At 37.5% G+C, this 57671-nt stretch carries 38 protein-coding genes and 1 rRNA gene (1 of these 39 running past the window's edge); 22 read left to right on the top strand and 17 right to left on the bottom strand.

The genetic code is table 11. The features are described from left to right. The 8 genes in view from ACTHN6_RS11670 to ACTHN6_RS11635 are tightly spaced (at most 16 nt apart) and all read right to left on the bottom strand, a layout consistent with a single transcriptional unit that may run on beyond the window. Positions 1-1054 carry the 5' portion of a glycosyltransferase family 4 protein gene (locus ACTHN6_RS11670; protein ID WP_440435939.1) on the bottom strand. The gene continues 122 nt to the left of window position 1, outside the view, so 1054 of the gene's 1176 nt are visible here — the first part of the coding sequence; it begins with the start codon at positions 1052-1054; the stop codon falls past the left edge of the window. Positions 1055-1060: 6 nt separating this feature from the next. Continuing rightward, positions 1061-1849 carry a class I SAM-dependent methyltransferase gene (locus ACTHN6_RS11665; protein ID WP_440435938.1) on the bottom strand — a complete coding sequence of 263 codons (789 nt, stop codon included), beginning with the start codon at positions 1847-1849 and terminating at the stop codon, positions 1061-1063. Between the two features lie 5 nt (positions 1850-1854). After that, positions 1855-2985, bottom strand: a complete 1131-nt coding sequence (locus ACTHN6_RS11660; RefSeq protein ID WP_440435937.1) for a glycosyltransferase family 4 protein — start codon at positions 2983-2985, stop codon at positions 1855-1857. 16 nt (positions 2986-3001) lie between these two features. After that, positions 3002-4906 carry an asparagine synthase (glutamine-hydrolyzing) gene (gene asnB / locus ACTHN6_RS11655; RefSeq protein WP_440435936.1) on the bottom strand — a complete coding sequence of 635 codons (1905 nt, stop codon included), beginning with the start codon at positions 4904-4906 and terminating at the stop codon, positions 3002-3004. Then, positions 4894-5808: a glycosyltransferase family 2 protein gene (locus ACTHN6_RS11650; RefSeq protein ID WP_440435935.1), complete on the bottom strand. Its 915-nt coding sequence runs from the start codon at positions 5806-5808 to the stop codon at positions 4894-4896. The genes asnB and ACTHN6_RS11650 overlap by 13 nt, the downstream gene beginning before the upstream one ends. Beyond that, a complete protein-coding gene (locus ACTHN6_RS11645) occupies positions 5805-7010 on the bottom strand; it encodes a glycosyltransferase (RefSeq protein ID WP_440435934.1) in 1206 nt (401 codons plus the stop codon). Before ACTHN6_RS11645 ends, ACTHN6_RS11650 begins: the two co-directional genes overlap by 4 nt. Further along, a complete protein-coding gene (locus tag ACTHN6_RS11640) occupies positions 7003-8118 on the bottom strand; it encodes a sugar transferase (RefSeq protein WP_440435933.1) in 1116 nt (371 codons plus the stop codon). The genes ACTHN6_RS11645 and ACTHN6_RS11640 overlap by 8 nt, the downstream gene beginning before the upstream one ends. Before the next feature lie 5 nt (positions 8119-8123). Further along, positions 8124-8528 carry a response regulator gene (locus tag ACTHN6_RS11635; protein ID WP_440435932.1) on the bottom strand — a complete coding sequence of 135 codons (405 nt, stop codon included), beginning with the start codon at positions 8526-8528 and terminating at the stop codon, positions 8124-8126. Positions 8529-8684: 156 nt separating this feature from the next. Here ACTHN6_RS11635 and ACTHN6_RS11630 point away from each other — a divergent pair, with 156 nt between their 5' ends. The 9 genes from ACTHN6_RS11630 to ACTHN6_RS11590 all read left to right on the top strand — a co-directional run bounded on the left by ACTHN6_RS11630 (position 8685) and on the right by ACTHN6_RS11590 (position 26790). After that, a complete protein-coding gene (locus ACTHN6_RS11630) occupies positions 8685-9869 on the top strand; it encodes a glycosyltransferase family 2 protein (protein ID WP_440435931.1) in 1185 nt (394 codons plus the stop codon). Positions 9870-10044: 175 nt separating this feature from the next. After that, positions 10045-16770, top strand: a complete 6726-nt coding sequence (locus tag ACTHN6_RS11625) for a fibronectin type III domain-containing protein (protein WP_440435930.1) — start codon at positions 10045-10047, stop codon at positions 16768-16770. Between the two features lie 16 nt (positions 16771-16786). Further along, positions 16787-18976 carry a GumC family protein gene (locus ACTHN6_RS11620; RefSeq protein ID WP_440435929.1) on the top strand — a complete coding sequence of 730 codons (2190 nt, stop codon included), beginning with the start codon at positions 16787-16789 and terminating at the stop codon, positions 18974-18976. A gap of 128 nt (positions 18977-19104) precedes the next feature. After that, positions 19105-20649, top strand: coding sequence for an O-antigen ligase family protein (locus ACTHN6_RS11615; RefSeq protein ID WP_440435928.1), 1545 nt, complete (start codon positions 19105-19107; stop codon positions 20647-20649). Between the two features lie 51 nt (positions 20650-20700). After that, the gene (locus ACTHN6_RS11610) at positions 20701-21501 is read left to right on the top strand and encodes a TolC family protein (protein WP_440435927.1); all 801 of its coding nucleotides are present in this window, start codon (positions 20701-20703) and stop codon (positions 21499-21501) included. Positions 21502-21508: 7 nt separating this feature from the next. After that, complete coding sequence (locus tag ACTHN6_RS11605) at positions 21509-23122, top strand: hypothetical protein (protein WP_440435926.1); 1614 nt, start codon at positions 21509-21511, stop codon at positions 23120-23122. After that, positions 23115-24323 carry an acyltransferase family protein gene (locus ACTHN6_RS11600; RefSeq protein WP_440435925.1) on the top strand — a complete coding sequence of 403 codons (1209 nt, stop codon included), beginning with the start codon at positions 23115-23117 and terminating at the stop codon, positions 24321-24323. Before ACTHN6_RS11605 ends, ACTHN6_RS11600 begins: the two co-directional genes overlap by 8 nt. Beyond that, a complete protein-coding gene (locus ACTHN6_RS11595; RefSeq protein WP_440435924.1) occupies positions 24316-25461 on the top strand; it encodes an acyltransferase family protein in 1146 nt (381 codons plus the stop codon). Before ACTHN6_RS11600 ends, ACTHN6_RS11595 begins: the two co-directional genes overlap by 8 nt. Positions 25462-25590: 129 nt before the next feature. After that, positions 25591-26790: a right-handed parallel beta-helix repeat-containing protein gene (locus ACTHN6_RS11590; RefSeq protein ID WP_440435923.1), complete on the top strand. Its 1200-nt coding sequence runs from the start codon at positions 25591-25593 to the stop codon at positions 26788-26790. Positions 26791-26866: 76 nt separating this feature from the next. Here the strand turns inward: ACTHN6_RS11590 and tkt are convergent, their stop codons facing one another. After that, on the bottom strand, positions 26867-28861 hold the full coding sequence (gene tkt, locus ACTHN6_RS11585) for a transketolase (protein ID WP_440435922.1): 1995 nt from the start codon (positions 28859-28861) through the stop codon (positions 26867-26869). A 124-nt stretch (positions 28862-28985) separates the two neighbouring features. Between tkt and ACTHN6_RS11580 the strand changes: the two genes are divergently transcribed. From ACTHN6_RS11580 to ACTHN6_RS11560, 5 genes are all read left to right on the top strand, one after another. Continuing rightward, positions 28986-29483, top strand: coding sequence for a VOC family protein (locus ACTHN6_RS11580; RefSeq protein ID WP_440435921.1), 498 nt, complete (start codon positions 28986-28988; stop codon positions 29481-29483). Continuing rightward, positions 29473-30204 (top strand): tRNA1(Val) (adenine(37)-N6)-methyltransferase, encoded by a 732-nt coding sequence (locus tag ACTHN6_RS11575; protein WP_440435920.1) that lies wholly within the window; start codon positions 29473-29475, stop codon positions 30202-30204. Before ACTHN6_RS11580 ends, ACTHN6_RS11575 begins: the two co-directional genes overlap by 11 nt. 189 nt (positions 30205-30393) lie before the next feature. Continuing rightward, the gene (locus ACTHN6_RS11570) at positions 30394-30930 is read left to right on the top strand and encodes a hypothetical protein (protein ID WP_440435919.1); all 537 of its coding nucleotides are present in this window, start codon (positions 30394-30396) and stop codon (positions 30928-30930) included. A 253-nt stretch (positions 30931-31183) separates the two neighbouring features. Next, positions 31184-31504, top strand: a complete 321-nt coding sequence (locus ACTHN6_RS11565) for a hypothetical protein (RefSeq protein ID WP_440435918.1) — start codon at positions 31184-31186, stop codon at positions 31502-31504. Then, the gene (locus ACTHN6_RS11560) at positions 31483-32268 is read left to right on the top strand and encodes a sensor histidine kinase (RefSeq protein WP_440435917.1); all 786 of its coding nucleotides are present in this window, start codon (positions 31483-31485) and stop codon (positions 32266-32268) included. The genes ACTHN6_RS11565 and ACTHN6_RS11560 overlap by 22 nt, the downstream gene beginning before the upstream one ends. A gap of 8 nt (positions 32269-32276) precedes the next feature. Here the strand turns inward: ACTHN6_RS11560 and ACTHN6_RS11555 are convergent, their stop codons facing one another. The 4 genes from ACTHN6_RS11555 to dacB form a co-directional block, all read right to left on the bottom strand. Next, on the bottom strand, positions 32277-32945 hold the full coding sequence (locus ACTHN6_RS11555; RefSeq protein ID WP_440435916.1) for a bifunctional 4-hydroxy-2-oxoglutarate aldolase/2-dehydro-3-deoxy-phosphogluconate aldolase: 669 nt from the start codon (positions 32943-32945) through the stop codon (positions 32277-32279). After that, positions 32938-33957 carry a PfkB family carbohydrate kinase gene (locus ACTHN6_RS11550; protein ID WP_440435915.1) on the bottom strand — a complete coding sequence of 340 codons (1020 nt, stop codon included), beginning with the start codon at positions 33955-33957 and terminating at the stop codon, positions 32938-32940. Before ACTHN6_RS11550 ends, ACTHN6_RS11555 begins: the two co-directional genes overlap by 8 nt. 139 nt (positions 33958-34096) lie before the next feature. Beyond that, positions 34097-37648: a VCBS repeat-containing protein gene (locus ACTHN6_RS11545; RefSeq protein WP_440435914.1), complete on the bottom strand. Its 3552-nt coding sequence runs from the start codon at positions 37646-37648 to the stop codon at positions 34097-34099. Positions 37649-37763: 115 nt separating this feature from the next. Continuing rightward, on the bottom strand, positions 37764-39170 hold the full coding sequence (dacB, locus tag ACTHN6_RS11540) for a D-alanyl-D-alanine carboxypeptidase/D-alanyl-D-alanine endopeptidase (protein WP_440435913.1): 1407 nt from the start codon (positions 39168-39170) through the stop codon (positions 37764-37766). A gap of 218 nt (positions 39171-39388) precedes the next feature. Here dacB and ACTHN6_RS11535 point away from each other — a divergent pair, with 218 nt between their 5' ends. The 3 genes from ACTHN6_RS11535 (at position 39389) to ACTHN6_RS11525 (ending at position 46592) form a co-directional block, all read left to right on the top strand. Beyond that, the gene (locus ACTHN6_RS11535; protein ID WP_440435912.1) at positions 39389-40648 is read left to right on the top strand and encodes a CinA family nicotinamide mononucleotide deamidase-related protein; all 1260 of its coding nucleotides are present in this window, start codon (positions 39389-39391) and stop codon (positions 40646-40648) included. Between the two features lie 349 nt (positions 40649-40997). After that, complete coding sequence (locus ACTHN6_RS11530; RefSeq protein WP_440435911.1) at positions 40998-42365, top strand: dihydrolipoamide acetyltransferase family protein; 1368 nt, start codon at positions 40998-41000, stop codon at positions 42363-42365. Between the two features lie 186 nt (positions 42366-42551). Beyond that, a complete protein-coding gene (locus ACTHN6_RS11525) occupies positions 42552-46592 on the top strand; it encodes a LamG-like jellyroll fold domain-containing protein (protein ID WP_440435910.1) in 4041 nt (1346 codons plus the stop codon). Here ACTHN6_RS11525 and ACTHN6_RS11520 read toward each other — a convergent pair whose 3' ends face one another. Beyond that, the gene (locus ACTHN6_RS11520; RefSeq protein ID WP_440435909.1) at positions 46593-47441 is read right to left on the bottom strand and encodes a glycosyltransferase family 2 protein; all 849 of its coding nucleotides are present in this window, start codon (positions 47439-47441) and stop codon (positions 46593-46595) included. Positions 47442-47444: 3 nt separating this feature from the next. Continuing rightward, positions 47445-48230 (bottom strand): FkbM family methyltransferase, encoded by a 786-nt coding sequence (locus ACTHN6_RS11515; protein WP_440435908.1) that lies wholly within the window; start codon positions 48228-48230, stop codon positions 47445-47447. An 81-nt stretch (positions 48231-48311) separates the two neighbouring features. Between ACTHN6_RS11515 and ACTHN6_RS11510 the strand changes: the two genes are divergently transcribed. Together ACTHN6_RS11510 and ACTHN6_RS11505 are read left to right on the top strand one after the other, a co-directional pair. After that, positions 48312-49067 (top strand): methyltransferase domain-containing protein, encoded by a 756-nt coding sequence (locus ACTHN6_RS11510; protein WP_440435907.1) that lies wholly within the window; start codon positions 48312-48314, stop codon positions 49065-49067. A gap of 5 nt (positions 49068-49072) precedes the next feature. Continuing rightward, a complete protein-coding gene (locus ACTHN6_RS11505; RefSeq protein ID WP_440435906.1) occupies positions 49073-49993 on the top strand; it encodes a glycosyltransferase family 2 protein in 921 nt (306 codons plus the stop codon). On the opposite strand, the gene ACTHN6_RS11500 is transcribed toward ACTHN6_RS11505, so the two are convergent. Together ACTHN6_RS11500 and ACTHN6_RS11495 are read right to left on the bottom strand one after the other, a co-directional pair. After that, positions 49994-51097: a glycosyltransferase family 4 protein gene (locus tag ACTHN6_RS11500; RefSeq protein ID WP_440435905.1), complete on the bottom strand. Its 1104-nt coding sequence runs from the start codon at positions 51095-51097 to the stop codon at positions 49994-49996. A 74-nt stretch (positions 51098-51171) separates the two neighbouring features. Beyond that, positions 51172-51864, bottom strand: a complete 693-nt coding sequence (locus ACTHN6_RS11495; protein ID WP_440435904.1) for an NAD-dependent epimerase/dehydratase family protein — start codon at positions 51862-51864, stop codon at positions 51172-51174. A 70-nt stretch (positions 51865-51934) separates the two neighbouring features. Here ACTHN6_RS11495 and ACTHN6_RS11490 point away from each other — a divergent pair, with 70 nt between their 5' ends. The 3 genes from ACTHN6_RS11490 to ACTHN6_RS11480 all read left to right on the top strand — a co-directional run. Beyond that, complete coding sequence (locus tag ACTHN6_RS11490; RefSeq protein ID WP_440435903.1) at positions 51935-54862, top strand: histidine kinase; 2928 nt, start codon at positions 51935-51937, stop codon at positions 54860-54862. Next, positions 54843-55604, top strand: coding sequence for a LytR/AlgR family response regulator transcription factor (locus ACTHN6_RS11485; RefSeq protein WP_440435902.1), 762 nt, complete (start codon positions 54843-54845; stop codon positions 55602-55604). Before ACTHN6_RS11490 ends, ACTHN6_RS11485 begins: the two co-directional genes overlap by 20 nt. A 1078-nt stretch (positions 55605-56682) precedes the next feature. Further along, positions 56683-57671 (top strand): 16S ribosomal RNA (locus ACTHN6_RS11480); the annotation flags it as partial.

Raw genomic sequence — 57671 nt, 5'->3', positions numbered from 1 at the left:
GCTGCTGGTATTTTTCTTCATTAATAAATAACTCATTAATCAAACCGGCATAAGTGCTGCCCGGTGCTGAGTAAGGCAGGCAATACCCGTTAACACCGTCTTTCACTATTTCAGGAACGCCCCCGGTTTCAGTTGTTATAGCCGGAACGCCGTAAGCATTGGCTTCGCATCCTACCAGCAGCGAACAATCTGCGCGGGTTGGCACCAAGAGAAAATGAGCCGAAGACATGATATTTACAAACCTGTCATAATCTTCTTTTTTATTCTTATCAAGAAATGGAATCACTTCCATATTGGGGTGCGCTATATGTGAAGGCGGCACACAACCGCAAACAATAAGTTTAGCCTGCACGCCATGCGTATAAATAAGATATTTTAAAACATCAAATGCTATGCTGCCACCTTTCCTGTCCCAGTCAACAGCAAGAAATAATAAGGTGAGCTGTTTGTTCTCCAATTTTTTATAGATGATCTGCCTGTCAGGAATCATATCAATATTGGCACCGAATGGCGCGATAAAAACTTTATTGTTTGCGATATGATAATCTTTAATGGCAGATTCTGCAGCCCATATTGATGGATACATTACAGCAGAGCTTTTTTTCAGTGCGTTCTTTTCCAAAAGATTGCCTTCAAGTTTTGAAAACCAGAACATTTTATTAAACTCACTATAATCGTAGTTGCTTACTAATTCAAAAGTGGCATCAGTAATATAGATTACAGGCAGGTCTGTTTTTAGAAAACCCAGTTCAACAGAAGCTGCAGGTGCACAAATGCAATCATATTTTTTACCCTTAAGCTTTTTAGTAAACTGTTTGGCTGAATACCAGCTAAGCAGCAGGCTGTATTTTGTAATATATTCCTTTCTGAAAATTATTCTTGTGGCTTTGGCTATTGCACGCAAGGTTTTGTCAAGCCATTTTGGTGGTTTGATGGGCCCGAGGTAATCTACTTCATTGCCGTTTTTCTGTAATGCCTTTGCAATGTAGTAGGTTGTGCCCGACCAGGATTTTTTATCTAACGGGTCATTTAATGCTAAGTAAGCTATTCTCATTATATTTTATTGCCTCAGTTTATAATGGTCGTTTTTCTCGCAAACGAAAAAAAATCCACCTGTGAAATAATAAGGTAACCAATCGGCTATTTTGCAATCGAGCACCTGTAGAAATTTAATCCGCTTTGCAAAAAAAGAAAACGGAAATACATCTTCTACAAAGTTTGCCTTTCCAAAACGTACAATCTTTAAATTATGTTTTGATGAAAGCTGCTGAATATCTTTTTTAGAGAAGAACTGGATATGATCTAAGTTGTCTGCATCAGACTGCACGGTAGTGCCGCTATATCCTAATAATTTTTTTGATTTTACAATCAAATTCCATACCCGGTTGTTCTTATTTCTAAGTTTTAAAACAGGTTTGGTAATTATACTTTCCCTCGGCCCTTTGCCATTGGGAACGGTAATAATTAATTTACCTTTTGCAGTAAGGCTTCTTTCTAAAACTTCGAGTAAAGCATCCGGGTTATTAAGATGTTCCAGCACTTCACTGCATATTATTGCATCGTATCTTGAACCTTCTGCAACAAGCTGTTCAGCGCTTTTTGTCATGAATTTTACATTGCTGAGCTGGTTCAAAGCCGTTGCTTTTTCAATCGCCTTTTCGCTCACATCAATACCGGTTACGTTAAAACCAAAACGGCCGAGATGACGGCTTATAACCCCGTTGCCACAGCCCACATCGAGAATGCTTGCATTGGCCGGAAGAGCGCTTTGCAGAAAGTCTGCGATAAAATCTATGCGCTTCCTGTCGGCGATTCTTTCAAACTCATAAAAACTTGTTTTGTTGTTCATTGTTTTTAGTTATCAGATAAGATATTGGTATAAATATTTTCTATTTGCCTGGTCATTTTGCAAACGTCAAAATTGGTGGTAATAGTTTGCCGTGCAGCCTTTCCCAACTCATTTCTTAAAGCTTCATTATTCATTAATTCAAGCATGGCACCAGTAAGCATCTCATCCCGCTGCGGTTCAATCAGTAATCCATTTTTTTTATGATGGATGATTTCAGAAGAGCCATCCACCTTGGTTGCTATTACCGGTTTTGCCATAGCCATTGCTTCCAGTAAGCCAATAGGAAAACCTTCCCACAAAGAAGGCAGGCAGTACACATCGGATGAAAACAAAATGTCTGCAACATCAGTCCTGAACCCTTCAAATACAACATGGTTTTCCAGGCCAAGTTCTTTTGCCAACTGTACCGCTGCTTCTTTTAATTCACCGTCGCCTACCATTAATAACAAGGCTTTAGGGTTGACCTCTTTTATTCTCTGAAAAGCTTTTATTAATCCCAACGGGTTTTTTTGAACGGTAGTTCTTCCAATAAAACTGAACACAAAAGCATCTGCCGGAATATTCAATTCTTTTCTTAAAGATTTTCTTTCTGCATTGACCGGGCTGAAATGTTCAACATCAATTCCATTATAAACAACAGTGGAATTAAAGTTGGAAATATTATCCCTGCCTGTTTTTTGGTTAGATGCTGAAACTGAAATATTGCAGTCGGTTTTCTTTGTTATCCATTGCTCAAATAATATGCGTGCTTTTTTTACCGGTAAAGATTGATCGTCGTGAAAAGACCATCCGTGAATAGTATAAACAACAGGTAATCCTAATTTCCTGGCAGCCCAGTAAATATTGGATGTTGCCCTTGTACCATGTATGTGTACCAGATCAACCTGCTGCTGCTGCATTAGCTTTTTAACTTTATTCCATGTGCTAAAATCAAAAGCTTTTTCAGAAGGGATTACGAAATTGTCAATGCCTGTATGGTTTAATTCAGTAATCATTTGCCCGTCGGTAAAAGAAAGCACTACCGGTTCAAATATTGTTTTATCAATATGCTTTACAAGGCTTAAAATGTGCGATTCGCCACCGCCCACTTTGCCCTGCCGTATGGCCTGAAGTACCTTTATTTTTTTCTTTTCCATTATTCAAGCCCTATTATTAAGCGGCGTTTTTACACCACCTTTCATACCACAATTGAAATACTAAAATGTTCCATACTTTCTGGTAAGTTACCCGCTTGCCCTGCAGGTAATCTTTGCTTAATTTCATAACAGGGCCGTTATTGAACAAGCCTGTTTCATTAAGCTTTTCTTCGCTCAGATAATAATTGATCTTTTCTTTCAGCTCATCTTTAAACCAAACGGTTAACGGGGCGATAAAAGGCATTTTCGGCCTGTCCATTAATTCCTTAGGAACGTACTTATGCACTATTTGCTTAAGAATATATTTGTTAGTATGGTTGCGTATTTTTAAATGCGCCGGAAGCTGTGCCACAAATTCAATAATGCGGTGATCAAGCATTGGCTCACGGCCTTCAAGCCCTACTGACATTGTAGCCCGGTCAACTTTCACCAGGTTGTTATCAACCAAAAAAGTTTGATAATCTATAGCCAGTAATTTGTTGAGTGAATTTACATCGCCGGATAATTTGCAGCCGCTTTCAAAATTTGTTTTATAGCCTTCATATCTATGTTTCAAAAATACATCTGCTTCTTCTTCTGTTATATATTGGCTGATATATTTCATAGCTGCTGCCGGCGATTTTTCTTTCCAGATGTTCTGCATCTTTTTATATCGCGTAGCAAAATTGTATTGCCTGTTGAAATATGGAATGCTCTCGGGATTAATGTAAGACATTACATTTCCGAAGAGCGATTGCATAAAAGAGGGTACGGATTCTGTATAACGGATTGATTGATTAAACTTGTTATAGCCGGCAAACACTTCATCGCCGCCATCGGCAGAAAGTGAAACTTTTACATGCTGGCTTGCCAGCTTGCTCACCAATGCTGTTGGCACAACAGAATTATCAGCAAAGGGCTCGTCATAAATTTCAGGCAGCTTATGAAAAACATCTGCTGCATCCGCAGCGGTTATATACCATTCGTGATGGTCTGTGCCAAGATATGCTGCAATTTTTTTTGCTTCAGGCGCTTCATTAAAAGCGGCTTCTTTATAACCTATTGTAAAGGTTTTTAATTTTTCTGTCCTGTTTTTTTGAAGAATGGAAGCAACGCTTGTACTGTCATAACCGCCGCTTAAAAATAAACCCACCGGAACATCGGCCACCATGCGGTATTCATAAGAAGAGATGAGCAGCTTCTCCACTTCATCAATCGCTTCATCTTCAGAAATATCAAGCGTGGGTTTATTGTAATAATTACATACATCCCAATACCTGGTTTCTGTTATATTTTTTGTTGCCAGTGACAGTTTAAGATAATGTGCCGGCTTTAATTTGAATGTATTTTTAAAAATAGTATGCGGCGCCGGGATATAGCTGTATTGAAGAAACAGCGAAAGACTGTTTACATCAACTTCCTTTTGAAAAGATGGATGCTGGTGCAGGCTTTTTAGTTCTGATGCAAAAAGCAAAATATTATTATTCCAATAATAATACAATGGTTTTACGCCGGCCCTGTCCCTGCATATTGTTACTTCATTTTTATTGGAGTCGTAAATAATATAGGCAAACATGCCGATGAACTTGTTTACAACGGCATCGCCCCATTTATGGTAACCTTTTAAAATAACTTCAGTATCAGAGGTTGAGTTAAAGGAGTAACCTGCTTTTATTAATTCTTCGCGAATGGAATTGTAATTATAAATTTCACCATTAAAAATTAAGCTGAGATTTTCGAAATGCATAGGCTGGCGGCCGTTCGCAGAAAGATCAATGATCGATAACCTTCTTTGCCCCAAACCTATTGAAGCATAGCGATTATCAATTACTTCATAACCGGAATCGTTTGGGCCGCGATGTATTAATGCATCCGTCATCTTCTGTAATACGGATACAGAAGTGTTTTTATTAAAATCGATAAAGCCGGCTATTCCGCACATAATTCAATTTTTTTAAGGTTACGATTTGATAAGTTCCATGCAACACCCTTCCAGAATGCTTTTAAATGATCTGTTTCTTTCTTTAATAAATAGCTAACAGTGTTTTTAGGCAAAGTGAAAAAGGTGTAATAAAAAGCAAAGCCTAAAAACGAAATGCCTTTTACATTCCTGCGCATGAATAGTATCCTGTTCCTGTTAAGATAAAAAGTTTTTAAAGTGCTGGTTTTACCAACTGTCATTGATTCTTTATGATAGATTAGTGATTTGTACTGGTAATAGATATTGAACCCTTTCTTTTTTATTTGTTCACACCAGTCAAATTCCTCGTAATATAAGAAGTAAACTTCAGGCATGGGGCCAACTTCTTCAATCACACGTCTTGAAACCATCATACCGCCGCCATGGCCATAATTGGTTTTTGATATAGTATCATATTGTCCTTCATCTTTTGTGCGGCAACCCACCATGCTGTTTCTTGCCGTAAAGGTGTTAACCGCATTATAACCGGCAAATTCAATAGTGCCTGGTGCATAATAATAATGAAATTTAGGGCTTACAACACCGGCGTCAGTATAATCGCGGAATATTTCAAGCAAGCCTTCCAATATGGTGGGCGTAAGTTCTGTATCGTTGTTTACAAAAAACAGATAATCACCCTTCGCTTGTTTTATACCAAGATTATTGCCGCCTGCAAAACCCAGGTTTTTATCGCTTAAAATAATTTTAACCGAAGGAAGAATGTTTTTAAGTTTGGCTGTTGGATTTTCTTTTGAAGCATTATCAACAACAATTATTTCAACATTGTTATATTCAAGACAACGCACTGACTTCAACAAAGCTGCAGTGATATCTGCATTGTTGTAATTGATTGTAATAATTGATATGAGCGGCTTGTTTGTCATTTAATTTTAAACAAGGGATTACTTATTTCATTTTTAGTATGCGCCGTATGAATGAAAACGTTTTTTGCTTTTTTTATAGTAAATAATGAAACGAGCATCATGCATATTGCCTTTGGCAGGTGCAATGCTGCGCTGAATAAATTTATATTTATCAGTTGCTTTGGCAAAGCCATTGCCAGCGTTATAAAATATAAAATGCTGAAACCCGCAAATACATAAAAAACAACCGCCGGCTGAAAGAAATAACTTAATACAGTTGATATAAACAACGCAAAAATTAATAGCGCCCGTGGTGGAACAATGTTGTTTAACACAGCAAGATTAAAATAGCTGAAGTTGCCCTTAAAAAGCTGCTGAATGCCCGGCACAAAAAATTGTTTCAAATAAACAAACTGGCTGAGCAGCCATCTTTTCCGCTGGTGTTTAAAAGCATTGGGGTTGTCTATCTTCTCATCAAAAACCAATGCGTTTTCGAGATATTTAATTTTTATGCCACTTTCCACAACTTTTAACTGGAGCGGTTTATCAAAGCCGCTTACAGCCTCAATTTCGTGTAAAATATTTTTCAGGAAATCGAATTCGAAAGCCATTCCCGAGCCAATTACTGCAGAAGAAAGGCCCAATGCATTAGCGCCTTTCCTGAATATATGGTTATTGATAGCTTCGCTGCAACCATCAAGCACCGCAAATTTTGTATCAGCATTTTTAGCAACACGCTTTGCCTGTACAGCTTTTTCTCCATTTACAAATTCGTAATTCACCTGCCTTAAAAAATCTTCAGCCAATAAATTATCAGCGTCGCATATCAATGCTATGTTGTAGTGTTGTGTAATGCTTTGAAAGGCTGCATTCAGCGATTTTGTTTTGGTGCTGTTTTCAAATGAAACTTCAATAACATTTAAATCAAGTTCTTTTAACCGGGCAATTGTGCCTGGCTGAAAAGTATCGGCTATTATAAATATATCGTACCAATTTTTCGGGTAATCCAGTTTGAGCAGGTTTGCTGCTGTTGACAAAATAATATTGTCTTCTTTGTAAGCAGGCACTAAAATGGCTATGCGGCTTACCGGAACAGAAAAATTTGAATTACTTTCTTTTTTGCTTATTAAACCTGCAAGGGAAAAAACAAAGAAGTACAATACCGAAAGCCCGCAGTAAATTACAAAAACGAGGAATAATATGTTAATCGCTATATCAAACATTGCTTTTCAGTATTAATTCTTTTGGTGTTTTAAGCATAATTTTTAAATCGAACAGGAAGGATGATTTTTCAGCGTAATCAATATCCATTGCAATTCTTTCGTCAGTCGTAAGATTAACGTTTGACCTGCCTTTAACCTGCCATAAACCAGTAATGCCGGCTGTGGCAAAAAACCTTTTAGCCGATTTATCAACCGTAATGGTTTGTGCTTCGTATAACGGTAATGGCCGGTTGCCCACAATGCTCATGTCGCCTTTTAAAACATTTATGAGCTGGGGCAATTCATCAAGGCTGGTTTTGCGAAGTATTCTTCCCACTCGGGTAACCCTCGGGTCGTCTTTCAATTTAAAAAAGAAGGATGTTTTATTATCCCTGTACTCATTCATGTATTTCAAGTCGTGGATCATGCTGTCTGCATTCGCCACCATTGTTCTGAACTTATAAAATGAAAAAACCCTGTACCATCTTCCTGCGCGTTTGGAGGTATAAAAAACCGGGCCTTTGCTTTCCAGCTTAATAGCAATTGCAATAAGCATTAAAAGCGGTGAAACCAGTAATAATAAAAGTGAAGACAACACAACATCGAGGATTCTTTTAAATGTATAATTGAAACCTCTGTATTCAAAGGCGGTCTGCGCTGCCTCCGGCTTATAAGGTAATTTGCTTTTTAGAAGCTTATATTTTTTGAGAATTTCGATCTTATCATTCAGGTCTGCAGATGAAATATTGCTTGTTATTATATCATCAAAACCTTTAAGGCTGTTTAGAAGTGCGGCGCTGTCTGCTTTTTCATGAAAGCTTAATAATAAAAGCGGGATATGATTAGTTACCTGCCTGCTGCTAAGGATGCCGGTAAGTTCGCCTATACTTTTTTTATTTAATTCTGCATCGCATATTATAGCGTCAAAAGAATAAATTCTATTTGAAAGAATAATTTCCTTTGCAGTAAACATATCTTGTGCTGCATTGATATTCAGGCTGTCCGAAAACGTTTTTTCTGCAGCAGATGAAGCAGACAATATTACCAGCAGGTTAAAATCGGGGCGGTTAAGATCTGCTTCAGCAGTTTCATTCAGGTGTGCTGTTTCATTATTAAATATTCCGTTCATAGGGATTAGTTTTCATTGCATGATTGGATACTGTACTTATTCAGGATGCTTGTTTCAACGAGGTTTTGAAGCTGAAGCGGGTCAAAAGGCTTATTCAGCATTGTTGAAAAAAGTGAATTATGGGGCAGCGCTGCATTTTTAGAGCCTGATAATACTATTACAGGGATGTGTTTGTAAACAACGCTTGTGGAGAGATGCTTGATAAGCTGGTACCCATCAATGTTCTCCATAACAATGTCGGTTATAATCAAATCCGGGCAAACTCCCCTGGTGAGGTGGTCAATTGCTTCAACGCCATCGCAGGCTGTATAAACAATATACTTTTTTTCAAAAAGCTTTTTCAGCAGTAAAACCATAACTTCATCATCATCTATAATCAAAAGAGTATTCTTTGAAACGAGATTCCACATTGGTACGAACTTTAATAGGGCTAAAATTACTTCTCTCAACCTGCTCCAATCTTTGAACTTGGTAAACGTTAAAAAAATGCTCGGGAACGCAAAAAAACCTCATGCTAAATTTTAAGGGAAATAGGAGAAATAACTGATTGAGTATAAATTGCAAATATGATTGTATGGCAATATATTTTTTTTACAGGGACTTTTCTCTTTTTTTTTAATTATATTGGATATGCAGTAATCGTTTATTTCTTTAATAAAATTGGTGCCGTTTATAAAGCTGTAAATACAGGTAATTTTTATCCTTCCGTATCGTTTATTGTAGCGGCTTATAATGAGGAAGACATAATTGAACAAAAAATACTCAATACACTAAAGCTGAAGTATCCCGAATCAAAAATTGAATTCATTTTTATTACCGATGGCTCTGCCGATAATACGGCATCGGTTATTCAAAAATATCCCTTCATTAAACTGCTGCACCAGCCTGAAAGAAAGGGTAAATCTGCAGCACTTAACAGGGCTGTTGCTGCTGCACAGAATGATATATTAATAATGAGCGACGCCAATACTTTTTTAAATGTAGATGCCATAAAGTATATAGCGTCTCATTATGAAGATAGCAAGGTGGGCGGCGTGGCAGGCGAAAAAAGAGTGATTCAGCCGGAAGGAGATGAAGGAAATGTTGGTAACAGGGAAGGGCTCTATTGGAAATATGAGTCGTTCTTAAAAAAAATCGACTCTGATTTTTATTCTGTGGTGGGCGCCGCGGGTGAGTTATTCTCTGTAAGAAGAGCGTTATATGAACCTGTTGACAGCGCAGTTATCCTGGATGATTTTATAATCTCATTAAAAACAGCGCAAAAAGGCTACAGGATTATGTACGAGCCGCGTGCTTACGCTACCGAGTTCGCATCTGTGTCAATAGAAGATGAAAGAAAAAGAAAGATACGCATTGCAGCGGGTGGTTTCCAGGCAATAAAAATGCTTGCATCTTTATTTAAGTTCTGGAAACATCCACGGCTCACGTTTTTATACGTATGCCATCGCGTAATGCGCTGGTGCACAAGCCCACTCTGTCTTATTTTAGTTTTTATATCAAACCTTGCCATTATTATAAAGGGCGGCGGCTATTTTTATATCATTTGTTTTTTAATGCAGGTTGTTTTTTACTTTACGGCATTTGCATCTTCGTATATACCTTCAAATTCCAAACTAAAGCCATTAAAAGCAGCAGGGTATTTTGTATTTATGAATGTATCTGTAATACAGGGTTTTTTCAGGTTTGTCTCAAAGCAGCAGGCTTCAACCTGGGAAAAAGTAAAACGTGCCCCGCTGAAGACAGACGTATGAAAGTGTATAAAGAGACAAAACAACTGCTAATATTTAAAGTACTGCTTAGAAGGTTTATATCGTAGTTTTTTGCATTTACGAACAAAATTTGATGTTTTACCAATTCAGCTCCAGCATTCATCCGCATGTATTTAATTTTAAAAAATTTTTAATCACCGTGCCACAAAAGCTAAATATGCGAAAGTTTTACTCATTTCTAATTCTCCTGATTATTTTAATCAGTTCTAACTGCGTTTCTGCCCAATCAGTTTTAGATCCTGCCGACCCTGTTATTACTTACAATCAAAGCAGCCCGCCTGCCCAGCCAACATGGGGCCAGATAGGGAAGTGGGTAAGAACAAAACGGCTTGGATGGAATACTGATGCTTATAAGGCATATATATATAAAGGATGCGCATTCCGTTTAAAATTCCCCAAAACCTATAATCCCACAGCTAATGACGGGAAAAAATATCCTATGCTGGTGTTTTTTCATGGTTTAGGAGAAACTGGGAGTATTTATGATAATGAATATCAACTGTACCATGGCGGCGATGATTTTGCTGCAGCAGTAAATAACGGCACGTTTGACGGCTACATACTTTGCATGCAAAGCCAGGGTTTCTGGGGTGCGGGCCAATACCAGTACATTACAGAAATTATTGATTATATGGTGGCTAATAATAAGCTGGACCCTTTCCGTATAAGCGATAATGGCTTATCTGCCGGTGGTCAGGCTACCTGGGAAATGATGTTCAATCATCTCACGTATATCGCCTCAGCCGTACCAATGTCATCTGTTTCAATCGGATATAAGGATAACAGCAATGTAAACCAGGCTAAATACACACCTATATGGCTTGTTCAGGGTGGTAAAGATGGTTCGCCGGCGCCTTCTACAGCACAGCAGGTGCGTGATGCTTTTATTGCTGCAGGCGGAGATTTTACCTATACTGAATACCCGGATCTCGGCCACGGTGTTTGGGACAGGCTTTGGACTGAACCTGATTTTTATCCCTTTTTATTAAGGGCTTATGGATCTAATCCCTGGCCTTTGACGGGGAGAACAGAGTTTTGCCCCGGGGATAATATAAATGTAACAATAGGGTTGCCACCCGGTTTTGATGAATATCAATGGCGTAAAGATAATAATGTTATAAACGGGGCCACCTCAAACTCTATATCTGTTACAAGCACAGGCACTTATGATGCCCGTGTAAGAAGGGGTTCTATATGGTCTGACTGGTCGCATACGCCGGTGGTGATAAAAACCAAAACACCTACTGTTCCTCCAACGATTACTGCAGAAAATTTAAGCAGCCCTGCTATTCCTGCTCCTGATGGAAGAAATTACGTAAATCTTCAGGTTCCGGATAATTATGTAAGTTATAAATGGGTGCTCACAAGTGATCCTGCTACCTCTATCGGCAATCAAAATGTATTAAACGTAACCCAACCCGGCAGCTACGCCGTATCTGTTGGTGAATTGTATGGGTGCGCCAGCGTTTACTCTGCTCCCTATAAAGTAGTAAATGCAAATGGCACAAACGGGCCCGATGCGGCAACCAGCCTTACTGCTTTAACCTTATCAAATACGAAAGTGCAGTTAGACTGGTCTGATAAACCTAATCAAACTTATAATGAAACCGCTTTTGAAATTTACCGTTCAACAAAACCGGGCAATTCCTATAATTATATAGGAAGTGTGCCAGCTGATGTTGTTACATTTACAGATTCAGCAGCATTGCCCAATACAACTTACTATTATGTTGTGCGTGCTATAAATAATAATGCCGCCTCAGGTTTATCAAATGAAACCAGTGCAACCACTTTAACCGACAATGTTCCACCTTCTGCCCCGGCAAACCTGCACGTAGTTTCAGTTACAAGCACATCGGTGTCTATTGCCTGGGATGCAGCAACTGATAATGTTGGAATAAGCAGGTATGATATTTTTGTGGATGGTGTAAAAACCTATACTACAGATAAAACTACTATTACTGCTAATGGCCTCGATAACGGGAAACAATATGTTTTTTATGTTAAGGCAAGAGATATAAGCGGAAACTATTCAACCCAAAGCAACCAGGTAAGTGCATTTGCTTCTTTACAGGGTCTTAATTATAAATATTATGAAGGCTCATGGTCTGTACTGCCGGATTTTAATACACTTACGCCTGTTAAAACAGGAATAAGCACCAACTTCGACCTTTCTGTAAAAAACAGGGGCGACCAGTTTGGCCTCGTTTGGCAAGGTTATATAAAAGTGCCGGTTGCCGGAACTTATAAGTTTGAAACATATTCAGATGATGGCAGTAAATTGTGGTTAGGAGCTTATAATGCCAGCGCAACACCGCTGGTAAATAATGATGGTTTGCATGGTCCGCAATATGCCAGCGGTACAGTAACGCTGCAGCCCGGTATTTACCCAATTTCTGCGGCTTTCTTTGAACAGGGCGGCGGTGAAGTAATGCAGGTTTACTGGACATGCAGTGCCTTATATGGTGATAATAACCGCCATCTTATAACTGATAACTATTTTACAGATAACAGCGGCTCTGCAGGCTCCGTTCCGGCTATGCCAACGAATATTACGGCTACAGCACTTGATTATACAAGGATACAAGTTTCATGGGCTGATAACAGCAATAATGAAACGGGTTTTGAAATATACAGGGCAACCAATCAATCCGGGCCTTACCAGATTGTGAAAACAGCTGGCGCCAACGTTACTTCTTATACCGATTCTGCATTAGATGCAGCTACTACTTATTATTATAAAGTAAATTCCATTAATAATGCGGGATCATCTTTTGGTGGTGGTTTGCAATATGCTTACTATTCCGGTGAATGGAACAATTTGCCGGATTTCAATAGCCTCACACCGTCAAAAACCGGAACGGTAAATAATGTTACCTTATCTGTTGCAACAAGTACTACCAATTATGCGATTAAGTTTAACGGGTATATCGACATACCGGTAACGGGTCAATATACCTTCTATACCAAATCTGATGATGGAAGTAAATTATATGTTGGCGGTTTTGATGCTGCCCACCAGGTTGTAAACAATGATTATTTGCAAAGCGCCACCGAGCGTTCCGGCACCGTTAGTTTAAATGCCGGGGTATATCCAATTTATATTACTTTCTTCCAGAAGGGAGGGGATTATGTATTGCAGGCTTCTTACCAGGGGCCAACGATTACCAAAACTACAATTCCGGACGCAGCGTTTACGATTCAGCCTGCATCTGCAACCACGGCAAATCTTCCCGGGGCGCCTGCAGTAGCAACCAATGTAAAGGCAGTTGTAAAATCTTCTTCTGTAATTGCGCTTACCTGGAAAGATAATGCAACAAACGAGGTTGCTTATAAAGTTTACAGGTCTATGAACGACAGCCTGAATTTTAAATTGCGCAGTACATTGCCTGCAAACACTATTGGCTACAATGATTCTTCACTGTTTGCCCATACAACATACTATTACAAAATATATACAGTAGGTGTTGGCGATGCTGCCTCCCAATCGGCAGTTGTGTTTAAAAAGACAACGAATAACCCGCCGGTTTTGAATGAAATAGAAAGCAGAAGTGTGCGTTATGGTATTACTACTACAATACCGGTATCTGCTGTAGATATTGACAATGATTCGTTAGCCTTTTCATTTATAAATAAGCCGGCTTTTGTAACCAGAGTTGTTGATGGAAGGGATGCTATAATTCTTACATTAAAACCGAAGGCCACTCAGCAAGGCGCGTATAATAATTTTAAAATTGTAGTAAATGATAGAAATGGCGGAAAAGACACTACCGATTTTATTTTCACTGTTAATGATAATTACGACCCGTCAGTTGATTCAATACCGGATTATGCTGTTGCTGAAAACGGCAACCTTACAATTGACTTAAATGGCCATGACCAGAATGCCGGCGACTCTTTAAGCTGGACTGTAACCGGCGCGCCGGATAATTTCACGATAGTTGCGGTGGATAAATTAAATGCACAGCTGCAGTTGCATCCAACTTATGCTGCGGCCGGTGCTTATACGGTTAATGTGAAAGCCAGCGATGGCAATGGCGGCTTTGCTACAAGATCATTTAATATAGCAGTAACCGATAAAGATCCGAACAAAACGATTTATGCAAGGTTTAAAGATGTTGATAATATCGGTACGCCATGGAATAATATAACAGGTGTTGCCACGAATAATTTAAAAGATGCAAATGGTAATACTACAACTGTTGGCCTGAACATGCAAACAGGTTGGTATGCAACCAGCAATGGTGGTCCTGAAACGGGTAATAATTCTGGTGTTTACCCGGATGCGGTGTTGAAGGATTACTATTATTTTGGAATTTTCGGTGGGCCTGAAACAGTTGATGTTCAGGTAACAGGCCTTGATACAGCATTAAAATACACCTTTACTTTCCTCGCTGCCAGTTCATGGCCAGGCGCTGCGGATAATGGCACAACAACCTTTACAATTGGCAACCAAACGGTTTCTCAATATGTGCAGGGTAATACGCAACAAACTGTTTCAATCGGTGGTTTGAAAGCGAATGCAGACGGAATAATTACGTTTACTATGGCTAAAGGAGATGCCAATACACCGGTTGGTTATATCAATGCCTTGGTTATTAATTCAATTTTGGATGATGGTACTGCACCAATTACGCCAACATCATTAATTGCTGATGGCACAGGCAGCGGCGTACAATTATCCTGGAATGATCTTGCATATAATGAAGATAATTTCAAAATTTACCGCTCTGCTGCACAAAACTCAGGTTATGTTTTAATTAATACTGTTGCTGCTAATGCAACAAGCTACCTGGATACTTCAGCTACAGGCGGTACGCAGTATTATTACAAAATACTTGCATCAAACAGTTATGGTAATTCCGGTTATTCAAATATTGCCGGCATACTTACGGTTAATAAAACACCGGTTTTAAATGCTATCAGCAATATTATTATTAAGAACGGCACGCAGCAAACCGTGCAGGTTATTGCCAAAGATGATGCATCAGATCATGTTACTTTAACCGCTTCACAGTTACCATCTTTTGTAACATTTACAGATAATGGCAATGGAACAGGTTCATTCCAGGTAAACCCTCCAACAGGAACCATCGGTTTCTACCAGGGTATAACCGTTACAGCAAAAGATAACAGCGATTCAGCAAGCACAACAAGCTTTAATATTACAGTTACTGATAACACCAGTTCTGTTTATCTAAACTTCTCTGAAGGAAGCCTTGCTGATAAACCCTGGAATAATTTAACCGGGTGGCCCTCTTCAGGAACTGTATTTAATAATATAAAAGATGCGGATAATAATTCAACTTCCATTACGGTTACATTGGTGAATGGCTTTGAAGGCGTTGTTGCATCCGGCATGAGGCCAGGCAATAATAAAGGCATCTATCCTGATGTTGTAATGCGCACAGGTGAATTTGAAAGTTCAACAACGGCAAGAACAATAAGGATATCAGGTTTGTCAACAAGTAAATTATACAGCTTTATATTCTTTAACAGCCATGATGATGGCCTGAACGGAACAACCAACTTTACCATTAACGGTCAAACCGTAACACTTAATGCAACGTATAACATTAATAAAACAGTCCAGATTAATGGTATTGCGCCCAATAGCAGCGGGGAGGTTACAATTTCTGTGGCAAAAGCCGCTGGTGCTGATTATGCATTCCTCAGCTCGCTTATTATCCAGGCTTATGATAGTCCGGCCACATTGATTAATCCTTCAGGATTAATTGTTACAGCCAATAAACGCACATCGGTAAGTTTACGCTGGATTGACAAGTCTTTTGATGAAACCGGTTTTGAAGTATGGAGAGCAGACAGCAGCAACGGAACATACAAATTAATAAACACTGTTTCTGCCAATACTTCAACTTATACAGATCAGAATTTAGTGCAGAACAAGACTTATTACTATATAGTCAGGGCTGCGAAGAATGCAGATAAATCAGCTTTCTCAAATGTTGCTGTTGCTTATACTTTAGCCTATGCCATTTATGTAAACTTTACGCAGGACAGCCTGGCTCCATCGCCATGGTATAATACCGCTGTACCTCCGCAAAAGGGTTATGTTTGGTCTAATTTTACAGATGAGGCAAATAATCCTTCAAGCATGACTATGACGGAATTGAATTCTTTCGCAGGATTATATGGTGATGGTAATGTAACGGGCAACAACTCCGGTGTATTCCCGGATAAGGTTCTCGCACAGAGCTATGGATTATTCCCCGGCCAGGTGGCTTATCTCAAACTAAGCAACCTTAATCTTAACATGAACTATGATCTTACATTCTTTGCAAGCTCAAGGGCATGGGGCGATGTAAATGTTGCTTATACTGCAAATGGAAAAACGGTGTTGTTAAATACATCCTTGAACACACAGGGTACGGTTACTGCTTATGGTATAAGGCCTGATGAAAATGGTGAAATTAATATTACCATTGCGCCGGGCACATCAACATCACAATTTGGTTTAATAGGAGCGATGATAGCTCAGGCTTACAGCGACCCTGTGCCAGCGCTGCCTTCTTCATTACCGCAACAGCAATCAGCAATTGCTTCGGCAAGCGCTAAAAAAATAACTGATGTTAGCGTTAACGAATTAAAAAGCGGCTTTGACAACTTAACCGCTTATCCTAATCCGTTCATCAGTAATTTTACACTGTCGTTTAATTTACCGGCAAAAGATAATGTGGAAGTTGAGATTTACGATGTAAGCGGTAAACTTTTATATAAAAATCGTTTCTTAAACCTGCTTAAAGGAAATAACTCGGTTACGATTAAGCCCCGTAATGGCCTTTCTTCCGGCATATACATGGTTAAACTTACAGCGCTTAATACAAAAACCAGTGAAACAATAAGAATAACGAAACAGCATTAACTATTAAAAAACTTGTATGGATTTCGTTTACCTGCTAAGGGTTTTGTTGAAGAGAAAATGGATAATAGTAGGTTCTGCTATTCTGGCCGCATTCATAGCCTGGTATTTTACCAAAGACCAGCCATCGGAGTATCGTTCTATTGCGCAGGTATCAACGGGCTTTACTACCAATGATGTTGTAAGCGTGAACGGAGAAAATAATTTCTTTGAGGCTGATACGAAATTCAATAATGCAATTGTAACATTTACTTCGCCAACGGTTATGAGCCTGTTGTCGTATAGTGTTATTCTTCATGATCTTGAAAATCCATCACAGGCTTTCAGAAATTTAAGCAATGAACAAAAGCAGTCTGATGTTTATAAAGCTGTAGATATAAATCACGCAAAGGAAGTTTTCAATGGAAAACTCAACTCCATGAGCGTGCTTACATCTTATAAACCAGAAGAGAAAAAACTGATTGAGTTTTTGCGGTTATACGGTTATGATTATGGTTCACTGGCCAGCAACCTGAATGTTTACAGGCTTGAAAGAACAGATTATATTCAGATAGATTACCGGTCTGAAAACCCCGAGCTTTCGGCGTTTGTTGTTAATAATGTTTATAAAGACTTTGTTCGTTATTATAAATTTATCCGCACCGAACGAACTTCAGAATCTATAGACACATTACAGAGTTTGCTGGAAAGGAAAAGGCAGGACCGGATGGAAGCTAATCAGAAAATTGCTTCAACCGGGTTGATGAATGTGGATGATGCCAATAAAAGCAGTTTTGATTTAATAAGCAGCCTGCAGCAAACACTTGACGAAGAGCAGGATAAGCTAACCACAAGCCAGATATCCTTAAGAAGCGTTAACAAACAACTTGGCAATGCCGGCGGCCCGGCGGCAACCGTTGATAACAGTGAAGTGCTTAAACTGCGCAATCAGATGAATGCTGCCAACCAGCAATACCTGAATAGCGGCTCTACAGACCAGGATGCATTGAACAGGTACAATGATTTAAAAGCGCAATATCAGAATAAGATAAAATCTGTAGGTGCCGCAACAGGCGGCGGTTCATCATTGCTTGATAAATCTACTTTACTGCAAAGAAAAAGTGATTTGGAAGTGAGCATTGAAGCGGCAAAATTGCATATAGCTTCGCTTCAGGGTAAAATTAACCAATTGAAGGGCAGTGTTAGCAGCGCCGCAAGCAGGAGTGCTCAGGCCCAGAGCTTATCAAAGGATGCAGATCTTTCTGATAAGGAATACCTGGACCTTTTGCAGAAATATAATACTGCCGTAGATCAGAGTAATGCGGCTGTAAATAATTTTCACCAAATACTGGTTGGTCAGCCCGCAATTGAACCGGAGCCATCAAAGCGTCTTCTCATTGTGGGTATGGCCGGTATGGCTGTAATGGTTTGTTCAATTTTAATTATAGTGTTTCTTACATACCTTGATGCGTCTGTAAAAACGCCCACTATATTTTCCCGCATTGTAAACCTTAAGTTGTTAGCCCTTATAAATTTTACCAATCTTAAAAATAAAGACATAGCGCAGGTTGTTGCCAATACATCATCAACCATAGATAAGCTGGAAAAAAACCGCGAAAATAAATTCAGGGAATCGCTTAGGAAGTTCAGGTATGAAGTGGAGAACAGCGGCAAAAAGATTTTCCTTTTTACCAGCACAAAAAAAGGACAGGGTAAAACAACTTTAATCCAGGCCTTATCTTACAGCTTAAGCCTGAGTAAAAAGAAAGTATTGATTATTGATACCAACTTTTGCAATAATGATCTTACTGTTCAGCTAAATGGTACGCCCGTTTTGGAAAAAATTATTGCGGATGATGCAGATGATAAGTTAATTGAAGAAATTCAAAATGCTTCTGTAGATGTGCGTACAGGAATGATTTATGTAATTGGCTGCAGTGGCGGAGATTATACACCTTCAGAAGTGTTGCCTGCAAAAAACCTGTTGCAGCATTTGCAGAAATTAACATCGGTGTATGATTATATTTTTCTTGAAGGCCCGCCGCTTAATGATTTTTCAGACAGTAAAGAACTAACTCAATATGTTGATGGCATTGTAGCTATCTTTTCTGCAAGGCAGGCCATTAAGCAAATTGATAAGGAGTCAATAAAATTTTTCAAAAACTTAAACGGTAAATTCTGCGGCTCTGTTTTAAATATGGTTCAGTTAGAAACCCTGAACGACGCCTGATCAATTATTTTATAATTTAATTCCTATGATCATGACCAGGAGAAAAGTATCGCTTCACGAAAAAATAGTAACACTGGCAGCCGCCGCCATACTGGTTTATATTTTCCTGAAAATATTATTCTTTTAGCATGGCTTTTTCTGATATAGAACGGTTTAAGGATTCATTATCGCTTAAAATTGGCAGGTTTTTGCATAAGATTTTTATTGAGCAAAAACTGAACAACATTATTGGCTATATCCTTATTGCTTTTTTTGCAATAGCGCTCGGATATCTTTTTGCCGCTCAAACAACTTTAGGCATTGGTATTGCGGGGTTAATATGTGGTGTGGCTGTTGTACTTGCCTGCATGTTAGATACATTAACCGGTCTGTTCATCAATCTTATTTATTCTTATTTTGCCTTTGCTTTTTCACGTTTCTTTTTTAATGATGAATTTCCAACGGGTGTAGCATCGGATATATTGATGCTTGCCACGTTATTCAGTTTTTTTGTAAAGCGGGTACATCTTAAAAAAACAGTGGATGAATTTGTGCACACGCCTGTTGTTATTGCTATCCTCGCCTTGTTTTTTTACCTGATGATTGAATTGTTCAACCCTTACGCCCGTTCGTTCGACGGGTGGTTCCAAACGATAAGAAAATCGCTGGGCACATTAGTTTTTCTTTTTATTGCCTATAAAGCCTTTGACAGTTATGAAAGTGTGCGGAAATTTTTAACGGGTTTATTTATTGTTTGCACAATCACCGGCTTATATGGCTGCATTCAGCAATGGCATGGTTTATTTGATTATGAAAGGGCATGGGCAATGGCCGATGATAACCGTTTTGGGTTGATCTTTATTGCTGGTGATTTTCGCAAATTCTCCACCATGTCCGATCCTACTGCTTATGGCATAATGATGGCATCCTGCGGAATTTTCTATTTAATAATAGCCGTGAATGAAAAAAGATTACCTGTTAAATTAACTATACTCGCAGGTGTTATACTCATGTTTTTAGGAATGGCATATTCAGGTACAAGAACTGCGAATGCAATGGCAGCTGCGGGATTGGTAATGTTTATGCTGCTAACGATCAATAAAAAGAGCACGCAGATATTTACAGTATTTGCTGTATTGGGTTTTGTTGCTTTAATGTATGGCCCTTTTTATGGTAATGCTACGGTTAACCGCTTTAGAACTACTTTCAATAGTACCAATGATGATTCTTATAAAGTGAGGGAAACGAACAGGGCGTTTATTCAGCCTTACATTTATTCCCATCCCATTGGAGGCGGATTGTGCACAACCGGCGCCGGTGGCTTGCGCTTTAATCCATCACATTACCTGGCAGGATTTCCTCCGGATAGTGGTTATCTTAAAAAAGCTTTGGAAACAGGATGGATTGGCCTGATCTTCATTTGTGTTTTGTATTTTGTTGTTTTAAAAAATTGTATTCGCGGCTATTTTGATACGGATGATGCGGATGCTAAAGTATTATATGCAGCTTCCTGTGCATTTTTATTTTCATTTTATATTGCTGATTTTGCACAGGATGCCATTGGACAGATTACCGATACTGTGGTATATTATCCAATAATTGCTTTAACTCTTAAGCTGAAAGATTTTAGAAAGAGCGAAGAAGATTCAGTTAACACGCAAAAAAGAGAAAATCCAGAACTTAAATATACCTAAAACCGGTGCAGCGCACGCCGCATTGGTGAAAAACTAAAAATCAAAATTAAAATGACAAAGACTAAAACAGCCCCGGCATTTATAATGCTTGTTATTTGCCTCAGCAGCCTCGTAGGCGCTTATGCACAAGGCCCTTCAGATAATCAATTTTCATCCGGCACAATGCAGGAAGCCATTATTGATACTGTGCCGCAGGATAATATTTCGCATTCGGCTTCAATGCAAAAACTCTTGGGCAGAGGAGTAGCCGATGATACTGCAATTGAAAATAAACTTGTGCGGCTTGCGTTGGCTCAACCACAGTATAAGCAAACAGAAGCGCAGAATAAAATACTGGAATACCAGTTAAAAAAGCAAAGAAGCAACTGGCTTAACTTATTGAGTTTATCTACCTCTTATAATGATCAATCTTTTGCAAACAAGGCTAATAGCAGCACTACAGCTTATGTATATCCAAAATATTTTTTCGGTGTAACTATTCCAATAGGTATGATTGTGGGTAATGGAACTGATATAAAAATAACAAGACAATCGCAAACAATTGCCAAGGGGCAGCAGCAGGAATTGGCTAAATCGTTAAAAGCTGAAGTACTGAAAGATTATAAACAATATAAGGCAAATGAAAAATTGCTGATTATTCAAAACCAAGTTATTGATGATGAGCAGATAAGTTTTATGCAAACGGAACAAAAGTTTAAAGAAGGAACTACAACTTTAGAACTGTATAATGAGGCTTCAAAAAAATATAATGACGAGATTGTAAAGGGCATTGACCTGCAGCTTCAGCAGGATCTTTTAAAAGTAGAACTGGAAAGATTAATTGGGATGAGCCTGGAGGATGCCTTAAAATAGATTAATAGTGCAACAGAATAAATCCGGTATCACGCAAAAAACAATAGTATTAATTACAGCGCTAATTGCATTAATTCTTCCGCTTGCCTTAATTGAAATGCAGGTTTTAAGGTTAACGGGTGGTAAGCTTATTTACCCCCTTGATGATACCTATATTCATATGGTAATAGCTAAAAACCTGGCGCTGTATAATAACTGGGGCATTTCGCCGGAAACATTTCAATCTGCATCTTCTTCCATTTTATACACGGTGTTATTAAGCGCTTTGTTTAAACTGTTTTCTGTAAATACTTTAATTCCTTTTATTGTAAACCTTGTTGCAGCAGTTATTTTAATTTTCGTTATTCAGCGCAGGTTGCAAAAAGAAGATATAGAATTTATATGGCAGTTGTTGATTTTATTGCTTGTAATATTTTTTACGCCGCTGCCCATACTTATTATAAGCGGCATGGAACATACCATACAATGCCTCTTCTCCTTCCTCTTTATCTTTAATTTTTCTGAATGGACAAAAACGAGGGAAAGGCCTATACCCAAAAGTTTGTTTATATATGGGATGATTATTTGTTCCATACGGTATGAAGGATTGTTTATAATAGCCATTGCCTGTTGCTCGCTGTTATATTACAGGAAAGTCATCCCGGCATTTTTGCTTGGCTTTGTTTCCATATTGCCGTTGGCTGTCTTTGGTTTTATTTCAGTGTTAAAAGGCAGTTATTTCCTGCCTAATTCCGTTTTGCTTAAGACAAGCCCGGTTGAATTATCAAACAGTGGTTTCTCTGGTTATTTAAGTAATATATTAATTGAAAAATTAACGCTTGCCAAAACGGGTATTACTGCATTGGCCACACAAAGACTTTTATTGATTCTTCCTTGCGCTTATTTACTTTTCAGGAAACAGTTGAAAAATAAATCTGCGTATTCTTTAATTATTTTATTCATTACTATATGCACTGTGCTGCAACTGGCTTTTGCAAAAACCGGTTGGTTCTACCGTTATGAAGCTTACCTGGTTATGTGTGCGGTGGTTATCGTTTCCATATTGCTGATTAAATACACAAAACAATTACGGTGGCGAGAAAATAAAGCGCTTTTACCGGTATTCGCATTCATCTTTTTCTTTCTTTTTTTTCCTTTGATATTAAGAAGCGCGGCAGCCTATTCCAAAGCGGCGCAGGCATGTAAGAATATCTATGAACAACAATATCAAATGGGCGATTTTATAAAGAAGTTTTATAATACTGATACAATAGCCGTGAATGATATTGGCGCCGTTTCCTTTTTTAACCAGTCAACCATAATTGACCTTTGGGGACTGGCTAATATGGATGTGGCGAAAGCAAAAAAAGACGGCCATGACACGCCGGCGTTTTTAAATGAAATTGTGGAAAAGAATAAAGTGGAATTTGCCATTGTATACGATAGCTGGTTTGACGACGCTTTGCTGCATACATGGAAAAAAGTGGCTACCTGGCAAATTGAGAACAATGTTATTTGTGGCGACGCTACTGTTTCTTTTTATGCCATTAAACCCGGAAGTGATGAGACTTTGATAAGGAATTTAACAACATATCAATCTTTATTACCGGCAGATGTAACGGTTGAGTATTATAATGAATAACAATTCAGGGTATATTAAAAGTTTGGATGGCTTGCGGGCTATTGCTATTATTCTGGTTATGAGTTTTCATGCCGAAATAACGCACTTTGGATGGCTTGGCGTACAATTGTTTTTTGTGCTTTCCGGTTTTTTAATCACTGGTATTTTGTGGAAGGAAAAACAAAATACTGAATCAACACTTTCCTTTAAATTTAAGAAGTTCTGGGTAAGGCGTTCACTGCGTATTTTCCCTTTATACTTTGGGTACCTGCTGTTTATAACGTTTACATACCTGCTCTTTCATTTTCCTTCCTATTATTCTGAATATGCATCTTATTTATTTACTTATACATTCAATTACACACGATCGTTGCCTGGGTGGCAGGGCAACCCGCTGTTTACGCATTTATGGTCCCTTTCAGTTGAGGAGCAGTTTTATTTGTTTTTTCCATTGATCATTTTTTTATGTCCGCAGCGGTTTATTAAAACTTTAATGGTTGCGGTAATCTTTGTTTCGCCTGTTACAAGATTTTTACTGGGTGAATATTACACAGCAAAAGGCATGACGGAGCCTGTTGTTGCCGATATTGTTTACTGGAATACGCTGAGCCACCTGGATGCATTTTTTATGGGTGGATTGATCCCGGTTTTGTCATTGGATAAAAAGATAAAAAAGCCGCAACGTATTTTTACGGGTGCACTTGTTATTGCAATTATTGCGGGCATTATCAACTTCGCTAATACAGATTCCGGTAAATATTTTTTTAATGATTTGGGATATAATTCTGGTCAGACACATTTATACCAGCACGTTTGGCATTACACAGTGCTTAATTTTTTATTTGCCTCGTTTATTCTTGCATTGATTAGTTATAACAGTAATAAAATATTCGCTTCTATAAGAAAACTACTTGAAACTAACTGGATGGTTAATGTTGGCAAGGTATCTTATGGTATGTATCTTTTTCACTGGGCCATTCTCGAATATGTATGCAAGCGGATTTTTACAACAGATAATCTTGCTCTGAAGGTAATTGTTTTTATTCCATATGTTATAACTGTTTACCTCGTTGCAAGTTTAAGTTTCAGGGTTTACGAATCCAGGTTTCTTAAACTTAAAGACACCCTTTTTACAAAGAAGAAAACAAAAAAAGCAAATATTCAGGTTGCACAGCCACCTGCTTCAGAACTTCCTTTTTTAAAACCAGCTTCCAATGAATAATAACCAGGTACAAAAACAAAGCTGGGTATCAAAAGCGTTTAATCTCCCTGCCCTGCAAAAAAGCAGGCTGCCTTGGGTTGACTATCTTAAAGGCATTGCTATTGTTTTAGTTGTTTACAGGCATTCCTTACTTGGCATTGAAGGCAGCGGCGAATATATACCACCCTATCTTGAACAGGCGAACCTGGTTTTTTACAGCTTCCGCATGCCCTTATTTTTTATGCTTTCAGGTATTTTTGCAAGCTTGAGCCTGAGAAAAAGGACCGTAAAACAATACATTGAGAATAAGTTTGAAACGTTGCTGTATCCCTATTTTATATGGGTGATCATACAAATAACCTTGCAGATTTTTTCATCCGGGTTTACAAATTCAAACCGGGGTCTTATCGACTATACGTACATATTTTATCAGCCGAGGAATTTAGATCAGTTTTGGTATTTGCCTGCACTGTTTAATGCTGCTGTTGTATATATCCTTATAAAAAAATATGTGACGCAAAAATGGTGGTTATTGTTACTTATTGCTTTGGGATTTTATTTTTTATCGCCTTATATGCAAAGCGTAAGCATGATTTCAGACTGGATGGAATTCTATATTTTCTTTGCCGTGGGCGATACAATATCGCAGTTGTTTTTTCATGAAAAGATTCAAAGCTTTTTTAAAAACCCCCTTACATTATTAGTTGCTATTCCCTTTTTTATTCTTGCCCAATCATTTTATTTAAACCACGACATGTATTACCTCACAACTGTAACCATGCGGGCCGAATTTTTGGTAATTGCATTTACGGGTTGTTTTACGATGCTTGCGTTTTCATTCATGCTGCAAAAATTAAATGTAATGTCATGGTTAAGAATATTAGGTTATCATTCACTTTATATATATGTGATGCATGTTATGATAGCCGCTTTTACGAGAACGCTTCTGGTGCACGTTTTCAACATTCATAACGTATATATTATACTTATCTCCTGTATTACTGCAGGCTGTATAGCATCGATTATAATTTATAATCTTTTTATCTATAATAAGTTTGCCTGGTTTTTATTTACTTATAAAAAGAACAGAAGACTGGCAGAAAGCTCCCTTCCAAAAAATACGGTCATTTCTCCAAAAACTGCAATTACGACCGGTTAATTAAACAAACGTTTGTTTTTGTAAAATAATGTTAAGGTAATACTTACCTCTATTCGGGAATGTTTTTTGATGGCCCATCGCTTGTAAATTTTTTTCTACAAATTCAAAAAGCCTTAAAATTCATTAAGAATGAGAAAATTGTTATTTCTGCTATTAGCAGTAAGTACGTGGTATGCATGTACAAAAACGGGGGAAAGCCCGGTTACATCTTCAGATCCAATTCAATCTTCAGAACAATCCAACGCAACGGCAAAGCCCAAGCGAATTTTGCTAAAGCAGGGCGGGGATCTGGGGTTGTATATTAACGGTAAAAATTTCTCCTATTCGCCCGGAGATACTTTCGTTTTAACCGGAAAATGGAGTTATTGTACGCTGGAAAATGTTTATGGTACAGCGGACAAAAAAGTAGTTATCATAAATCAAGGAGGTCAGGTTCAATTATCTTCTGGTTTTTCTTTAACAAACTGCCGGTTTATAAAGGTTGTAGGTAACGGGACAAAAGATAAATATGGATTCCGTATCTCATCCGCTATAAATAGTGGTGTTGGCATTACCATCCAGGGCCGTTCTTCAAATATCCAAATAGCAAGAGTAGATATTTACAACAAAACCTATGGATATTGGGTAAAACAGGAGGCTTCCTGTGCAGATAGCTTGCAATATCCGAATTGGGTGATTAAAAATATAAGCATTTGCAATGGTCGCATTCAATCCTGTAACCAGGAGGGTATGTATTTAGGCAGTACAGATCCTAACGGCAAAAGAGCGATTACATGTAATGGAAAGACTATCTACCCAAAACCCCTGCGTTTAGGTAATATTAAAGTGTATGCTATGACTATCAATAATACCTACAGAAGTGGCATACAATTATCCTGTGCATCCGAAGGTACTAATGAAATCTATAATAATACTATTTCCAATTGTGGTTTTGAGTATAATACGAATGGTCAGGGTTCCGGTATAAGCTTAGGAGGTTACACTACAGCCAACGTGCATGACAATACAATCAGCAATACCTTTACGATGGGCATATCTTCTCTGGGGGCCGGCCCGCTTACCATCAGAAATAATAAAATATCCAACACGGGGGTTTTGTCAGGTCATAAAGCAAATGGAATGGCAAGCATCATGATTGACACACGTTATACAGATCCTACAACAAATACAACATTTACGGTATATAGTAATACGATTGGCACCAATACTGATGTTGGTGTGCGTGTTTACAGAACTTATCCAACTTACACAACTAATAATGCGATATATAGTAATGGGGCGGCTACAATAGCAGTAGACCCAAATATTAAATGGAGAGCTAGTAAGTAAGTCTAATCTGATATAAAATAAAACCGGGTTGTTATTTCTTGTAACAACCCGGTCTTTTTATACAATATATCTCCAGTTACTTCAATAATTCTTTTGCTTTCTTTACAACGTTCTCAACCGTAAAGCCATATTCTCTCATTACTACATCACCCGGTGCAGATTCACCGAATTTTGAAATACCTACTACATCACCTTCATCAGTAACATATTTATGCCAGCCCATGGGAGAACCCGCTTCAATTGCAATACGTTTCCTTAAAGACTTTGGAAATACCGTTTCTTTGTAAGCCGCATCCTGTTTTTCAAATAATTCCCATGAAGGCATACTCACCACTTTTGCTGCAATGCCTTCTTCTTTTAACGCAGCTTGCGCTTTTACAGCCAATGAAACCTCACTACCCGTTGCTATTAATATAAGCTGTGCATTTTCAGCATCGGATAAAACATATGCACCTTTTTCCAGGTTAGAAGCCTTTGCATATTTGCTTTGATCCAATGAAGGCAATTTTTGCCTTGAAAGAATAATAGCAACCGGGCCGCCGATATGCTCCAGCGCAACACGCCATGCTTGCGCTGTTTCATTTGGATCGCCGGGACGCATCACCGTTATATTTGGAATAGAGCGTAAAGATGCCAATTGCTCAACCGGCTGATGCGTTGTGCCATCTTCACCCAGGCCAATGCTATCATGTGTGTAAACGTAAATGGGTTTTAATTGCATAATAGCTGCCAGGCGAATGGGCGGGCGCATATATTCACTGAAAATTAAAAACGTTGCACCATAAGGCGTAAAGCCTTTGGTAACCGCCATCCCATTTAAGATAGCGCCCATAGCGTGTTCACGAATGCCAAAGTGAAAGTTTTTGCCACCATAATTGCCGGCTTCAAAAGAGCTGGCATTTTTAATGAGTGTATTGGTTGAAGGGGCAAGATCGGCAGCGCCGCCAATCATCAAAGGAAAGAAATCGGCAATGGCATTAATGGTTTTACCGGATGCCTGGCGTGTTGCCATTGCATCATCAGGGCCAAAGACAGGCAGCTTTTCTTTCCAGCCTTCCGGTAATTTACCGTTGCTGAAAAGTTCGTACTCCGCTGCCAGTTCAGGATATTTTTCTTTGTAAGCTGCAAATAATTCATTCCACTTCTTTTCGGTGTCTGCACCTTTAGAACCGGCTTTGCGATAGAAGCCAAGCACTTCATCGGCTACCACAAAAGATTGTTCGGGATCGAAACCCAGGTTCTTTTTTGTTAGAGCCAGTTCTTCTTTTCCCAAAGGAGCGCCATGAGATTCTGCTGTATCAACGGCATTGGGAGCGCCGTAAGCAATATGTGTCCTCACTAAAATGAGGGAAGGCTTATCTGTTACTTTCTTTGCTGCTTCAATAGCAGCTGCTATGCCTTCTACATCATTGCCATCTGCAACAGATTGCGTATGCCAGCCATAAGCTTCGAAACGTTTTGCCACGTCTTCATCAAAAGCAAGCGAAGTATCACCTTCTATTGAAATATGGTTATTATCGTAGAGGTAAATAATATTACCCAGTTTTAAATGGCCTGCAATAGAAGCGGCTTCTGCGCTTACGCCTTCCATTAAATCACCATCACTGCAAATGGCATAAATATTATAATCGAAAAGATGAAAGCCTTCTTTGTTATAGCGGGCAGCGAGATATTTTTGTGCTATCGCCATACCAACACCATTGGCAAAGCCCTGGCCTAAAGGACCGGTGGTGATTTCAATACCGGGTAATAAACCATATTCGGGATGGCCTGCCGTTTTACTGTGTAGTTGCCTGAAATTTTTTAAGTCATCCAGCGTAAGATCATAGCCGGTTAAGTACAGGTAAGCATATTGCAACATGCAGGCATGGCCAGCCGACAAGATAAACCTGTCGCGGTTAGCCCATTCAGGATTCTTGGCATTATAGTTCATAGCTTTTGTCCAAAGCACGTAGCCCATAGGTGCGGTTGCCATTGGTGTTCCCGGATGGCCGGAATTTGCTTTTTGCACCGCATCTGCGGCAAGCAGCCGTACAGTGTCAATCGATAATTTGGTAAGATCAGCGTTCATTCTTTTATTTTTAGGAGGGGCAAGATAAAAATTAATTAAAGAAAAAATAATTGTTTAGGTGACAATTATTTTTAGAGAATACATATTCTGCTGATGTTTCACTAATTTTCGCTAAAATTTGGTAATGGACTACATTGTTCCTCCTCATACAAGGATTGGCCATGTACATTTAAAGGTGGCCGATTTAGACCGTGCATTATCTTTTTATAGAGATTTGCTGGGTTTTGAAATTATGGACAGGTTTGGCACGCAGGCTGTATTTCTTTCCGCCGGCGGCTATCATCACCATATCGGATTGAATACATGGTACAGCAAAAATGCCCAACCGGCGCCGGTACATTCAGCGGGGCTGTTTCACACAGCCATTTTATACCCAACAAGAAAAGACCTTGCCGTTATATTTAAACGTTTGCTGGATGCAAAATATCCTTATACTGGCTTTGCCGATCATGGTGTTTCGGAAGCCTTATACCTGAACGACCCCGACGAAAACGGCGTTGAATTATATTGGGATAAGCCGCGGGAATTATGGCCTTTTGATGCAAATGGAGAATTGCACATGTACACCAAAGAGCTTGACCTGGATTCCTTGCTGGGAGAATTGACTGACAATGCCCAATAATTATTTTAAGTTTAAGCAGTTTACCGTTTACCAGGATAAATGCGCCATGAAGGTTTGTACCGATGCCTGTTTATTTGGCGCTTGGGCTGCTGAAAGGATTCAAAATTCAAAAAATAAAATTCAAAAAGCGTTAGATATAGGCTGCGGAACAGGCTTGTTGTCTTTAATGCTCGCCCAGCAATTACCCGATGTAATAGTTGATGCCGTTGAAATTGATGAAGACGCTTCGCAGCAGGCAAAAGAAAATGTTGAAGCTTCGCCATGGAGAAGAGAAATTGAGGTTTATAACGCTTCCATACAGCAATTTGCAACAGCCGCCAAACATCAATACGACATCATTATTTCCAACCCGCCTTTTTATGAAAATGATTTAAAGAGTGGTGATGCCAAAAGAAACCTGGCGTTACACAGTGCAGAATTAAAGCTGGAAGAATTGATAAAAATTTCCAGCGAATTGTTGAAAGATGATGGAAAATTATTTATCTTAATACCCTATAATCGTACCGAACAACTGAGCCAATTGATCCGTGACCATCTTTCGATTAAAGAAATTGTTTTTGTAAAGCAAACTCCAAAACACCAATTTTTCAGAAGCATGTTTTTGTTGGAAAAAGAAGAGAGTGCTACTGTTACTTCAGATATGGTTGTAATGGATGGAGATGGGAGGTACGAGGACAAATTCATAGAATTACTTCAAGATTATTATTTGTTTTTGCGATGATTAAGAATTGATTAAATACTTACAATTTCTTATCAAAATCTTTCTGCAATTAACCGGCGTTGGCAAATGAAAGTTAATATAAGATTGGGAAAAATCCCCTGCCTGCTAGTATAAAACACGGTTTAATAATAGTTGAAGAAAGCGAACTTTTATAAGCATGTTTTTTATTTAAAATCTAAAAATTCATTTATGGCAAAATTTCAAAAATCGTCAAAAGATATTGGCGATTCATTCAAAAAATTTTTTAAATCAAATCAAAATTCTTTAAAGGATGAAAATGGGCATGTGATCAAAGACAAAAATCTCCGTAAAGGGAAACTTGCTTTTAAAGACTTTTTAATTAAGTTAGGGATTGACACTCCTTTGAAAGGGCTTACGTTTAGTGTTTCATTCACTGATAATCTTTTAGGAATTTGGTTAGCCGACGAACCCTATAAAGTTTTTGATAATGCTGATGAGATAAAGGTAGTATTTGGAAGATATACTGAAGACTTTACGGATGAAGAAGAAGGCGATTTTGATGAAGATAAAATTGGAAGATTAACTATTTTCTTAGTTCCATTTAAAGGTGGTAAAAGACTCTATATACTAAAAATAAAACATCAGAAAAGATTCCTGCTTTTAATCTCGGCGGTCTCTACCCATAATCTTTATGCATTTAGATTTTTACATTTATTTTCAAATATTAAGCCTTTTGATAGCAATTCTTTACTTCAAAAGGCTTAACGCTTATCATCTGGCTCCTTTCATTTTTCTTATTTACATTGCATGCATTATAGAAGTTTGCGGCTTTGCCTTTAAACAACTTCAACAGGTAAATTACCTGATCTTTAATTTATACCTTGTCTTTTCAACTCCATTACAATCACTATTGTTTTATAATATGATTTTGCCTGCCGGCATACAGAAGAACATTTTTATTATTATTAGTAGCCTTTTGATGTTATTTATTCTGATAAATTTTTATTTCTTTCAAGGAATGAACCTATTTAACACTTATTCGCTGATACTGATTATGCTGATAAATATTGTATTCAGCGTTTTCGTTTTAATAAAACGTTTTTTAATAGATGAAAAGCCGGTTGATTTTTTAAAACATCCGTATTTATGGATAAATGCATCCATCCTGGTTTTTAGTCTCGGCACTTTGGTAATCCTGGGCTTGCAGCAATATATTGAAGCAAATAAAATTCAGATTGCCGATAAAAATGCTTACAGGCAAATAATGCCAATCTTAAATGTAATTTTATATTCAGGATATAGTTACGCATTCCTATTATGCAAACAGGCGCCGTCTTAGTAATTCTTGCAATAATAATCGTACTCATCTTTTTCGGAGTAGTGGTAATTCTTGTTCTTCTTTATTATTCTAATAAAAAGAAAAAAATAATAGAAGAAAAATTGTTGCTCGAAACCCAATTTAAACAACAACTCCTTCAATCCCAGCTCGAAACTCAGGAACACTCTTTTCATCAAATAAGCCAGGAATTGCACGATAATGTGGGGCAATTGCTCAGCAGTGCCAAATTATTATTAACGATTGGTTCAAAAGAGTTACCAACTGTTCCTGATGCTATAACAACGGCAGAACAAACCATTGCCAAAGCCATACAGGATTTGCGTTCCTTATCCAAGTCTTTAAACAGCGAATGGCTGCACCAGTTTAATTTGATTGATAACCTGCAGGCTGAAAAGCAACGCATTAATGCAGCACGTAACATACTGGTATCTTTTCAAACCGAATATCAAAAACTGCCGTTGGGAGCGGAAGCACAGGTAATGCTTTTTCGTGTGGTGCAGGAAGCTTTGCAGAATAGTATAAGGCATGCATCGCCACAACACATCAACATAGAAATAAAAAATACAGACAACCGTTTTGAATTGACCATACAGGATGATGGCGCCGGCTTTGATGTGGAATCAGCCAGGAAGGAAAGCCTTGGCTTGCGTAACATGGAGCACCGGGTTCAATTACTGGGTGGAAATATACAATGGCAATCTGTTCCCAATAAAGGAACGTCTATTTATATAAGCCTGCCTGTTGAATATAATCTTTCCAATTAAACAATTTATCATACTTCTGTCTTAATAGTTTTCACCATTTCAAGTGCTTCTTTCGCCAGTGCTTCAATCATTGTATAATCTTTATTAGCAATTAATTCTTTACTGATGAGTTTGCTGCCCATGCCAACAGCCACTACTCCTGCTTTAAACCATCCTGCCAGGTTATTTTTATCAAGCGATACGCCGCCGGTTGGCATAAATTTCATGGCAGGAAAAACTTCTTTAATGGCTGATATATAGGTTGGCCCAAGCACATTGCCCGGGAATATTTTTACCATAGTTATCCCTTTCAACTCAGCGTGGGCAATTTCAGTTGGCGTCATACAGCCGGGAATCCACAAGTAATTTTTTTCATTGCAAACAGCAAGTATTTCGTTGTTCCATGCCGGACTGATTAAAAAATCTGCACCTGCATTTATAAAAGCATTGGCGGCATCAGCCGTTTTTATTGTGCCGATGCCCAGGTACATATCCTTATGATTAATGGCGCATTCTTCTTTCAGTTGCTTAAAGTTCGCTAATGCCGTTTCACCGCGATTGGTATATTCTATAATGCGGATGCCTGCTGCATACAACGCTTTTACAATGTCAATACTTATAGCTGCGTCTTCATTAAAAAATAAGGGCAAAATGCCTTGTTGTTCTATAAGGTCTTTTATTTCTGTATGACTAAGCATATTTGTTTTTTAATAATGATTCAATTTGTTGAACAGTTTGCGAAGTTGTATCGCCTGCTTCATGCAATTTTCCGTATGCAGCCGCTGCCGCAAAATTGATGATGTTTTGTTGTGTATAATGTTGTGTGGTTGCATAAATTAATCCTGCCATAAAACAATCGCCGCTGCCGGCTTTATCCATTACTTTTTCGCTGGTAAATTCAGGAGAAATATATTGATGATTATTTGTGTCAAGTACAGCATAATATTTTATGCCATCATGATGATCAAACCTGAATGTATTCGCCACCGTTTTACACGCAGGATAATCATGCATGATTGCTTTTGCTGTTATACCGGCATGATCAATATATGCCTGCCTGCTTTTTTTATTGTGAATAAGCTCATCTATATCTATGCCAAGCAATGTATTGGCACTCCAGATATTGCCCATTACAACATTGCAATAAGGTAACAGTTGCTGCATGATCTCCGGCGGTTTTACACCGTATTGCCAAAGTTTTGCACGATAATTTAAATCAACCGAGACCATAATATTTTTTGCTGATGCTGCCTTTACCGCTTCAAGGCAAACCATCGCAGCGCTTTCACTTACTGCAGGCGAAATGGCGCTAAAATGAAACCAGGCATAGCCCTCTAGTAATTCATCCCAGTTTATTGCACCTGGTTGTAATGATGCAAACGAAGATTGTGAGCGGTCATAAATAACACCTGTGCTTTTTAAATCAGCGCCGTCAGGTAAAAAATAAATGCCGATGCGGTTGCCGCTTAATTGTACGGGCTTTGTATCAATATTTTTATTGCTTAAATATTGTAATATTTCTTTTGAAAGATAGTGTTCCGGCATGGCGGTGCAATAGCTTACAGGTATATTCCATTTTGCCAAAGCCGTTGATACGTTAAGTTCAGCGCCGCCAATATAAACCGGCATATTATTTTGTTGCAACCATTTACCATTTAATACAGGAGACATGCGCAATAATATCTCCCCGAAACAAAAAATCTTTTGCATTGAATTACGATATTGCCAAATGTATGCTGCTACCGGCAAATGTGGTGCGATATTATAGAATGATGTACGAGGAAACAGAAATATTTACGAAAACGCTATCGCAAATGCAAGACATAATAAAGGTGCAGTGTGTAAATTATTACTCTTTTATTACTTCACGTTTATCACCTGCATAACTGGTAATAACAGCTTTAATTACGTTACCCGTTAGTTCAAGTTTTCTTGATGATTGAGATAAATAAGAATGGCCGTAATAAAATTCCACATGTTTCTTGCTGCCATCTTTATAAAATATATCCGCAAAAAAGTCTTCCGGCTGAAGATTAACCCATTTACTATTACTATTATTTGTTGATTTGGCATATGCCATTATACTATCCTGGTTTTGTGTAGCGATATATAAATCTTCGCCTTTTGCACTGTGTATTTTTGCCATGGCTTTTGCATCGCCGGGTACATAAAAACCAGACCAGGCCAATGTAAGCGCGTTGAAGTTTCCCTTGCCATCGCCTTTTAAATAAAGCCCGTTAAAGGCATCCATCCTGCCGGTATAGGGATCCATTCCATAATCGTTGCCCACCATTAAAAGATCAAGGTTACCATCGCTATCTATATCTTCCGCTATCATCCCAAATACAGGCGCAGCCTGCGTTTGAATCGGTAAGGGTTTTATTTTGAAATGACCATTGCCTTCGTTTTCAATGTAAGAAGTTTGCATATCATTAGCCTGCAGCCTAATTGCACCCTGCTTATCTGCAGCGCTCCACATATCATTCATCGTGGCGGCGCCATAAGCTTTATAGGTTGGATATATTTTTTTAATAGAAGTAAGCTGGGCCATCATGTCACCCCTTGTTGCAATGGGAAAAGGTTTCATGGTGCTGTCTTCTGCCATCATATAACAAAACACCATTGCATCCATCGAGCCGTTATTATCAAGATCTTTTGCAAGTATGGTAAGCGGTTGCGCAGGTGAGCAGGTATAATTTGTATTCAATCCATAATTACCTGCTATATAATCCAGGTCGCCATCGTTGTCAAAATCGCCCGAAACAATGCTGTTCCACCAACCTGTATTATTTTCAATGCCTGTATTTTTCAATTCTTCAAAACCATTACCTGTATTTATAAAAAAAGTAACCGGCATCCATTCACCTGTAACAATTAAATCGACTTTATTATCATTATTAAAATCAGTAAACAAGGCATCTGTTATCATGCCTTTGTTTTTTAGCTGCGGACAAAATTTAGCTGTAGCTTCCGTGAATTTCCCATGATTATTTTCAAATAAAAAGCTCTTAGGTGTTTCAGGATATTGACCAGATACAACCCTGCCTCCGACGAATAAATCCAGGTCGCCATCGCCATCAAAATCCGCTGCACGCACACAACTGCCATTGGTTGAATCTGCAGGTAATGCTTCTGTTGTTTTTGTAAACATCCCTTTGCCATTATTAAGAAATAGGCGGTCATTGCTGATGGGATGATCCGGAGGAATTTCATAACTGCCGCTTACTGTGTATAAATCCAGATCACCATCCCCATCGGCATCAAAAAACAATACACCCATATCCTCATACAAAGGATCATCTTTCTGAATAAGTCTCGATGAATCCAATGTAAACATGCCATCAGCACTTTGCATGAAAAATACACCCGCATTGCCCGATGTTCCGCCAACATAAAAATCTTCATAACCATTATTATCTATATCGCCAACGGCAATGCCCGGGCCATATTGACTAAGCTTATGCGGCATAGTTGGCTGAATGCCATAATCTGTAAAATCTCTTTCTTTTGGTTTGAATTTTATACCAATGTTTGAAGCAACATTCTTAAATAAAGTTTGCTGTGCTTGTGCATTTGGTTTTTCGTTTGCCGCGTCTTTGTAATTTACCGTAACAAGTTTGTTTGCATCAATATTGGTTATTAATTGTTGCTTTCCATCGGGCCATTGCATAATAAGCGAATCGATTTTTGTAACAGCACCTAATCCAAAATGCGCTCTCGGATCATTGGTTGATAAATAACCGCGTGTTGGATAATGTTCGTAATACTGTTGCTTTCCATTATAATAAGCACGCAATGTAGTACCAATGCCATCTTTATTTTTTTCACTTCCGTTTATGGCCACAGTCAGGTAATGATCTGTGCTGTTTTGTTTGCTTTTATCAAAAGAAGTGTTCTCATAAATGAAAGCATTATCATCTATATTATTGATAACAAAATCAAGATCGCCATCATTATCCAGGTCAACATATACTGCACCATTTGAAAAGGATTTATGGGTTATGCCCCAATCTGCCGATTTGTTTTCAAACGTAATACCTGTTGTATTTTTAAATGCATAGTTTGCAATTTTTACAACCGGCAATGGTTTCGTCATTGCTACTGTATAATTGCTGTTTTTCATGCCTGCGCGGTCATCATAAGTAACATAATCAAGGTCTGTAACATCTCTTGGCAAACCGTTTGAAATGATGATGTCCCGTAAGCCATCATTATCAAAATCTGCTACCAGCGGGCACCAGCTCCAGTCTGTTTGATATACACCGGCCATAAAACCTATATCAGAGAATATAGGATGATGACCAGGGATATTACCGCTGTTTAATTGCAATACATTGCGCACATATTGATGCGTGTAATCAAATTTTGCACTGTTGAGATAGTTATAATATTCATTACCGCTGAGCATGCGTTTCTTGCGCATATTTGTTTCCGGCAACATTTCGAGTGAAATAAGATCGGTGAAGCCATCATTATTTATATCAACAGCGTCAGTACCCATTGCATTCCAGGCAGTATGCTTAAAATATTCCGGTAAGCTATCGGTGAAAGTGCCATCGTGATTATTGATATAACACAGATCGTTGGAAACAAAATCGTTGGCCACATAAATATCAGGCCAGCCATCCAGGTTTATATCAGTAATACAGGCAGCGTGGCCCCAGCCTTCAATTGTTATACCCGCCTGTTTTGAAACGTTGGTAAATGTTCCATCACCGTTGTTGCGGTATAAACGGTCTGTATTTAAAGCACTGCCATCTTTTACCTTAGGCCTGAAACGGATAGGCGTTTTGGGGTCATACAGTTCATTGGTAACCTGGTATATATCAAGATCGCCATCTTTGTCATAATCAAAAAAATAAGCCTGGGTGCTGAAGCCTGTATCAGCAATGCCATATTGGTTTGCAGCTTCTTTGAAAGTGGGAATATTATCGCTGTTCAATCCCTGGTTGATATATAAAAGATTGGTGCGCATGGGCGTATTGTTCTTAAGAAAAGAACAGGATACGTAAATATCAGGCCAGCCATCATTGTTTATGTCAACAACAGCTATACCTGTACACCAGTGATGATTTCCGGTAACACCTGCAACATCCGTTATATCATCAAATTTTAAATTTCCTTTATTGAGGTAAAGCTTGTTTGAAACCATGTTGCCGGCGAAGTAAATATCCATCAGGCCGTCTTTATTAAAATCACCTATGCCAACACCGCCGCCATTGTAAATATTAGCCTGGTTAAGGATATTAAAGCTATCGCTTTCAGTTACATGGTTATTGAACGTTACGCCTGTTTGATCAGCAGGCAACAATTTAAAAAGTGTATTGCCCTGCGATTGTACGGTAAATGCAAAAAATGTAAAACACATCAACAGCAGCAGGCTCAGAAAATTCTTACACATAGCATCAATCAAATTTCAGTGCGAAAATTAATGTATATCTGTTTTACATCAAATGATAAAAAAGAATGAGACGGATATTAGAATTATTGAGACGGATTGCAGGTTATAGATTTGTTTATTTCAACGTATCCAATACTTTAAAAATTTTAGATGTAATGTTGCCTTTGCTTACATCATAATTATTGACAATTATCGCCACCACATATTTCTTTCCATTCGCAGCAGTATGATAACCTGCAAAAGCACGGCAGGCACTTATGGTTCCGCTTTTTAATTTCATGTTATTATAAAGCGGCAAAGCATTATAAAAACTTTGAAACCAGCTTTGCTTTTTAGCATATATTAAAGCATTCACCAAAGCATGCGTGGTAACACGGTTTTGCGGCGAAAGCCCGCTGCCATCCGATATGTTGATGGAAGATGAATCAACACCATTTTGCTGCCAGAATTTTTTTAAATCAGCCACGCCAACATCAGTAGAACCATAATGGTGTTGCTGATAAGCAATTGTTTTTAATAAACATTCCCCATAAAGATTAATACTCTTTTGCATAAACCAATAAACAATACTGTCAAGTGCAGGTGAGTTATAAGTTGCAATAATGTTTCCAGGGGCTGGAATAGTTTGATATTGTTTGGCAAATGAAGCGCCGGTAATAATTGAGTTTTTTACAGTTATTTTATTTTTCTGCAAAGAAGAATCGAGCTCTGCTTTAAGCTGATCTGCGGCATAAGGCAAAGAACCGGAAACCGTGAAATCTTTAACCCCGGCAGGAATAGTGCCTTCTGCAAAAGCATGATCGCCGTAAGGCGGCAGGTAAAGAATAGTGTTGTCGCCTGAATTTGGTTTGGCGGTTGTAATAAAATTATTGTACTCCTTTATATGAATTGGCGGCGAAGTTTTAATAATAGCTGATGTATCGCCAATGTTTTTGCCCGGTTTCAATATTAAATCATATTGGTTTTCGCGCCAGTTAATGGCCCAGCTTCCGCTGCCGTAATAATTACCCATATCGTCCCATATATAACCGCCGGGCAAAGGCTGGTAACTGAAAGCGCCATCATCTAAAATAATATTACCGTTAATGGTTTGAATGCCTGCATCTTTTAATTTGGCAACAATAAAATTTAAAACAGATGCCGGTTTCGTTTTGCTATAACGCCAGCTTCCAAAAGTTGGGTCTCCATAACCTTTTATAATCAGATCTCCATTTAAATTACCATCTTTAATACTACCCGTATAACCCATTTCTGTTTTATACGTAAAATCTTTACCCAGTAAACTTAAGGCTGCAATTGAAGTAAAAACCTTTTGCGTGCTGGCGGGCGCCAGGCCATATTCTTCATTCAGTGCATAAACCTGGTTACCATTTTCGTCGGTAACATATAAACTTACAACAGCGTGTTTAAGCTGTTTATTGTTCAAAAAATTGTTTACAGCCGCATTTATTTTTTGCGAAATATTTTGTGCATTAACACTAAAAGAAAAATAAGTTAAGAGAAAAATAAAAGCTATACGCATTGGTTTTATTTAAAGCTATAGAATGCGCCAAATGTAAAACTAAATGCTTCTATTGTTGACGTGGTTAAACGTTTGTTCAAAGACAAGGATACAATTATAAAAGAAAACGGGTTTTACACACTGCATGGTGGCAGGTTTATAATTATGACATTTCGATTTTGTTTTTCGTTGCAGGAAACGAAAGTTGCATTATACATTTGCGCCTATAATAATTGGATATGGACCAGGTTAGGGTTTCTGTTATAACGATAGGCGATGAACTTTTGATAGGACAGGTTATTGATACCAACAGCGCGTGGATAGGGCAGGCGTTAAATAAAATTGGCGTATGGGTGCACAGGCGTTTAGCGGTAGGCGATGAATGGAATGAAATATGGAAAGCGCTTGATGATGAAAGCGCTGTTTCAAATGTTATTTTAATAACCGGTGGCCTTGGCCCCACAGCAGACGATATAACGAAGCCTTTGCTTTGTGAATATTTTAGCGGCAAAATGATAACGGATGAAGCAACGTTGGAACATATTACTTATTTGTTTACCGAAGTGTTTAAGCGCCCGTTGCCTTTGCTTGAGAGCAACAGCAGGCAGGCTTTGGTGCCTGATGTGGCTACCGTTTTGAAAAATGAAGTGGGCACTGCTCCCAATATGCTGTTCGAAAAAGATGGAAAAATATTTATCAGCATGCCCGGTGTTCCGCATGAAATGAAGGCTGCCATGAATAACCATGTTTTACCCCTGCTGCAGCAACGTTTTCAATTGCCTTATATCGGCCACAGGACTTTATTAACAGCCGGTATTGGTGAAAGTTTTTTAGCCGAAAGAATTAAAGGTTTTGAAAGCAGTCTTCCATCTAATATAAAGCTGGCTTATTTGCCCAATTATGGCATGGTGCGCTTACGGTTAACTGCGCAGGGCGATAAGGAAAAGACAGAACGTGAGTTAAATGAAAGGTTTGCCATATTAAAAGAAGAAGTAAAAGATGTATTGGCGGTTGATGAAGATATCCCGTTTGAGATTTTAGTGGGCAAATTGCTGCGGCAGCATAATAAAACCGTATCTACGGCTGAAAGCTGCACGGGCGGTTATATTGCACATCTTATAACTTCAATTGCCGGCTCTTCTGATTATTTTAAAGGAAGTGTGGTGAGTTACAGCAATAGCATAAAAGAAAATGTTTTGCAGGTAAATAATGAAACGCTTTCCACTGTGGGCGCAGTAAGTGAAGAGACCGTAAAGGAAATGATAAGTGGCGTTTTAAAGGTGATGCAAACAGATTATGCGATGGCAGTGTCCGGCATTATGGGACCGGGCGGCGGATCGGAAGATAAGCCTGTGGGCACGGTTTGGATAGCTGTTGGCAATACAGAAAAAATTGAAACGAAGCGCATGCATTTCAGGTTTGACAGAAAGCGGAATATTGAATTAACGGCTGTAAATGCATTGTATTTGTTGTACAGGTTTGTAAAAACTAACAGTTAATCGGTTTACATTACCTTTGGCGCGAAGGGAAAGATTAAATTATATTGATTGCTGAATATTGAGATTGCTAATGAAATAATCCATTAAGGTTGTTGATTTAAAGCTTGGATTTTTTGAAACATTCAATAATCGATGCTCAATATGCAATAATTATTTTACAGCATGTTTTGATTTAGCAGAAGATGGTTTGAGTAATGCTGAATAATGTTATTTTGCTGAAGGGCTGCCGGACAGCAGCGGAAAGCCCGCAGCGACGAAGGAGCGAGGACTTGAAGCGGATGGCCGGGACAAAAGCTGAAATTTTTTCAATTGACGAGCGCCCCAAAAACTAAAAATAAAAAAATTAATTATGGCTATTGTTGATCTGGTAATGCCGAAACTTGGCGAAAGCATAATGGAGGCAACTATTTTAAAATGGCATAAAAAGCCGGGTGATACGGTGCAGCAGGATGAAACCGTGCTGGATATTGCAACCGATAAGGTTGACAGTGAAGTGCCCAGTACAACAGCAGGCCGTATTTCGGAAATTTTGTTTAAGGAAAATGATGTGGTGCCTATTGGCAGCGTGATAGCAAAAATTGAAACGAATGCAGATGCACCTGTTGAAACCAATGATGTGTATGTGCCTGCGCCTGTGGGTGATGTGAAAGAAGAGTTGGAGGAAGAGGCAATTGATGAACGGAGTATTCCTTATACGCCGGTGCATACTACGCCGCAGGCTGCCGGTAATGGTAAAATAAACCGCTTTTATTCGCCGCTGGTGATGAATATTGCCAGCAGTGAGGGTGTAAGCATGACAGAACTGGAAAGCATTCCGGGCACGGGAAATGAGGGCAGGGTTACGAAAAAGGATATTTTGCATTATGTAGCAAACCGGGGTAAAGCGCCGGCGGAAACTAATGTAAACCGTGAGCCAGTAAACATGAATGTAAAGCCGGAAAATACTTCTGTAGCTATAAGGCCTGTTGAAGAAATATATGCGGAAGAATTACCGAAAGAATATGAAGGCAATGTGGAGATAATTGAAATGGACAGGATGCGCAAGCTGATTGCCAAACACATGGTGCAGAGCAAGCAAACGAGCGCTCATGTTACCAGTTTTACAGAGGCCGATGTTACCAACATGGTATTATGGCGTGAAAAAATTAAGAAGGAATTTGAAAAGCAGCATGGAACAAAAATTACGTTTACGCCCATTTTTATTGATTGTTTGGTAAGGGTGATAAAACGTTTCCCGATGATCAACAGCTCGGTTGACGGGGACAGGATAATTATAAAAAAAGATTTGAACATTGGTATGGCAACGGCATTAACAAACGGTAACCTGATTGTGCCTGTAATAAAAAATGCGGATGATTTAAACCTGGTGGGTTTAAGCAAGAAAGTAAATAATCTTGCCAATGCAGCGCGTAATGCGCGGCTTAAGCCTGATGATACATTGGACGGAACCTTTACATTAACCAATGTAGGCACTTTTGGCAGTTTGATGGGCACGCCTATCATTAATCAGCCGCAAGTGGCTATACTTGCCGTGGGTGCTATCAAGAAAAGGCCTGTGGTAATTGAAACAGAACAAGGCGATACCATTGGAATAAGGCACATGATGTATTTGTCTTTAAGTTACGATCACCGTATTGTTGATGGCAGTTTGGGCGCCTCTTTCCTAACGGCGGTAGCTAAGGAATTTGAGGGCTGGGATTTAAACAGGAGTTGGTAATTGTATTTATAAGTTTTATAATAAATCCCGCATTGCGGGATTTTTTTGTTTAGTTGAATTGGGTTTAATTTGTGGGGTAACTGCTTAAAAAGGTTTATGAAAAGTCAGCTCGCCCTCATCATTATTGCTATATATTTATTATGTCCCTTAATCACCTTTAGTCAGGTAGACCTTACTAAAGGTTTAATGGCATATTACCCTTTTAACGGAAATGCAAATGACGCGAGTGGTAACGACAACAACCCTGTTTTTAATAATACTACTCTAGTCACAGACTATTATGGAAATGCAAATAGTGCCTGTCAGTTTAATGGTATTGACACTTATATAAAAATAGCAAATAGTAATACTCTAAATATGGGGAACACCATATCTGTTTGCGCGTGGATAAAACCTACTGGTTTTTATTATGGAACCTGTCATGGTAATAGTGTTTTAGTAAAAGGAGATGATGATTTTATTACAGGAAATTACATGTTGCGTTTTGATGATGGCATGTTTACAGGAACCAATTGTGGCGGAGGGGTTCCCGATACTGTGCATCAGACATATTACGGTATTGGTACAGGTCTATCGCCTGTTCAAGATACACCTTACGCCCAAAAAAATATATGGAGAAGCGTGGTTTATACCTACGATGGATTGCATGCACGGTTGTATATCGATTGTAATTTAGTACTGGACTCAGAACAACCGGGTTTAACTTTTTCGAACGGTAATGATTTAGTATTTGGAAGGCTTAATAATATACAATTCCCTTACTGGTTAAATGCCACGCTTGATGAAGTGAGGATTTATAACCGTGCTTTAAACTCAGATGAAGTAAAGGCTTATTCATTTTCCTGTGCCGATAAGCAACCTTGCAGCAATTGGCTTAAAATAAATAAGGATATATCGGGTGTGCAAATCGACGATCTTGATGTTTCAGGGAACAAACTAACTGTTGAAGCATTAATAAACCGGACAACCGCTTACCCGGAATTATATGACGGTGGGGATGTGGTTTCAAAACATGATAATCGAGGGGATGCAAATTATTTATTAAGACCAACCGTTGCTCAGATAACAACATCAAATGGCTTTTTTGAAACTAAGCGGGCTTGCCCAATTGAATTAAATAAAACTTATCATATCGCCATGGTTTATGATGGCAAAACACTAAAGTTTTATCGCAATGGCTTTTTAATGGATGAAGTCCCCGCCTCCGGTAATTTGCATCAAAACAACTGGCTTACAAAAATTGGAACAACTGCAAATGCAGCTTCCCCTTACCCGGCAGATTTTATTGGATACATTAATGAAGTGAGAGTATGGAAAGTTGCGAGGTCTCAAGCTGATATAAAGCAATACATGAACCGTTCTTTACCTAATCCTGCCGCTCAAACTGGATTATTAGCTTATTACACATTCGATGACTTAAAAAATAAACAAGGCAATGCCAAATGGAATGGTAAAATAATTGGAGATGCAAAAATCAATCAAACTAATCCTGAATGTGCGTCTTTTATTGCTGATTCCTGTAATGTAAAACCTGTGAAGGTTGTTGCAAATTTTACAGGCCCGGATACCGTTTGTATCAATAATCCGGTTCAGTTTAGTAATCTATCTGCCGGTGCTTCTAATTATTATTGGAGTTTTTGCACTGCCGGATTTAATACAACCCCCTTGGCTAAAAATATCGGAAACCCGGGCAATTTGCTAAAAACACCTGTGTTTATGGATTATGAAAAAGATGCGAATGGTAATTTTTATGGATTTATATCAAATTATGAGAATGGGCATATTGTTAGGCTTGATTATGGCAATTCATTATTAAATACGCCAACTCCTGCCGATCTTGGTAATTTTAATGGGTTAATACCTATTTATGCTGAAGGCATTCAGGTAAAAGAATTTAATGGTAAATGCTATGTTTTCGTTGTAGCTGCGGGTGACGATGCGGGCAATAAATCTACTTTAATAAGACTTGATTTTGGTTCATCCTTTGCCAATTCTCCAACTGTCAACGACTTGGGTAATATTGGCGGTTTACTATATCCTCATGATCTTTTTATTGCTTCTGAAAATAATTATTTCTATGGATTTACAATCAATATCAGAAATAATACAATAACAAGATTTGACTTTGGAAGTGATTTAGGCAATACGCCAAGTGGCGTGAACCTTGGTAATATTGGAAATTTCAATTACCCCTGCGGGTTAAGCTTTCTCAACACTAATGACAATTGGTATGCGTTTGTTGTTAATAGGGATAATAATTCAATTACCAGGTTAGACTTTGGAAACTCAATTACCAATTTACCCAACGGTATTAATATTGGAAACCCGGGAAGTTTTTTAAATCGTCCACGGGATATTTCCATTTTTCAATCATGTGATGGCGTAATTGGATTAGTTGTGAATGAGGAAGATGAAACTACAGGCTCAATAACCAAGCTTGATTTTGGTAACAACGTTTCTTCAAGTCCCCAGGCAATTAATTTAGGCAATATAGGAAGCTTAAAGTTTCCGCATTCAATATCAAAATTTTTTCTTGAAGGAAATGATATTTATTCCTTTATTACAAATGTTGTTGGCAACACTATTACAAGATTACGTTACACCGGTTGCACAAGTACAGATATCACTTCTTCAACCAAAAGAACGCCACCTCCGGTTACATACACGACTCCGGGAACCTATAATGTAAATTTACTTGTTGATATAGGATTACCAACCCAGACTTCTTTTTGCAAGCAGGTAGTTGTAATAAATTGCGATACTCTTTGCAGCCTTAAAGCTGATTTTAAATACGTTCAGGAATCCTGCAATCCAAAATCTATATACTTTCAAAATACTACCTTAAATGCTGATAGTATTTGGTGGGATTTCGGTAATGGCATAACAGCCGGCAACGTTGCAGACACATTAATTAATTATGCCTCTTTTGGAAATTACCTTGTTAAACAGTTTGCTAAAACAAATAAGGGCTGTCTCGATACAACTGAATATACAGTTAATGTTGGTGTTTTAAAAGACGATGCTATCATTAACAATGATACATCAATTTGTTCAGGTGATTCTGTTCAGCTAAATGCTGTTAGTGGCCTGGATTACTGCTGGTCTCCCGCCGCAGGACTATCAAATACTTCTATAAAAAATCCTGTGGCAAATCCATTTGTTACAACAAAATATTACCTGCATGTTTTAACAGACAGCAGCAAACCGGTATTGATGGATTCTGTGATAATTACTGTATTGCCGTTACCAGATATTAAGGTTAGTGACGATACTATTGTTTGTGGCAATGCATTGGTTCAATTAAATGCCAATGGTGCTTCTTCTTATGCATGGAATCCTTCGGCAGGTTTATCAAACACAATTATCGCTAACCCGATAGCTACAGTATCTTCAACCACTACATTTGTGGCTACCGGAACTGCAAATAATTCATGTTCAGCTCAGGACTCTGTTACAATAACTGTAAATCCCATACCTGTGTTTGCTGTTAATCCACAAGACACATCTGTTTGCTTGGGAGATTCAATTAAGTTTACAGCAACCGGCGGCGATGTATTTAAATGGTTCCCCGATGAAAATATCTCAGACCCGTTATTGCCGGATCCCATAATTTATCCAACCTTTAATGCAACATACAATGTTATAGTTACCAATAGTGCTTGTAAAGTGTCTGATACGCTCAGCGCTAACATAGTTGTAAACGAAATTCCAAAGGTTACTTTAACAAAATCAAATGATGTTGATTGCTTAACACCACAAGCTGTGCTAAGGGCTGAAGGCGGTATTCAATATACCTGGGAACCGGCCACATTTATCAGCAATATTTATATTAATAACCCGGTTGTAAGCCCGCCTGCAGACACCTGGTATGCTGTAAATGTAAAAGATCAAAATGGCTGTAAAAGCAAAGATTCAATATTGGTAAAATCATCGTTTGCAGTAGGCGCTTCACCATTCCAGGTCCCGGGTGCATTTACTCCTAATAACGATGGATTGAATGATTGTTTCAGCCTTAAGAATTGGGGACCTGTAGATTTTTTTGATATTTTAATTTATGACAGGTGGGGATACCTTGTTTTTCATTCCAATAATATAAATGCTTGTTGGGATGGTACCGTTAAAGGCGCACCGCAAGGCGCAGGTACATTTGTATATCAGGTAAAAGTATCTTCAAAATGTACAGAAGGAGTGGTGATGAAAAAAGGCACACTTGTTTTGATAAGATAACTAATCCTGTAATTTTCCCATGCTTTTATTTCTATAATCTTTAAATGCCTTTAGCAGCATTTTGATTGTTTGCATTTTGTTTTTTTTATACAGCAGATTGTTTTTTATTCTGTTTAACAGGTCTTTCTTATATTCTATTATTTCTTTTTTGAAATTTAGCTGATATTTTGATTGAACATACAAGATATTTCTCGTCATGTAATATAATCTTATCGGAGAATGGAAAGAGCGGGTAGATGGTTTTAAATTTTTTAAAGAGATTTTAGTTTGTATCTCACCCAGGTTGTGATGCATGAAAATGCCCGGAATTTTGATTATCCTAAAGCCATTTTCTATTGATCTGAAGCAATATTCAGTATCAACGAAATCAATAAATAAATTTTCATCAAAAGGTCCTATTTTTTTAAAAGTGCTCAGGTTAATAACGCTGCCGCTTGTTATTAAAAATTTGCATTCCTGGTAAACGCAGCCTGAATTTGTAATTTTTTCTTGTTCATGATTAATACCAAACATAGCAACCGTTGATTTTTCTTTAAAATCATCCAGGCATTTTAAATAAGCGGTAATGGAAGCGGCATCAAAATAAGAGTCCTGATCCATTGTCAGCAGGTAATCGAAACCCTCTTCTTTGGCCAGGGTACAAGCCTGGTTTAATCGCTTGGATATGCCTTCATTAACGCCGTTATGAATGAAATGAATTTTAGATTGATTGATTAATGAGTTAATTTGTTTAGAGGGGTACGGACTGTTATCCAGAATATAAATTTTTTCAGCACTTAAATAAGAGTTGATATTAGATTCAACTGATTGTTCAGGGTTATATATAATAACACAGGCAGCAATTTTCACATCTTATTGTTTAAAAAATATAAAAATATTTTCATGGTGAAAATGGGCATCATAATTAAATTTATTTAATGCTTCAAATACAGTTTTAGTACAGCCAGGTTTATAACGATCATGTAACTCAATAATTAAAAGCTTTACTTTTTTCAACCATGATAAGTCATTTGATGAAAACACTTCTTTTTCAGCTCCCTCTATATCAAGTTTAATAATGTCAACTTCATCCCAATGCTGTAATTCGAGTAAATGCGGAATTGTTACACCTGATATCTTATTGTCATCATGCCCTTTGCTTTCAAACATAAATTCAGCGGCACCGCCTTCCGGGTTTGCTATTGACAGCGGTTCATTTTTATCCCATATGCCAACCTGCATCGGGATGATATTCTTATAGGTTTTTATATTTTCTGCTAGCAATTTGTAATTATTATTCTCAGGCTCGATTGCAAGAATTTCAGATTGGGGGAAACGAATGGCAAAATAAACTGCGGCACAACCAATATTCGAACCTCCATCTATAATTCTTTTTGCATCGGGGAAATCAGCACCATATAAATCATATTGTTTTTCATAAAAAACCTGGTAAAAGATGGCTTTATCAGACTCATTATTACGCAAAATGAAGGGCTTTTTCAAAAAAGATGCTTTTGCTAAATACTTCCCATTTTTCTGTATAAGGGTGGAAGAAAAGAGCTTAAATCCATCTTTTATTCCATACAAACGAATGAAATTGATGAAGTCTATAGTTTTTAAACCTATTTCTCTAATACCTATTTGTTCGTAAAATCCCATCCTGTATAGTTAATATGTAACAAATATAGGTGCGCCTAAACAAAAATTTATTGAGTAATGTTTATTTTGCGTTAATACGTTATGACTATCAAGGAAAAAATCGTCACAAGTATTTCATACTTGTTGCATAGTGAAAAAAGAGAGCTAATAAATTTTGCAGGCAAACTAAAATCAAAAGTTGGGCTGGAAATTGGTGGCCCAAGCCATTCTTTTTCCATCCGTTCTTATTTTCCGGTTTATTTATTTGCGAAAAGAATTGACGGGGTGAATTTTAGCAACAGTACTATATGGGAAGGTAATATTGCAGAAGGTGAAAATTTTAATTACTACAAAGGGAAAAGAGGGTTTCAGTATATAGCTGAAGCCACTGATTTGTCTAAAATTGAGAACAACAAATATGATTTTCTCTTATCCTGTCATTCTCTTGAGCATACGGCAAATACACTCAAGGCATTGGGGGAATGGAACCGGGTTTTAAAAAATAATGGATATTTAATTTTAGTGCTCCCTGATAAAAATTTTACATTCGATGAATACAGGCCCGTGACCGCTTTTGAACATTTAAAGGCTGATTTTGATAACAATACTGATGAAGCTGATGAAACGCACTTTGACGAGGTAATCAGTCTGCATAATATTGAAAAAGATGCTGGTGTAAAAACAAAAGACGAATTAATAAAGCGTACCCGTGCCAATTATGAAAACCGCTGTGTGCATCATCATGTTTTTGACTTTGAACTTATAAAAAGAATGCTTCATTATGCGGGATTCTCAATTGAAATACAACAGTGGGTTTCTCCATTTAACCTTGTTACTGTTGCAAAAAAAAATAATTAATTGCAATGCCATTTATATCTGTGTGCATACCGGCCTATAGAAATCCCCACTATTTATCCCGGCTTCTTGAAAGCATCTCTATTCAAACATTTAAAGATTTTGAAGTTATAGTTACAGATGATAGCCCTGATGATTTACTTCAACCTATAATTGATAAATACAATCAAAAGCTTGACATTCTTTATATTAAAAATAAGATAGCATTTGGAACGCCTGCTAATTGGAATTTTGCTATTTCAAAAGCGAGGGGTGCCTGGATAAAATTAATGCATAATGATGACTGGTTTGCCAATGAAAATAGCCTGGATGTATTTGCTTCAGCAGCCTTAAATAATAATGGCAAAAATTTCATTTTTTCAGGTTTTAATGAGGTAAAAGATGACAGCATTAAAAAACATATAATTAACAAAGCAGAGAAATTTCTTCTAAAAAAATCTCCTTTTAATCTTTTTAAAAGAAACTTTATAGGTCCTCCGAGTACTACGCTTATTAACAATAATCAACAAGAATGGTATGATGAAAACGTAAAATGGGTGGTAGATTTTGAATTTTATATACGTTGCCTTAGGCAAACGAATTTTTTATCAATTGATCAACTGCTTATTAATATTGGTATTCATAATAACCAGGTTACAAAAGAAGCCTTTGGAAACCCTGCCATAGAAATACCGGAAAATCTTTATTTGCTAAATAAAATCGGTGCTGATAGTCTTAAGAACCTGTTTGTATACGATTATTACTGGCGTTTGTTTCGAAATCTTAAAATAAGGGATTTTAATGAGGTTACTTCTTTTTATAGCAGCGGCAAACTTCCGGATCAACTAAAAAAAATGCTGTCAATTCAATTTAAAATACCACTATCAATTTTAGATTTTGGAGTTTTTTCAAAAAGTGGGATGCTTATTTCGAAACTATTCTCAAGATAATTATTCTTGAAATAGAATCCTCGCATATTCTTTACAAAATGTTTTGCCGCTAAAATGTTTTTCTGCATATTGCCTGCTTTTATTGCCAATTTCATCTACTAGGGTTCTATTGTTTGCAAGCTTATTTAGTACGGCTACTCCTTCTGCAACAATTTCATTTTCATCTAAATGGTTACTCAGCAAAAAACCGTTTTCTTCGTTAGTAATGTAATCGGGGATCGCGTCAACTGCTGTTGAAACCACTACTTTACCATGCGCCATCATTTGCATTACAACAATAGGCAATCCCTCATAAGCAGATGTAAGCAGTAATACATCTGAGTTGCTATAGATTTCTTCCATTTTATTTTTATCATGGATATTTCCATGGAATGTGCAGAAAGAATAATCTGCCGGGTTAAAAACCTTCTCCACATCACCTACGAAAGAAAAATGAACATTCATATTTAATTCATGCAATTTTTTTGCAATAGCTGCAATAAGATAAACCCTTTTTTGCGGTGCACCACGGCCTATGTACACAACTGACAAAACCTGGTTGTTGTTTTTTCTATACGAAGGGATGTTAATCTTGTTGTCAATAAAATGTAATCTTGAAAAATAGTCTTTATCAAGGTTGTTGTTTCTGTAAAGCAGTTCAGCATCTTTCATAATTTTTTTTGTGCTGAAAATTCTTGCATCAATAAACTTAATTAAACCCTGTGTATAATTAAACCATGTATTGAGATGACATATATCTACACTTCGTACTTCCTTTTTTATAAAGGGTACCACTTTGTAAAAGAAAAGGCTTTCGCCACCAACAATAACCGGCTTATCCATTTTATTAATATAACCTGCGATTACGCCTCTATAAAAAAAATTGATAAAATGAAATAGTTTATTGTCAATATAACGATGAAGATCAATTGTATATGCCCCTGCATTTTTAAACTGTTGCAGGTATTGATTGTTCTTTGGTTTTTTGGAAAAAATAACCAAAGGTTTTTTGTCTGCAAAACACATGCATAAATCTATGTTTACCTGCGTTGATCCGCCAATATCGGCAGATGGAGCAAAAATGATAAATTCATGCTTTTCTTTTATGAAAAAAAAAGGATACATGATTTTCCCTAACAAAACAAAGGGAAACATTATTATTCTTTCTACAGTAGTTTTAATAACTGCAGTTTTATAAGTCATTTTGAATGATAATATTTTTTTAATAATAATGAAAGATAATTTTGAGGGAATTGAATATTACATCTTTCTATCACGGGTTTGATGGCTGATATGTCTATATGATAATTTACGCCTCTGGAAATTTCAGTATAAGCAGCTTTTTTATTAAGATGTTCTTCAATAGTTTTTACTATAAATGATACGGAATAATTGAAGGGGTTTGCAATATTTACAATGTCGTTTGTATAAATATTATTCTGTAAAATATCGTTTGCAATTTTATATACATCATCAATTCCAATTATATTTCTATAAGCATTTTCCCAAATCGTAAATGGATGATGTTGAAGAATATTAAAAATAAAATAGTTTAATAGTGTATAAGGATTATTGGAGATGCCTGCAATATTTGATATCCGGAAGATGAGAAACTTTTCTGCCTTTCTTTTAATGAGGGTTTCTGCAGAAATTTTATGCAGGACGTACGGTGAAGATTTTAAATCATCATCATAAATACTGCAGGTACTAAAATAAACAATTTGTTTACCGGGGTTTGTATCAATTGTTTCATTTAATAATTTTAGTTCTCTCTGAAAACTTTCTTCTTTTAGATTTCCAGAGTTTGAAACACCTGATGCAAAGATTATTTTGTCTTTATTATATCTGTAATTTGAAAACCGGTTCGCAAGCATTCCATTTCCAACAATCATACATCTTGAATTTGAGACTGATATCTTAAGCGGTTAAAGATATATATTTGAATGCAATTCTTAAGTCCGGATGAATAAAATAACAGTATTGCTTGCTTTCTTTTGTTTGTTTCTGTTTAGTGCAAAAGTAAACGGTCAGGAATATAATTATTATCATTACGACGTAAAGGATGGCTTGAGCGGAAATTCAGTTTATGCTGCTGCTCAGGATAAAGATGGCTTTATGTGGTTTGGAACAGAAACCGGTCTTAGCAGGTATGATGGGGTACATTTTAGAAACTATTCGGTTGATGATGGATTAGACGACAATGAGATAATAGGTCTTTTTATTGATTCGAAAAACCGGGTTTGGATTTTCCCTTTTAAAAATTCTGTTTATTATTACTATGAAGGCAGAATACATAATCAGAAAAACGACTCTCTGCTAAAAAAATTTAATTTGAAGGAAGAAATTTTTAAAGCAGGTGAAGATAAAGAGGGAAATATAATTTTTATAGAAAGAACGAAGCTGCATATTCTTTCTGGTAGCAATAAGTTAACCGAAGTAAATAAAATTGATAATAGAAATTTCTCTATTGGTTCTGGTGGAGTTTCATCTAGCGGCAATATAAACTTGCTTGCTTCATTTAAAGGAGGAATAGCTTCCGTTGCTAATGTTTATGAATATAAGGAATCAAAGTTTCTTATAAAATCAACTTTTTTGGATTCTAATATTTCGAGGACAGCCGTTGAGATGAATGAATATTATGAGGTAATAAAAAATGGTTGGAATTTGCAAATCTATAATCAAAAAAAAAATGAGTATTTTGAATTAAGGCTTCCTGATCATTTTCATACAATTTCTTATTTTAATGATAGTTGTTTTGCAGTCTCAACTTTGAGCAAAACATTACTATATAATGTTAATCAAAGAAAATTTGTAGATAGTTTTCTTTTCGGCAAAGTAACTAACAGATGTTTTAGAGATAGTGAGAATAATGTGTGGTTTGCAACCAGTACTCAGGGTATTTTTCGATTATCATCAACAGCATTCAAAACATATAAGATTGAATCTAATTTTAATTATGCTCCAGTATATTCAATTCGTTTTTTCAACGGAGATCTTTATTTAGGCAGTGAGGAAAATTTAATAGGAAAACTCAGTTTGAGCAACAATACACTAAAGGCTTTCAATCTAAATACAAACTTTAATATTAAATATGTTACAGGGATTTTAGTAAAGAATAACAATCTCTTTATAGGGACCAATGAAGGATTATTTGAATTAAATAACGATATTATCAATAACAAAATTTCAGTTTGCGTTCCATCATTATCAACTAAAAGCTTAATCATTAAGGATAATGCTATAATTGTTGCTACCGATAAAGGAGTTTTTAATATTTCTTTATTTGATTATAAACGCATCGATACAATTTGGAACAGAAGGGCCACTTGTGTTTATAAAACACATAATGAATATTATATAGGTACTCTTAACGGTGTTTATATTGTTAGAAATAATAATCGTGATTCTATAATTGATTTAGGAAGTAGGTTGCCGGTTTTAAAGAATAAAATAAATAAAATTATTGGAACTGCAAATGGCGATTTGTGGATAGGCACAGAAAACGATGGTATCATTTGCTTGCGGCAAAAAAATGTCGTTAAGCATTTAACAATAAAAGATGGCCTGCTTAGCAATTCCTGCAGGAGCATATATGAATCTGGAAATAATATTTGGTTAGGTACCAATAATGGTATTAATAAGATTGATATTTTAAATAATTCCATTACCAGCTACACAACCGCCGATGGCCTCGATTGTGAAATAATTAATTGCATTTATGCCTCCGGTGATTCAGTATTTGCAGGAACGCCTTATGGCCTCACCTTCTTTAATGCAAACACTGCTTCGCATAAATCTATTTGCAACTTAAAACTACTGAATATTCAATCTAATGAAGCTAACTGGTATGCTAAGCAGGACAGCATTCATCTTTCCAGCCGTGATAATCTTTTACGATTTGAATATGCAGGTATATCCTTTGTTTCGGCAGGTGATATCACTTATTACTATCAACTAGAAGGATTGAGTGATGAATGGCAATCAACCAGGCTGAATGTATTGGAATTTCCATCGCTTTACCCGGGCGATTATGCATTAAATATGTATGCAATAAATAAATATGGGGTGAAAAGTAAAATGCTGACTGTTCATTTTACCAAAGCCAAACATTATTGGCAATTGTTATGGGTACAGATTTTATTGTTGCTTATTTTAATAATGTTAATGTGGTTAGTAGCAAGAGCGAGAATAAGGTCAGTTCGAAGAAAGGCAGATGATAATCTTTTGCGAGAAAAGCGAATCAATGAGCTTGAGCAAATGGCCTTAAAAGCGCAGATGAACCCACATTTCATTTTCAACAGCATTAACTCAATTCAGCAATACGTATTTTCAGGCAACGTTGCAGAAGCTAATGAATACATAACAGATTTCTCTTCACTGGTAAGGCAAACGTTAGATATGTCGGGGAAAAAATTTATTACGCTTACTGAAGAAATAATGTACCTCAGGGCATATCTTGGGTTGGAACAAAAAAAGTACGAGCACTGCTTTAATTTTACGATTGCTGCAGAGGAAAATAAAGATGGGAATTTGCTTTTGCCGCCATTGCTCATTCAACCTTTTGTTGAAAACAGTATAAGGCATGGTGTGTTGAATTTAAAAAAAGGGCAGGGAAAAATTCTTGTTCATTTTTTCAAAGAAGTGAACGCCCTTTGCTGTGTTGTGGAAGATAATGGTATAGGCCGTGCAAATGCTATTCAATTAAAAAAGAGTGTAAATCCCATGTATGAATCAAAAGGAATGGTGCTGGTTAAAAACAGGATTGAGAGCCTTAATAATATCTATAATTCTGATATAACGGTTGCTATTGAAGATATTGATGAGGAGGGTAATACAGGCACCCGCGTTATAATAAAATTTCCGCTAGATTATGACGAACAAAACAATTAATGCTGTTATAGTTGAAGATGAGCCTAAAAATATTGTACTGTTAAAGAAAATGCTGGATATGTATTGCCCGCAGGTAAATATTTGCGGAAATGCAAATACTGTAGAAACAGCAGTTAATTTGATTACAGCAAAAAAGCCTGACCTCGTTTTCCTGGATATAGAAATAAGCGGAGGTAATGCATTTCAGTTATTGGATATTCTGCAACCTGTAAAATTTAGTATCATCTTTGTTACAGCTTATGATAACTATCTTTTGAAAGCCATAAAATATGCAGCTCTTGATTATTTATTTAAGCCGGTTAATATAAAAGAGCTCGTTGCAGCGGTAAATAAATCTGCGGAAAAAATTAATGCACAAAACACTTCACGCCAAATAGAAATGTTGCTCAAAAGCTTTTCAACGCCTAAAAACACTGCTACTATAACATTACCAACTTCATTTGGATTTTATATAATTCCTGTACAAGATATAGTAAGGTGTGAGGCTAAAGGCAATTATACGATCTTTTACATGGAAGATGGAAAATCTCATACTGCTTCAAAAACCTTGAAAGAATTTGAAGATGTTCTCCCACCTGATATCTTTTTCAGGGCGCATCATTCACACCTTATCAATATAAATTATGTAATAAAATATCATAAAGGAAAGGGGGGAATTATAGAAATGAAAGATAAGACCGAAATACCGTTAGCTTCCCGCCGTAAGAATGATTTCTTAAGCCTTTTTAACCCTGCTGATTAGTTGCACTTATCAATTTGGTGATAACACTTATTGGCTAAAGTTAGGCACTTAATAGATTGAATATTGCAGGATAAGTTATAATGCTAATATTTGTATCACCTTTTTTCGACCTGCCTTTTAAGAGAATTAAATCAAATAAGATTATTCTAAACCCTTTACAAGTTAAGCCGTTTTATAACGGCTTTTTTATTGCATCTATGCAAATCCGTATTATTTATTGATATTTCAAATGAATTTTGCCTTTATAGTTTGTTCTACCTTTCTAAAAGAATAAAGCGTACGTTTCTATTATATCATAAGGCCCGGACAGAAAGACTGAAATAAAGGTTCTTATAAAACAGGCTTTATTTAAAAAAAAACATTTTGTGTGTAACGCAGACATCCCTACTTTTGCACCCCGCTTTCAAAAAAGCAAGAGCTCATTGAATAGAAAACGTTAAAGGCTAAAGAAAAAAGCAAAAGAATTTGTTGGTTATTTAAACACCGCTATCTTTGCACCCCGCTTCGAAAAAAAGCAAGAGTTCATTGAATAGAAAACGTTAAAGGCCAAAGAAAAATAACTAAAAGATTTGAATGATAAATGAGAGTTTATTATCTTTGCACCCCGCTTCAAAAAAGCTCTAGCTCGTTAATAGAAAGGATAACAAACTGAAAGAAAAAAGTAAAAGAAATTTGAATAATAAACTAATAACTTTTACCTTTGCAATCCTTTGAAAATCAAACAGTTTTTTCTCATAATTCAGTAAGGTTCAAGAATAAAAAAAGTTCAAATTTTTTCAATAAAATTTTGGAACAAAACAAAATGGCTCTTACTTTTGCAACCCCAATCAAAAACGGGTAAAACAAAAGTTCTTTAAACGTAAAAAATGTAAGCAGTAAACAGGCTGCAAAATGGTTCAAGTCCATAATGCATTACAATCTTTAAACTTCGTAAGAAGTTAAGGTTAAGATCTTTGAAAAGATGGAAAGTAACAGTACTAATAAATAGCAATGTTTATTGGTAAGGTAACAGCGTAACAACAAATTATATCCGACGTTAATTTTCTGAAGAGAATTTAATAGTCAGATCAAATCTTTTACAATGGAGAGTTTGATCCTGGCTCAGGATGAACGCTAGCGGCAGGCTTAATACATGCAAGTCGAGGGGCAGCATAGGTAGCAATACTTGATGGCGACCGGCAAACGGGTGCGGAACACGTACAGAACCTTCCTTCGAGCGGGGAATAGCCCGGAGAAATCCGGATTAATACCCCATAGTAAATTAGAAAGGCATCTTTTTAATTTTAAAGATTTATCACTTGAAGATGGCTGTGCGCCTGATTAGGTAGTTGGCGGGGTAACGGCCCACCAAGCCTTCGATCAGTAACTGGCGTGAGAGCGCGACCAGTCACACGGGCACTGAGACACGGGCCCGACTCCTACGGGAGGCAGCAGTAAGGAATATTGGTCAATGGACGCAAGTCTGAACCAGCCATGCCGCGTGGAGGATGAAGGTCCTCTGGATTGTAAACTTCTTTTATTTGGGACGAAAAAAGGTCTTTCTAGATCGTCTGACGGTACCAGATGAATAAGCACCGGCTAACTCCGTGCCAGCAGCCGCGGTAATACGGAGGGTGCAAGCGTTATCCGGATTTACTGGGTTTAAAGGGTGCGCAGGCGGATATGTAAGTCAGTGGTGAAATCTTTAGGCTTAACCTGAAAATTGCCGTTGATACTATATATCTTGAATGCTGTGGAGGTAAGCGGAATATGTCATGTAGCGGTGAAATGCTTAGATATGACATAGAACACCTATTGCGAAGGCAGCTTACTACGCAGATATTGACGCTCATGCACGAAAGCGTGGGGATCAAACAGGATTAGATACCCTGGTAGTCCACGCCCTAAACGATGATTACTCGACATACGCGATACACTGTGTGTGTCTGAGCGAAAGCATTAAGTAATCCACCTGGGAAGTACGACCGCAAGGTTGAAACTCAAAGGAATTGGCGGGGGTCCGCACAAGCGGTGGAGCATGTGGTTTAATTCGATGATACGCGAGGAACCTTACCTGGGCTAGAATGC

The organism is Parafilimonas sp., from assembly GCF_051953455.1.
In the GTDB taxonomy this organism is placed as follows: Bacteria; Bacteroidota; Bacteroidia; order Chitinophagales; family Chitinophagaceae; genus Parafilimonas.
Note: the sequence above shows the minus strand (reverse complement) of the source record. Positions and strands in the feature narration are given on the sequence as shown.

What these genes read in the sequence shown, in the direction of transcription:
- ACTHN6_RS11505 (WP_440435906.1), top strand. Translation starts at nt 49,073, where the DNA reads ATGCCATTTATATCTGTGTGCATACCGGCCTATAGAAATCCCCACTAT.
- ACTHN6_RS11645 (WP_440435934.1), bottom strand. Translation starts at nt 7,010, where the DNA reads ATGTTTGATATAGCGATTAACATATTATTCCTCGTTTTTGTAATTTAC.
- ACTHN6_RS11615 (WP_440435928.1), top strand. Translation starts at nt 19,105, where the DNA reads ATGGCTTTTTCTGATATAGAACGGTTTAAGGATTCATTATCGCTTAAA.
- ACTHN6_RS11620 (WP_440435929.1), top strand. Translation starts at nt 16,787, where the DNA reads ATGGATTTCGTTTACCTGCTAAGGGTTTTGTTGAAGAGAAAATGGATA.
- ACTHN6_RS11555 (WP_440435916.1), bottom strand. Translation starts at nt 32,945, where the DNA reads ATGCTTAGTCATACAGAAATAAAAGACCTTATAGAACAACAAGGCATT.
- ACTHN6_RS11630 (WP_440435931.1), top strand. Translation starts at nt 8,685, where the DNA reads ATGATTGTATGGCAATATATTTTTTTTACAGGGACTTTTCTCTTTTTT.
- ACTHN6_RS11640 (WP_440435933.1), bottom strand. Translation starts at nt 8,118, where the DNA reads ATGAACGGAATATTTAATAATGAAACAGCACACCTGAATGAAACTGCT.
- ACTHN6_RS11510 (WP_440435907.1), top strand. Translation starts at nt 48,312, where the DNA reads ATGACTATCAAGGAAAAAATCGTCACAAGTATTTCATACTTGTTGCAT.
- ACTHN6_RS11575 (WP_440435920.1), top strand. Translation starts at nt 29,473, where the DNA reads ATGCCCAATAATTATTTTAAGTTTAAGCAGTTTACCGTTTACCAGGAT.
- ACTHN6_RS11500 (WP_440435905.1), bottom strand. Translation starts at nt 51,097, where the DNA reads ATGTATCCTTTTTTTTTCATAAAAGAAAAGCATGAATTTATCATTTTT.
- ACTHN6_RS11535 (WP_440435912.1), top strand. Translation starts at nt 39,389, where the DNA reads ATGGACCAGGTTAGGGTTTCTGTTATAACGATAGGCGATGAACTTTTG.
- ACTHN6_RS11495 (WP_440435904.1), bottom strand. Translation starts at nt 51,864, where the DNA reads ATGATTGTTGGAAATGGAATGCTTGCGAACCGGTTTTCAAATTACAGA.
- ACTHN6_RS11625 (WP_440435930.1), top strand. Translation starts at nt 10,045, where the DNA reads ATGCGAAAGTTTTACTCATTTCTAATTCTCCTGATTATTTTAATCAGT.
- dacB (WP_440435913.1), bottom strand. Translation starts at nt 39,170, where the DNA reads ATGCGTATAGCTTTTATTTTTCTCTTAACTTATTTTTCTTTTAGTGTT.
- ACTHN6_RS11580 (WP_440435921.1), top strand. Translation starts at nt 28,986, where the DNA reads ATGGACTACATTGTTCCTCCTCATACAAGGATTGGCCATGTACATTTA.
- ACTHN6_RS11570 (WP_440435919.1), top strand. Translation starts at nt 30,394, where the DNA reads ATGGCAAAATTTCAAAAATCGTCAAAAGATATTGGCGATTCATTCAAA.
- ACTHN6_RS11660 (WP_440435937.1), bottom strand. Translation starts at nt 2,985, where the DNA reads ATGGAAAAGAAAAAAATAAAGGTACTTCAGGCCATACGGCAGGGCAAA.
- ACTHN6_RS11525 (WP_440435910.1), top strand. Translation starts at nt 42,552, where the DNA reads ATGGCATATTACCCTTTTAACGGAAATGCAAATGACGCGAGTGGTAAC.
- ACTHN6_RS11610 (WP_440435927.1), top strand. Translation starts at nt 20,701, where the DNA reads ATGACAAAGACTAAAACAGCCCCGGCATTTATAATGCTTGTTATTTGC.
- ACTHN6_RS11590 (WP_440435923.1), top strand. Translation starts at nt 25,591, where the DNA reads ATGAGAAAATTGTTATTTCTGCTATTAGCAGTAAGTACGTGGTATGCA.
- ACTHN6_RS11490 (WP_440435903.1), top strand. Translation starts at nt 51,935, where the DNA reads ATGAATAAAATAACAGTATTGCTTGCTTTCTTTTGTTTGTTTCTGTTT.
- ACTHN6_RS11550 (WP_440435915.1), bottom strand. Translation starts at nt 33,957, where the DNA reads ATGCAAAAGATTTTTTGTTTCGGGGAGATATTATTGCGCATGTCTCCT.
- ACTHN6_RS11595 (WP_440435924.1), top strand. Translation starts at nt 24,316, where the DNA reads ATGAATAATAACCAGGTACAAAAACAAAGCTGGGTATCAAAAGCGTTT.
- ACTHN6_RS11515 (WP_440435908.1), bottom strand. Translation starts at nt 48,230, where the DNA reads ATGGGATTTTACGAACAAATAGGTATTAGAGAAATAGGTTTAAAAACT.
- ACTHN6_RS11650 (WP_440435935.1), bottom strand. Translation starts at nt 5,808, where the DNA reads ATGACAAACAAGCCGCTCATATCAATTATTACAATCAATTACAACAAT.
- ACTHN6_RS11560 (WP_440435917.1), top strand. Translation starts at nt 31,483, where the DNA reads ATGCAAACAGGCGCCGTCTTAGTAATTCTTGCAATAATAATCGTACTC.
- ACTHN6_RS11545 (WP_440435914.1), bottom strand. Translation starts at nt 37,648, where the DNA reads ATGTGTAAGAATTTTCTGAGCCTGCTGCTGTTGATGTGTTTTACATTT.
- ACTHN6_RS11665 (WP_440435938.1), bottom strand. Translation starts at nt 1,849, where the DNA reads ATGAACAACAAAACAAGTTTTTATGAGTTTGAAAGAATCGCCGACAGG.
- tkt (WP_440435922.1), bottom strand. Translation starts at nt 28,861, where the DNA reads ATGAACGCTGATCTTACCAAATTATCGATTGACACTGTACGGCTGCTT.
- asnB (WP_440435936.1), bottom strand. Translation starts at nt 4,906, where the DNA reads ATGTGCGGAATAGCCGGCTTTATCGATTTTAATAAAAACACTTCTGTA.
- ACTHN6_RS11485 (WP_440435902.1), top strand. Translation starts at nt 54,843, where the DNA reads ATGACGAACAAAACAATTAATGCTGTTATAGTTGAAGATGAGCCTAAA.
- ACTHN6_RS11635 (WP_440435932.1), bottom strand. Translation starts at nt 8,528, where the DNA reads ATGTGGAATCTCGTTTCAAAGAATACTCTTTTGATTATAGATGATGAT.
- ACTHN6_RS11600 (WP_440435925.1), top strand. Translation starts at nt 23,115, where the DNA reads ATGAATAACAATTCAGGGTATATTAAAAGTTTGGATGGCTTGCGGGCT.
- ACTHN6_RS11530 (WP_440435911.1), top strand. Translation starts at nt 40,998, where the DNA reads ATGGCTATTGTTGATCTGGTAATGCCGAAACTTGGCGAAAGCATAATG.
- ACTHN6_RS11565 (WP_440435918.1), top strand. Translation starts at nt 31,184, where the DNA reads ATGAACCTATTTAACACTTATTCGCTGATACTGATTATGCTGATAAAT.